Annotated in this window: 52 protein-coding genes and 1 other RNA gene (1 of these 53 only partly in view); 14 read left to right on the top strand and 39 right to left on the bottom strand. The window is 64.3% G+C overall.

Going from position 1 to position 57,486, the window contains the following annotated elements; all coding sequences use genetic code 11:
• Nucleotides 1–359 precede the first annotated feature (359 nt).
• Entirely contained in the window at nt 360–1,562 is a 1,203-nt protein-coding gene (gene tyrS / locus GHK24_RS10765) for a tyrosine--tRNA ligase (RefSeq protein ID WP_153472893.1), read from the bottom strand.
• Between the two features lie 87 nt (nt 1,563–1,649).
• On the opposite strand from tyrS, the gene GHK24_RS10770 reads away from it, so the two are divergent.
• The gene (locus GHK24_RS10770) at nt 1,650–3,008 is read left to right on the top strand and encodes a M23 family metallopeptidase (RefSeq protein WP_153472894.1); all 1,359 of its coding nucleotides are present in this window, start codon (nt 1,650–1,652) and stop codon (nt 3,006–3,008) included.
• A 77-nt stretch (nt 3,009–3,085) separates the two neighbouring features.
• Here the strand turns inward: GHK24_RS10770 and erpA are convergent, their stop codons facing one another.
• The 6 genes from erpA to rplM all read right to left on the bottom strand — a co-directional run bounded on the left by erpA (nt 3,086) and on the right by rplM (nt 6,795).
• Nucleotides 3,086–3,436 carry an iron-sulfur cluster insertion protein ErpA gene (gene erpA / locus GHK24_RS10775; RefSeq protein ID WP_153472895.1) on the bottom strand — a complete coding sequence of 117 codons (351 nt, stop codon included), beginning with the start codon at nt 3,434–3,436 and terminating at the stop codon, nt 3,086–3,088.
• Nucleotides 3,437–3,494: 58 nt separating this feature from the next.
• Nucleotides 3,495–3,899: a bactofilin family protein gene (locus GHK24_RS10780; RefSeq protein ID WP_153472896.1), complete on the bottom strand. Its 405-nt coding sequence runs from the start codon at nt 3,897–3,899 to the stop codon at nt 3,495–3,497.
• Nucleotides 3,900–3,911: 12 nt separating this feature from the next.
• Nucleotides 3,912–4,676: a DUF6776 family protein gene (locus GHK24_RS10785; RefSeq protein ID WP_153472897.1), complete on the bottom strand. Its 765-nt coding sequence runs from the start codon at nt 4,674–4,676 to the stop codon at nt 3,912–3,914.
• Complete coding sequence (gene argC, locus GHK24_RS10790) at nt 4,652–5,680, bottom strand: N-acetyl-gamma-glutamyl-phosphate reductase (RefSeq protein ID WP_153472898.1); 1,029 nt, start codon at nt 5,678–5,680, stop codon at nt 4,652–4,654. The genes GHK24_RS10785 and argC overlap by 25 nt, the downstream gene beginning before the upstream one ends.
• A 284-nt stretch (nt 5,681–5,964) precedes the next feature.
• On the bottom strand, nt 5,965–6,357 hold the full coding sequence (gene rpsI, locus GHK24_RS10795) for a 30S ribosomal protein S9 (RefSeq protein ID WP_153472899.1): 393 nt from the start codon (nt 6,355–6,357) through the stop codon (nt 5,965–5,967).
• Nucleotides 6,358–6,366: 9 nt separating this feature from the next.
• A complete protein-coding gene (rplM, locus tag GHK24_RS10800) occupies nt 6,367–6,795 on the bottom strand; it encodes a 50S ribosomal protein L13 (RefSeq protein ID WP_153472900.1) in 429 nt (142 codons plus the stop codon).
• A 548-nt stretch (nt 6,796–7,343) separates the two neighbouring features.
• Here rplM and GHK24_RS10805 point away from each other — a divergent pair.
• Entirely contained in the window at nt 7,344–7,763 is a 420-nt protein-coding gene (locus GHK24_RS10805) for an OsmC family protein (RefSeq protein ID WP_153472901.1), read from the top strand.
• A 35-nt stretch (nt 7,764–7,798) separates the two neighbouring features.
• On the opposite strand, the gene coq7 is transcribed toward GHK24_RS10805, so the two are convergent.
• The 3 genes from coq7 to GHK24_RS10820 are packed head-to-tail and all read right to left on the bottom strand — an operon-like array spanning nt 7,799 to nt 9,559.
• Complete coding sequence (coq7, locus tag GHK24_RS10810; RefSeq protein WP_153472958.1) at nt 7,799–8,419, bottom strand: 2-polyprenyl-3-methyl-6-methoxy-1,4-benzoquinone monooxygenase; 621 nt, start codon at nt 8,417–8,419, stop codon at nt 7,799–7,801.
• Between the two features lie 53 nt (nt 8,420–8,472).
• Nucleotides 8,473–9,021: a CNP1-like family protein gene (locus GHK24_RS10815; protein ID WP_153472902.1), complete on the bottom strand. Its 549-nt coding sequence runs from the start codon at nt 9,019–9,021 to the stop codon at nt 8,473–8,475.
• Nucleotides 9,014–9,559: an RNA pyrophosphohydrolase gene (locus GHK24_RS10820; RefSeq protein ID WP_153472903.1), complete on the bottom strand. Its 546-nt coding sequence runs from the start codon at nt 9,557–9,559 to the stop codon at nt 9,014–9,016. Before GHK24_RS10820 ends, GHK24_RS10815 begins: the two co-directional genes overlap by 8 nt.
• Nucleotides 9,560–9,728: 169 nt before the next feature.
• Between GHK24_RS10820 and GHK24_RS10825 the strand changes: the two genes are divergently transcribed.
• Nucleotides 9,729–11,456 carry a proline--tRNA ligase gene (locus GHK24_RS10825; protein WP_153472904.1) on the top strand — a complete coding sequence of 576 codons (1,728 nt, stop codon included), beginning with the start codon at nt 9,729–9,731 and terminating at the stop codon, nt 11,454–11,456.
• An 8-nt stretch (nt 11,457–11,464) separates the two neighbouring features.
• The gene (locus GHK24_RS10830) at nt 11,465–12,145 is read left to right on the top strand and encodes a lytic transglycosylase domain-containing protein (protein WP_340666171.1); all 681 of its coding nucleotides are present in this window, start codon (nt 11,465–11,467) and stop codon (nt 12,143–12,145) included.
• A 34-nt stretch (nt 12,146–12,179) separates the two neighbouring features.
• Here the strand turns inward: GHK24_RS10830 and trpE are convergent, their stop codons facing one another.
• The 3 genes from trpE to rpe form a co-directional block, all read right to left on the bottom strand.
• Nucleotides 12,180–13,655, bottom strand: coding sequence for an anthranilate synthase component I (trpE, locus tag GHK24_RS10835; RefSeq protein ID WP_153472905.1), 1,476 nt, complete (start codon nt 13,653–13,655; stop codon nt 12,180–12,182).
• Nucleotides 13,656–13,833: 178 nt separating this feature from the next.
• Entirely contained in the window at nt 13,834–14,529 is a 696-nt protein-coding gene (locus GHK24_RS10840) for a phosphoglycolate phosphatase (protein ID WP_153472906.1), read from the bottom strand.
• A 5-nt stretch (nt 14,530–14,534) separates the two neighbouring features.
• Nucleotides 14,535–15,221, bottom strand: coding sequence for a ribulose-phosphate 3-epimerase (rpe, locus tag GHK24_RS10845; protein WP_153472907.1), 687 nt, complete (start codon nt 15,219–15,221; stop codon nt 14,535–14,537).
• 225 nt (nt 15,222–15,446) lie between these two features.
• Here rpe and apaG point away from each other — a divergent pair, with 225 nt between their 5' ends.
• Nucleotides 15,447–15,830 carry a Co2+/Mg2+ efflux protein ApaG gene (gene apaG / locus GHK24_RS10850; RefSeq protein WP_153472908.1) on the top strand — a complete coding sequence of 128 codons (384 nt, stop codon included), beginning with the start codon at nt 15,447–15,449 and terminating at the stop codon, nt 15,828–15,830.
• Nucleotides 15,831–15,935: 105 nt separating this feature from the next.
• Here the strand turns inward: apaG and argJ are convergent, their stop codons facing one another.
• From argJ to GHK24_RS10865, 3 genes are all read right to left on the bottom strand, one after another.
• Nucleotides 15,936–17,174 (bottom strand): bifunctional glutamate N-acetyltransferase/amino-acid acetyltransferase ArgJ, encoded by a 1,239-nt coding sequence (gene argJ / locus GHK24_RS10855; RefSeq protein ID WP_153472909.1) that lies wholly within the window; start codon nt 17,172–17,174, stop codon nt 15,936–15,938.
• 79 nt (nt 17,175–17,253) lie between these two features.
• Nucleotides 17,254–19,971, bottom strand: coding sequence for a preprotein translocase subunit SecA (gene secA / locus GHK24_RS10860; RefSeq protein WP_153472910.1), 2,718 nt, complete (start codon nt 19,969–19,971; stop codon nt 17,254–17,256).
• Between the two features lie 87 nt (nt 19,972–20,058).
• Nucleotides 20,059–21,030 carry a M23 family metallopeptidase gene (locus tag GHK24_RS10865; protein ID WP_153472911.1) on the bottom strand — a complete coding sequence of 324 codons (972 nt, stop codon included), beginning with the start codon at nt 21,028–21,030 and terminating at the stop codon, nt 20,059–20,061.
• Nucleotides 21,031–21,041: 11 nt separating this feature from the next.
• On the opposite strand from GHK24_RS10865, the gene GHK24_RS10870 reads away from it, so the two are divergent.
• Nucleotides 21,042–21,485, top strand: a complete 444-nt coding sequence (locus GHK24_RS10870; protein WP_153472912.1) for a DciA family protein — start codon at nt 21,042–21,044, stop codon at nt 21,483–21,485.
• A 50-nt stretch (nt 21,486–21,535) separates the two neighbouring features.
• On the opposite strand, the gene lpxC is transcribed toward GHK24_RS10870, so the two are convergent.
• The 19 genes from lpxC to GHK24_RS10965 form a co-directional block, all read right to left on the bottom strand.
• The gene (gene lpxC, locus GHK24_RS10875) at nt 21,536–22,462 is read right to left on the bottom strand and encodes a UDP-3-O-acyl-N-acetylglucosamine deacetylase (protein WP_153472913.1); all 927 of its coding nucleotides are present in this window, start codon (nt 22,460–22,462) and stop codon (nt 21,536–21,538) included.
• A gap of 127 nt (nt 22,463–22,589) precedes the next feature.
• Nucleotides 22,590–23,774 carry a cell division protein FtsZ gene (gene ftsZ, locus GHK24_RS10880; protein WP_153472914.1) on the bottom strand — a complete coding sequence of 395 codons (1,185 nt, stop codon included), beginning with the start codon at nt 23,772–23,774 and terminating at the stop codon, nt 22,590–22,592.
• A gap of 43 nt (nt 23,775–23,817) precedes the next feature.
• Nucleotides 23,818–25,047, bottom strand: a complete 1,230-nt coding sequence (gene ftsA, locus GHK24_RS10885; protein WP_153472915.1) for a cell division protein FtsA — start codon at nt 25,045–25,047, stop codon at nt 23,818–23,820.
• The gene (locus GHK24_RS10890) at nt 25,044–25,793 is read right to left on the bottom strand and encodes a cell division protein FtsQ/DivIB (protein ID WP_153472916.1); all 750 of its coding nucleotides are present in this window, start codon (nt 25,791–25,793) and stop codon (nt 25,044–25,046) included. Before GHK24_RS10890 ends, ftsA begins: the two co-directional genes overlap by 4 nt.
• Nucleotides 25,794–25,796: 3 nt before the next feature.
• Nucleotides 25,797–26,759: a D-alanine--D-alanine ligase gene (locus GHK24_RS10895; protein ID WP_153472917.1), complete on the bottom strand. Its 963-nt coding sequence runs from the start codon at nt 26,757–26,759 to the stop codon at nt 25,797–25,799.
• Nucleotides 26,756–28,147: a UDP-N-acetylmuramate--L-alanine ligase gene (murC, locus tag GHK24_RS10900; RefSeq protein WP_153472918.1), complete on the bottom strand. Its 1,392-nt coding sequence runs from the start codon at nt 28,145–28,147 to the stop codon at nt 26,756–26,758. Before murC ends, GHK24_RS10895 begins: the two co-directional genes overlap by 4 nt.
• On the bottom strand, nt 28,144–29,202 hold the full coding sequence (gene murG / locus GHK24_RS10905) for an undecaprenyldiphospho-muramoylpentapeptide beta-N-acetylglucosaminyltransferase (RefSeq protein ID WP_153472919.1): 1,059 nt from the start codon (nt 29,200–29,202) through the stop codon (nt 28,144–28,146). The genes murC and murG overlap by 4 nt, the downstream gene beginning before the upstream one ends.
• A complete protein-coding gene (ftsW, locus tag GHK24_RS10910; protein ID WP_153472920.1) occupies nt 29,199–30,359 on the bottom strand; it encodes a putative lipid II flippase FtsW in 1,161 nt (386 codons plus the stop codon). The genes murG and ftsW overlap by 4 nt, the downstream gene beginning before the upstream one ends.
• A complete protein-coding gene (gene murD, locus GHK24_RS10915) occupies nt 30,359–31,765 on the bottom strand; it encodes a UDP-N-acetylmuramoyl-L-alanine--D-glutamate ligase (RefSeq protein WP_153472921.1) in 1,407 nt (468 codons plus the stop codon). Before murD ends, ftsW begins: the two co-directional genes overlap by 1 nt.
• A gap of 1 nt (nt 31,766) precedes the next feature.
• The gene (mraY, locus tag GHK24_RS10920; RefSeq protein WP_153472922.1) at nt 31,767–32,855 is read right to left on the bottom strand and encodes a phospho-N-acetylmuramoyl-pentapeptide-transferase; all 1,089 of its coding nucleotides are present in this window, start codon (nt 32,853–32,855) and stop codon (nt 31,767–31,769) included.
• Nucleotides 32,846–34,231 (bottom strand): UDP-N-acetylmuramoyl-tripeptide--D-alanyl-D-alanine ligase, encoded by a 1,386-nt coding sequence (locus tag GHK24_RS10925; protein WP_153472923.1) that lies wholly within the window; start codon nt 34,229–34,231, stop codon nt 32,846–32,848. Before GHK24_RS10925 ends, mraY begins: the two co-directional genes overlap by 10 nt.
• The gene (locus GHK24_RS10930; RefSeq protein ID WP_340666172.1) at nt 34,228–35,727 is read right to left on the bottom strand and encodes a UDP-N-acetylmuramoyl-L-alanyl-D-glutamate--2,6-diaminopimelate ligase; all 1,500 of its coding nucleotides are present in this window, start codon (nt 35,725–35,727) and stop codon (nt 34,228–34,230) included. The genes GHK24_RS10925 and GHK24_RS10930 overlap by 4 nt, the downstream gene beginning before the upstream one ends.
• On the bottom strand, nt 35,724–37,463 hold the full coding sequence (locus tag GHK24_RS10935) for a peptidoglycan D,D-transpeptidase FtsI family protein (RefSeq protein WP_153472961.1): 1,740 nt from the start codon (nt 37,461–37,463) through the stop codon (nt 35,724–35,726). The genes GHK24_RS10930 and GHK24_RS10935 overlap by 4 nt, the downstream gene beginning before the upstream one ends.
• A complete protein-coding gene (gene ftsL, locus GHK24_RS10940) occupies nt 37,463–37,732 on the bottom strand; it encodes a cell division protein FtsL (RefSeq protein WP_153472924.1) in 270 nt (89 codons plus the stop codon). Before ftsL ends, GHK24_RS10935 begins: the two co-directional genes overlap by 1 nt.
• The gene (gene rsmH, locus GHK24_RS10945; RefSeq protein ID WP_340642791.1) at nt 37,729–38,694 is read right to left on the bottom strand and encodes a 16S rRNA (cytosine(1402)-N(4))-methyltransferase RsmH; all 966 of its coding nucleotides are present in this window, start codon (nt 38,692–38,694) and stop codon (nt 37,729–37,731) included. Before rsmH ends, ftsL begins: the two co-directional genes overlap by 4 nt.
• Nucleotides 38,691–39,137, bottom strand: a complete 447-nt coding sequence (gene mraZ, locus GHK24_RS10950; RefSeq protein ID WP_167682410.1) for a division/cell wall cluster transcriptional repressor MraZ — start codon at nt 39,135–39,137, stop codon at nt 38,691–38,693. The genes rsmH and mraZ overlap by 4 nt, the downstream gene beginning before the upstream one ends.
• A gap of 422 nt (nt 39,138–39,559) precedes the next feature.
• An RNA gene (gene rnpB / locus GHK24_RS10955) (RNase P RNA component class A) lies at nt 39,560–39,934 on the bottom strand.
• 120 nt (nt 39,935–40,054) lie between these two features.
• Entirely contained in the window at nt 40,055–40,540 is a 486-nt protein-coding gene (gene ssb / locus GHK24_RS10960) for a single-stranded DNA-binding protein (protein WP_153472925.1), read from the bottom strand.
• Between the two features lie 62 nt (nt 40,541–40,602).
• The gene (locus GHK24_RS10965) at nt 40,603–41,820 is read right to left on the bottom strand and encodes an MFS transporter (RefSeq protein ID WP_228384667.1); all 1,218 of its coding nucleotides are present in this window, start codon (nt 41,818–41,820) and stop codon (nt 40,603–40,605) included.
• Between the two features lie 351 nt (nt 41,821–42,171).
• Here GHK24_RS10965 and uvrA point away from each other — a divergent pair, with 351 nt between their 5' ends.
• The 8 genes from uvrA (at nt 42,172) to GHK24_RS11005 (ending at nt 53,269) form a co-directional block, all read left to right on the top strand.
• The gene (gene uvrA / locus GHK24_RS10970; protein WP_153472926.1) at nt 42,172–45,081 is read left to right on the top strand and encodes an excinuclease ABC subunit UvrA; all 2,910 of its coding nucleotides are present in this window, start codon (nt 42,172–42,174) and stop codon (nt 45,079–45,081) included.
• Between the two features lie 141 nt (nt 45,082–45,222).
• Nucleotides 45,223–45,564, top strand: coding sequence for an HU family DNA-binding protein (locus tag GHK24_RS10975; RefSeq protein WP_167682408.1), 342 nt, complete (start codon nt 45,223–45,225; stop codon nt 45,562–45,564).
• Nucleotides 45,565–46,111: 547 nt separating this feature from the next.
• Complete coding sequence (gene epsA, locus GHK24_RS10980; RefSeq protein ID WP_153472928.1) at nt 46,112–46,963, top strand: XrtB/PEP-CTERM-associated transcriptional regulator EpsA; 852 nt, start codon at nt 46,112–46,114, stop codon at nt 46,961–46,963.
• Entirely contained in the window at nt 46,950–48,368 is a 1,419-nt protein-coding gene (locus GHK24_RS10985) for an undecaprenyl-phosphate glucose phosphotransferase (RefSeq protein WP_153472929.1), read from the top strand. Before epsA ends, GHK24_RS10985 begins: the two co-directional genes overlap by 14 nt.
• 28 nt (nt 48,369–48,396) lie before the next feature.
• Nucleotides 48,397–49,596, top strand: coding sequence for an XrtB/PEP-CTERM-associated polysaccharide biosynthesis outer membrane protein EpsL (gene epsL, locus GHK24_RS10990; RefSeq protein ID WP_153472930.1), 1,200 nt, complete (start codon nt 48,397–48,399; stop codon nt 49,594–49,596).
• 229 nt (nt 49,597–49,825) lie between these two features.
• Nucleotides 49,826–50,473 carry a PEP-CTERM sorting domain-containing protein gene (locus tag GHK24_RS13670; protein ID WP_209022676.1) on the top strand — a complete coding sequence of 216 codons (648 nt, stop codon included), beginning with the start codon at nt 49,826–49,828 and terminating at the stop codon, nt 50,471–50,473.
• Between the two features lie 108 nt (nt 50,474–50,581).
• Complete coding sequence (locus GHK24_RS11000) at nt 50,582–52,003, top strand: TIGR03790 family protein (protein ID WP_340666173.1); 1,422 nt, start codon at nt 50,582–50,584, stop codon at nt 52,001–52,003.
• 87 nt (nt 52,004–52,090) lie between these two features.
• A complete protein-coding gene (locus tag GHK24_RS11005; protein ID WP_153472932.1) occupies nt 52,091–53,269 on the top strand; it encodes a rhomboid family intramembrane serine protease in 1,179 nt (392 codons plus the stop codon).
• Here the strand turns inward: GHK24_RS11005 and GHK24_RS11010 are convergent, their stop codons facing one another.
• The 4 genes from GHK24_RS11010 to gap all read right to left on the bottom strand — a co-directional run.
• Nucleotides 53,270–53,812, bottom strand: a complete 543-nt coding sequence (locus GHK24_RS11010) for a lytic transglycosylase domain-containing protein (RefSeq protein WP_153472933.1) — start codon at nt 53,810–53,812, stop codon at nt 53,270–53,272.
• 433 nt (nt 53,813–54,245) lie between these two features.
• Entirely contained in the window at nt 54,246–55,460 is a 1,215-nt protein-coding gene (gene dinB, locus GHK24_RS11015; protein ID WP_153472934.1) for a DNA polymerase IV, read from the bottom strand.
• A gap of 26 nt (nt 55,461–55,486) precedes the next feature.
• Nucleotides 55,487–56,671: a phosphoglycerate kinase gene (locus GHK24_RS11020; RefSeq protein ID WP_153472935.1), complete on the bottom strand. Its 1,185-nt coding sequence runs from the start codon at nt 56,669–56,671 to the stop codon at nt 55,487–55,489.
• 91 nt (nt 56,672–56,762) lie between these two features.
• Nucleotides 56,763–57,486: the 3' portion of a type I glyceraldehyde-3-phosphate dehydrogenase gene (gene gap / locus GHK24_RS11025; RefSeq protein ID WP_153472936.1), read on the bottom strand. 275 nt of this gene lie beyond the right edge of the window; only the last 724 of its 999 coding nucleotides appear in the window; its start codon lies off the right edge, out of view; the stop codon is at nt 56,763–56,765.

Raw genomic sequence — 57,486 nt, forward strand, 5'->3', positions numbered from 1 at the left:
TCTTTTTGCTCCCGAACTCGCGTCCGGTCACCTCGACAAGCACCCACACCTATCAATTGTCTCGTTTTTAAAGAACTTTGAATTCAAGCACTTGCTTCGAATTCGTTCGCTGCGTCAGCAGCGAAGGAGCGAATTATACAGACATTTCAGAACGCGTCAAATACTTTTAACACCCACTGAAAACTTCTTGTTTTACGCGCTTTCGCCAACCGTGAAAACACTTTAAGCCATTGTTTTTATTGACTTACTGCGTTTGCCGTGCAACGAAGATGCGAATTATACAGAGCCAAATCGGCGCGTCAACGATTTTGGCGCCGTTTTTCAATAATTTCTCGACAATGGCAGGCAACCCACTGATTTCACGAAGAAGCCACGGTCACGCGCGCAAACCGGCGCTTGCCAACCTGCACCACATAGACGCCGGCACCTGGCAAGCTTGCTGCGCGATCCGCAAGCTTTTCGCCGTCGACACGCACGCCGCCCTGATCAATCATGCGCAGAGCCTCCGACGTGCTGGCGCACAGGCCAGCCTGTTTGAGTACCTGAGCAATCACCAAGGGGCCATCAGCCACGATCGAGACTTCCTCGATGTCATCTGGGACGGCGCCATGGCGGAAGCGCGCCTCGAAATCGGTCAGCGCGTCTTGCGCAGCCGCCTCACCATGGAAGCGCGCAACGATTTCCAGCGCCAAAGCCACCTTGGCATCGCGCGGATTCCGCCCGCCGGCGACTTCACGGCGCAAGATATCGATATCGCTGAGCGCGCGGAAAGAGAGCAACTCGTAATAACGCCACATCAGATCATCAGAGACCGACATCAGTTTGCCGAAAATCTCGCGCGACGCCTCGTTGATCCCCACATAATTGCCCAGCGACTTCGACATCTTGTTGACGCCATCCAGCCCGACGAGCAACGGCATCATGAGCACACACTGAGGCGCTTGCCCGAAATGCTTCTGCATTTCGCGCCCTACGAGCAGATTGAATTTCTGGTCAGTTCCGCCCAGCTCGACGTCCGCCCGCATTGCCACCGAGTCATAGCCCTGACAGAGCGGGTAGAGGAATTCATGGATCGCGATCGGCTGACCGGCCGCGTAGCGCTTCGAAAAATCGTCGCGCTCCAACATGCGAGCAACCGTATGCGTTGCAGCCAGCCGCATCATGCCGGCCGCACCGAGCGCCTCGATCCAGGTCGAGTTGAAGCAGATTTCGGTTTTGTCCCGGTCGAGAATCTTGAACACCTGCTCCTCGTAGGTACGGGCATTCTCAAGAATCTGCTCACGCGTCAGCGGCGGACGCGTGGCGTTCTTGCCGCTGGGGTCGCCGATCATGCCGGTGAAGTCACCGATCAGAAAGAGAATCTGATGGCCGAGATCCTGGAAGTGGCGCAATTTATTCAGCAGCACCGTGTGCCCCAAGTGCAGATCGGGCGCCGTCGGATCGAAGCCCGCCTTGATGCGCAAGGGGCGGCCACTCTTCAGCTTTTCGACGAGTTCCGCCTCCACCAGCAGCTCTTCGGCGCCGCGCTTGATCAAACTCAGGCTGCTCTCGACATCGATCATATAAACCTCGTTAGCGCCGCTGCCCCAATGCGGGCGGACGGCGTAGTTTGTTAGACTCCCGCGTGCCTTTTTGTACGCAGGAAGAACATGAATGACTCAGATACGGGCCGCAAAACAAGCCATTGCGAAGGATCGGCGATTCTAGCGCAATCCCATCCCGCGATCGACCGACTGGCACGCCTGCGCTGGCCATTGTCCATCGCCGGCGCCTGCTCGCTTTTGGGCATGGTGACGGCGTTCGCAATTGCGCCGAGCGACGACAAGCAGGCTATCGATCAGCGCACCGTCGTTGAAACGCTCAACAACCTGGCACCAAAACTCATCGCCAGCGAAGGCGCCGAATTCCTGCACGAAGACCGCATTCTGCGCGGCGACACCTTGTCCTCGCTTCTACTCCGTCTGGGCGTGGACGACCGCACCGCGTTTGACTTCCTGACTAACAATAGTGATGCGCACGTAATCGCCCGGCAACTGCGGCCTGGGAAATCGGTCTCCGCCCGCACCGGAGCCAATGGCGAACTGCGCGCGTTATATTTTCCGCTCAACGGCAAAGACGCGACGCTCATCGTCGAGCGCAACGGCGAGCACTTCTCGGCCCGCGAAGAAGCGATGGCCCTGCAAACGCAGACGCACTTCAAGTCCGGCGAAATCCGCTACTCGCTCTTCGGCGCCACCGATAGCGCCGGCATTCCCGACGCCATCGCCACGCAACTTGCCGACGTCTTCGGTGCCGACATCGATTTTCTGCGCGACCTGCGCAAGGGCGATCGTTTCTCGGTGGTCTACGAGATGCTCTATTACAAAGGGCAAGCGATCCGTAGCGGCCGCATCCTCGCGGCGGAGTTCGTCAATAATCAGAAGACTTACACCGCGTTCTGGTACGCCGCCGACAATTCGCATGGCGGCTACTACACACGCGACGGCCAGAATCTGCGCAAAGCGTTCTTACGCTCACCGCTCGAGTTTTCGCGTGTGACCTCCGGTTTTACCACCGCCCGCTTCCACCCCATCCTGCAAACATGGCGTGCTCACAAGGGCATCGACTATGGCGCACCAATCGGTACGCGCGTGCGCAGTGTCGCCGACGGTACCGTCGAATTCGCCGGACAGCAAAACGGCTACGGCAATCTCATTGTCGTTCGCCATGCGGGAGCGTACTCAAGTGCCTACGGTCACCTGAGCGGATTTGGCCCGGGAATACGCAAGGGAGCGCACGTCGCGCAAAGCGATACGCTCGGCTACGTCGGCATGACCGGCATGGCGACCGGCCCGCACCTGCACTATGAATTCCGTGTCAACGGCCAGCAGGTCAATCCGCTCGCCCTGAATCTGCCGGCCTCGCTGCCTCTCGAACCCACACAGATGGCAGCCTTCCGCCGCACCGTGCCGGCGCGTGCCGAACAACTCGGTCTAGCCAAACAGGTCACCGTCGCGGCCAGCGAATGAGTCGGCGGCAATCGGCAACAAAAAAGGCGACCAAGGTCGCCTTTTTTTTGCCGTCACCGGCCAAGCCCTTTCGCCAATCAGGCAGAGAAGGACGAGCCGCAGCCGCAGGTCGACGTCGCATTCGGATTACGAATCACGAACTGCGAACCCTCCAGTCCTTCGGTGTAATCGATCTCGGCGCCGACCAAATACTGGTAGCTCATCGGATCGATCAGCAGCGTGACGCCGTTCTTTTCCATCGCCGTATCGTCGTCGGCGGCCACTTCATCGAAGGTGAAGCCGTACTGGAAGCCAGAGCAACCGCCACCGGAAACAAACACGCGAAGCTTCAGATCGGCGTTGCCCTCTTCGAGGATCAGCTCCTTGACCTTGTTGGCGGCGCTGTCAGTAAAGACGAGCGGCGCCGGGATATCGACTGCTGCATTCATCGAAAAAACTCCTGATAGGCCCGACCGTGCCGGGCGTTAGCGGGCTGATCCTGCGGGATCAGTTAGTACTGCTGGCCAGTTTCAGTTCGACCGTCTTGGCGCTTGTCTGATGCACGAGTCGGCCCTGAACAACGGCCCCCTGCTGCATTTCCAGCTGATGATACTCGACATCGCCTGTGACCCGCGCATTGGGCTGAAGTTCCAACGACACCGCCGCGCAGACCGGGCCGATGACGGTGCCATTGATGACGATATGGCCGACCGTGATCTCACCTTCAACGCGCGCCTGCTCGCTGATCACCAGCGTTCCGGTCTCTTCCTTTTCGGCACGCACATTGCCGCGAATCTCGCCGTCCACGCGCAGGCCACCGCTGAACGTCACGTGCCCCTCAATGCGCGTACCCGCGCCGATCAGGCTATCGATCTTGTTTTGCGGTTTGCTGCCGTTTTTCACACTGAACATTTGACACCCCAACTAGAGGTTGACCGTCTGTCTTGCCCGCACCGCGCCGTCTTGCATCAAACGCGACTCCACGGACTTCACGAGCACTCCCGGCGGCACCGAGAAAACACCTTCAACACGCTGGAAGTGCTTGATTTCTATTTGAAATCGAGCGGCACCGCGCTCCGCCTCCGAAGGCACGGCGATGATAGCATCTTCATTCCCCTGGCGCACTTGCACGGCCAACTGCAAGGTGCCGCGAAATTCCTTCAATGGCTTGCCACCGTTATTGACGAGCAGCATGCGATAGCGGTACTGCCCAGGCACGGCATCCGGAGCGACGCTCATGCGATGGATGCGCACGCCTGGAACGGCGGACTCTTCCGAGGCCGGAATCAGCCCCTCGAAAAACGCCAGATCGTCCTTCAGTGCGCCATTTTCTGACTCCAGCGCCCGCACCTGCTGCGCCAATTGCTGCTGTGCCGCACGTTCCATCTGCAGGTTGCTGCCACCAGAACTCACGATGCTGCGCAAGGCGGCCGCCTCGGTTTCGAGGGCAGCCACATGCCCCTTGAGCGCATTCAGCTCGGCATCGGCCGCCGCGTTGAAATTTCCGGCCGAACGCCGCCCAGCGTCGAAACTGGCGAAGAGCAAGGCCCCCGTCAGCAAGAGTGCGATCACCCCGGCGAGCACGCGCCAGCGCCACTCGACATGCGTGCGGATCGCCAGACGCGGCGCGCCGATGCCAAAGCGCCGGCGAAAGCGCCGAAGTTTCAGGGTAGCACCGGGAGATGCCATAGACCTTCCGTTTCCGGCAAACCGAACATGATGTTCATATTCTGAACCGCCTGCCCCGCCGCACCCTTGACGAGATTGTCGATCACCGACAATACAACCACCGTATCAGCGCCCTGCGGACGATGCACGGCCAGCCGGCAGACGTTGGACGCACGGACGGAACGCGTCTCGGGATGCGCCCCCGGCGGCAGCACGTCAACGAAGGGCTCATCGGCGTATCGCTTTTCAAAGAGAGCCTGAATATCGCCTTCAGCGACCAAGCGCGCATAAAGCGTCGCATGAATGCCGCGGATGAGCGGCGTCAGATGCGGCACAAACGTCAACTCCACCGGACGCGGCGCCAACCGAGACAGACCTTGCCGGATTTCCGGCAAGTGGCGATGCCCGGCGACGCCGTAGGCTTTGAAGTTATCCGCCGCCTCGGAGAACAGGCTGGACGTTTCCGCCTTTCGCCCTGCGCCCGACACGCCGGACTTGGCATCGGCAATCAAATGCTCGAGATCGACGAGCCCCGATTCGACAAGCGGCGCAAGACCGAGCTGAACGGCCGTCGGATAACAGCCCGGATTCGCGACGAGTTGCGCGCCCACAATCGCCAGCCGATTGAGTTCGGGCAGACCATAGACAGCCTTCGCCAGCCACTCCGGCGCCGCGTGCGGCTGGCCGTACCATTTTGCCCACTCGCCGGTATCCTTCAGACGAAAATCCGCCGCCAGATCGATGACGCGCACACCTGCCGCCAACAGCGGCGGCGCCTGGTGCATCGCCACCCCGTTCGGGGTCGCGAAAAACACGACGTCACATCCGTCGAGAGGCGCATCGGACGGCTCAGAAAAACGCAACGTCACTCGCCGGCGCAGACTGGGGAACATGTCGGAAACCAAGGTTCCCGCCTCGCCACGCGAGGTAATCGCCGCCAATTCGACCTGCGGATGTTGTGCCAGGAGGCGCAGAAGCTCCACCCCTGTGTATCCGGTACCACCCACGACACCTGCCTTGATCATCGATTTCTCCTGAAACAGCGCCGTATCTTAATGCGCACACCCTATAAACACAAAAGCGCGCACGTTGCGTCGGCATTGCCGCGACACATGGCTCCCTTCGGCGCACCCCGCGAGCACGGAACGATCTTCTGCAACGCAAGACCGCGGCGTACAAACAATCGCTATGCCTACCCGATCACAGACGAAAAAAAACGGTCAGCGCCAAAGTGGCGATGACCGTTCTTCTCTCCAACTTCGCACCGCAAGCGCCGGCTTTGGAGCGGCGGCAGCGGATCGCTGAAAAATTAGCGCTTGGAGAACTGCTTGCGACGACGAGCTTTGTGCAAGCCCACTTTCTTACGTTCGACTTCACGCGCGTCACGCGTCACGAAGCCGGCCTTCGACAGAGCGGACTTCAGCGCAGCGTCGTACTGGATCAGCGCGCGGGTGATGCCGTGGCGCACCGCGCCGGCTTGACCGGACTCACCGCCGCCACCGACATTCACCTGAATGTCGAAGGTCGAGATGTGATCGACGAGCTCAAGCGGCTGGCGAACGATCATGCGGCCCGTGACGCGAGAGAAAAACTCGTCAACCGGCTTGCCATTAACAACGATGGCACCCGTTCCGCGACGCAGGAAAACACGAGCAACCGAGCTCTTGCGACGACCGGTCCCGTAGTAAAAATTTTCAGCCATGAGAACCCCTTAGATATCCAGAACTTTGGGCTGTTGAGCGGCATGCGGGTGCGAGTCGCCGACGTAGCACTTCATCTTCTTGAGCATGGCGTAACCAAGCGGGCCTTTGGGCAGCATGCCCTTGACCGCCTTCTCAAGAACGCGAGCGGGGAAACGCTGCTGCATCTTGGCGAAGCTGGTTTCGTAGATACCGCCCGGGAAGCCGGTGTGCCGGTAATACTTCTTGTCCTGAGCCTTGTTGCCCGTGACGCGGAGCTTTTCAACGTTGGTCACAACGATGAAATCACCGGTATCAACGTGGGGCGTGAATTCGGGCTTGTGCTTGCCACGCAAGCGACTAGCGATTTCAGTGGCCAGGCGCCCGAGCACCTTGTCGGTAGCGTCGACTACCAGCCACTCGCGCTTCACCTCGTGCGGCTTGGCGGAGAAAGTCTTCATTTGGAGCGCCGTCCTTTTATGCCTGATTGCAGAAAGCCGCGTAGTCTATTCGAGGACCATGGGCCGTGTCAATCAGATCACGCATAAAAGCGTGTAAAACCCGAAACATCGAGCCTCCACACCCGACGAAGCTCGTCTGTGGCCAGCACCGACGAGCGCTTGCAGGCAAAAAAAACGCGACTCAAACGAGTCGCGCTAAATCCACACCAAAGGAGGAGGGTGGAGGAGACAAAACAGCAAGCGCCAAAAAGTGCGACGCTGAGTTGGATCGAATTATCCTGCCAAACATTGCAAAGATCAAGCACCTTTGTGCATCGCGGAAGCGATTCCGTCCATCTCCCCGCCAAACCAGACAAGAAATGACAAACCTTACAGAACATAACCCTAGAAACGCCAAAAGGAAACGACTTCCTCAATTCGTAATTTCAACCATCCCGCCGCCCCTCGCTCGCCCCCCCAAATTTGCTGCGACGCACCAGAACACACAGGCACATCCGAACAACTCACCGCACGCTACAATTGCGAAAACAAAACCCGAGGGATGCCATATGGAATGCAGAGTCCGCTGGAGCGGCGAAGGGATGTCGTTCATTGCCGAGACCGGCAGCAAGCACGTACTGATGATGGATGGCGCCCCGGAAGCCGGAGGACGCAATCTCGCCCCGCGCCCTCTCGAAACCATGCTCGCTGGCGCTGGCGGCTGCACCGCCTTTGATGTCGTGCTGATCTTACAGAAAGGGCGACAAGCCGTCACAGGATGCGACGTTACGCTCTCAGCGGAACGCGCCGAAACCGACCCGAAGGTATTCACGCGCATTCACTTCCATTTCCGCGTCACGGGAAAAGGATTGCGCCCCGAGAGCGTCGCCCGAGCCATCGAACTGTCGCACGACAAGTATTGCTCTGCCTCGATCATGCTCGGCAAAACCGCCGCAATCACTCACGACTTCGAGATCATCGAAACCTGATTGCCGCCCATCCGGCGGCAGATCGACCGCCCCCCCTAGAGGCGATAGGCTGCACCTGTCATGACCTTGGCGGCGCTTCGCATGGCGGCTTTAACCGGCGAAGGCAACTCTCTGCCCCCCAAACCAACGGCCATGTGAGCATGGGCGATTTCGTCGGCACTCATCTGCGCGAGAATCGCGCGCGACCGTGCATCTTCTTCGGGCAGTTCCGCGAGATGGCGAGCCAGGTGAAGCTCAACCTGGCGCTCGGTTTCGGCGAGAAAACCCAAATTCCAGGCATCGCCCATCGCACCCGACAGCACTCCCATCGACAGCGCACCGAGGTAGAAAAGCGGGTTCAACACGCTCGTGCGGCCGCCGAGTTCCGACAAACGCCGCTCGGTCCAGGCCAAGTGTTCGACTTCCTCCCGCCCCGCCTTTTCGAGCGCGGCGCGCAAGGCCGGCTGCCGACTGGTGATGGCCTGCCCTTGATAAAGCGCCTGCGCACACACCTCGCCACAGTGGTTGACCCGCATCAACGCGGCCACATGCCGACGGTCGTCGTCCGACAGATCGACATCCGCCACGTCAGCACCGGGCATCGGGCGCGACAAGGGCGACGAGGCAAATACGGTCCGCAACGCGCGATCAAACTCGATGATGAAGCGATCGGCCAGCATCACACCTCCAAGCTAAAACGTTCGCCCAGCCCTCACCCCTTGCCGGGGAACTAGTGCGGGACGGAAGGATGCCCACCGGCGAGCAGCGCCTTACGCGCCTCATCCGCGTCTGCCACGGGATTACCGATGGGACAAAAATACTCGGTGAACAAGGCCGCATGCTGGCGATTCAGGCTGCTGTTCTGAATTTTCACCCACATATTCCCGCGCGCCTTTGACCACGCGCCATCGGCGCGGCCAAACGCATAGAGCCGACGCTCCGCCGTCTCGCACCGAATGCCCTCGTAGCTGACGTTCCGCACGCCCGACGCACTGGTAACGACCAAGGTGTAGCGAATGACGCCGTCAGCGCCGACGGAAATCGAGTCACCATCCACCTGAAAACGATTCGCCGAGCTGGCACTGACAAAAAATGCGATCAACGACGAATCTTTGGGCGGCGCCGGCAACTTGGCCTCGATTTCCTCCCAGACCTTCACGTCGTAGTCGTCATCGAAGTCCGCAGCCGGAGACAGCGAGGGGCACACAGCACAGCAGATGCTCAAGGAAGCCGACAAGAGGAACCCTGCTCTCCAGCGAGCAGGCCTGGCATTACTCATCAGACGCCCCCTCCACCTCGGGTTTTGCCACACGCGCTTCGACGGATGGGCGCGGGCGACGCTGGTCGGCGTCGAGGTAACGCGCAAGCTCGTTCAATGCCTGGGAATACACCCCGCGCTTGAACTCAATGACGGTATCGAGCGGGCCCCAGTAGTGCGTCCAACGCCACGCGTCAAACTCCGGGTGATCGCTCGCGCGCAGCGAGACATCAGTATCGCGCCCGACAAGGCGCAGCAGAAACCATATCTGCTTCTGGCCTTTGTAGCTGCCACGCCATTCGCGTCTGACCCACTGTGTCGGCACATTGTAGCGAAGCCAGTCTTTGGTTCGTCCGAGTATGCGCACATGCTCGGGGAGCAGGCCAACCTCCTCGTAGAGCTCACGAAGCATCGCCTGCTCGGGAGATTCACCGCGATTGATGCCGCCTTGCGGAAACTGCCACGAATGTTCGCGAATCCGTTTGCCCCAGAAAACCTCGTTCCTGGCATTGCACAGAATGATGCCGACGTTCGGGCGGTAGCCTTCACGATCAAGCATAGTAGACCTGCAATCTATTGGTTGGAAAACATTCTTTCACAATTCCAAGGACTTGAGAAGCTCGTGGCGAGAGCCGCGAACGCCTGCTTACCGGCAAAAACCGGGGCAAGATCGCATCGGCCCCGCACGTCCTGTAAAATTGACAAATTACCTTTCCGAATCGAACGCCATGCGCACCTCGCAATTTTTCATCTCCACACTCAAGGAAGCCCCTTCTGACGCGGAAGTCGTCAGCCATCGGCTGATGCTGCGCGCCGGCCTGATCCGCCGCATGGCGGGCGGCATTTATACGTGGATGCCGATGGGGCTGCGCGTGCTGCGCAAGGTCGAAGGCATCGTGCGCGAAGAAATGAACCGCGCCGGCGCGATCGAACTGTCAATGCCGGCAGTGCAGCCCGCCGAACTGTGGCAGGAATCGGGCCGCTGGGAGAAGTACGGCCCCGAACTGCTGCGCTTCAAGGACCGCCACCAGCGCGACTTCGTCATCGGCCCGACGCACGAGGAAGTGATCACCGACGTCGTCCGCCGCGAGGTGAAGAGCTACCGCCAGCTGCCGCTGCACTTCTATCAGGTGCAGATGAAGTTCCGCGACGAGATTCGTCCGCGCTTCGGCGTCATGCGCGGGCGCGAGTTCCTGATGAAGGACGGCTATTCCTTCCACACCAGCTTCGCCGACCTGCAGCGTGAGTACGAGAACATGTACGCCACCTACACGCGCATCTTCGAGCGTCTGGGGCTGGCCTTCCGCGCCGTCGCCGCCGACACCGGCTCGATCGGCGGCACCGGCTCGCACGAATTCCACGTCCTCGCCGATTCGGGCGAGGACGCGCTCGCCTACTGTCCGGCCTCGGGCTACGCCGCCAACGTCGAGCTCGCCGAGGCCGTCGTGCCGGCGACGCCGCGTCCGGCGCCCGTTGCCGCGCTCGCCAAGGTGGCGACGCCGGGCAAGGAGAAGTGCGAAGATGTCGCCGCCTTCCTCGGTCTGCCGCTGACGCAGACGGTAAAGGCCATCGCCGTCGTGCGCGCCGAGCCGCCGCAAGGCACGCCGGCATTCACCCTGCTGCTCCTGCGCGGCGATCACGAACTCAATGAAATCAAGGCGCAGAAGCAGATCGGCGAGTTCCGCTTTGCGCGCGAGGACGAAATCGTCGCCGCGCTCGGCAGCCAGCCCGGCTATCTCGGCCCGGTCGGCGCCAGCGAGGCGGTCTCGGTTGTCGTCGACCGCGCCGCCGCCTCGCTCGGCGACTTCGTCTGTGGCGCCAACGAGGCGGGCTACCACCTGACCGGCGTCAACTGGGGCCGCGACCTGTCCGACCCCGGCACCGGCGTCGACCTGCGCAACGTCGTCGCCGGCGACCTTTCGCCTGACGGCGCCGGCCCGCTCGAACTGTGCCGTGGCATCGAAGTCGGCCACATCTTCCAGCTGCGCACGCGCTACGCCGAAGCGCTGAAGTGCAACTTCCTCGACGAGAACGGCCAATCGCAGGCGATGGAAATGGGCTGCTACGGCATCGGCGTGTCGCGTATCGTCGCGGCGGCCATCGAGCAGAATCACGACGAGCGCGGCATCATTTTCCCGTCCAGCATCGCCCCCTTCCAGGTCGTCATCGTGCCGATGGGCTTCGCCAAGAGCGATGCCGTGCGCGAGGCAGCGACCGCCCTGCACGACGAACTCGCCGCTGCCGGCATCGACGTTCTGCTCGATGACCGCAACGAACGTCCGGGCGTCATGTTTGCCGATATGGAGCTGATCGGCATCCCGCACCGCGTCGTCGTCGGCGACCGTGGCCTGGGTGAAGGCAAGCTTGAGTACAAGGGACGACGCGACAGCGACGCGCAGATGGTGGCAGTAAGCGAGATGGCCGCCTTCATCAAGGCCAGGCTGTGCGCTGCCTGAGATACGCTGTGGCCGGTGCGCTGCTGGCACTGGCCACCTCGTACGCCTCGTCTGCGGCGTGGGCCGGCGCGCAGCAGTACGAAGCGCTGTCGGCCAGTGTGCAGAGTGCTTTGTCGCGCTCGCTCGCTGATCAGGCACCGTCAGGTACGGGGTTTCGCGATTCACTCGAATCGGTGGCCTGGCTCAGTGATATGTCGCAGCGTCTTGAGCGCAGTATTCCCGATCGCGACAGCCGCCTCGAATTCCTGCGCGCGGTGCATTACGAAGCGACGCGTGCCGGACTCGACCCGCAACTCGTCCTCGGCCTCATTCAGGTGGAAAGCGGCTTCCGCAAGTACGCTGTCTCGTCTGCCGGCGCCCGAGGCTTCATGCAGGTGATGCCGTTCTGGATACGACTGATCGGGCGCGAGGACGACAACCTCTTCCACCTGCGCACCAATCTGCGCTACGGCTGCACCATCCTGCGTCACTATCTCGATATCGAGCAGGGCGACCTCTACCGCGCGCTGGGCCGCTACAACGGCAGCCTCGGCCAGCCGGAATACCCGACGCTGGTGCGCGCTGCCTGGCAAAACCGCTGGGAGTATCCGCGCAGCCCGCTGGCCGGCGACACGGCAGGAGGAAGCGCCGACACCGGCGGCGCCCTGCGCAGCCGTATCGCCAGCCAAAGCCTGCCGACGCTGCGCTAAGCGCAGGCCGCCGCCCCCCGTTGCCGGCGACACGTCAGTCGACGCGCGTATCGAGTCCCTGTTCGGCAAGCTCGGCAGCACGCAGCACGGCGCGCGCCTTGTTCTGCGTTTCCTGCCACTCGGCGGCGGGATCGGAGTCGGCGACGATGCCGGCACCAGCCTGCACATGCATTTCGCCGTCCTTGATCAACGCCGTGCGGATGGCGATGGCCAGATCCATCTCGCCGTGGAAACCGAGGTAGCCGACCGCGCCGGCGTAAATCCCGCGCTTGACCGGCTCGAGTTCGTCGATGATCTCCATCGCGCGCACTTTCGGCGCGCCCGAGACAGTGCCGGCGGGGAACGCAGCCTTCAACACATCCAGCGCGTCGAGTCCCGGTCGCAGCTTACCTTCGACGTTGGAGACGATGTGCATCACGTGCGAGTAGCGCTCGATGGTCATTTTCTCGGTCAGACGCACCGAGCCGACGGCCGACACGCGCCCCGCGTCGTTGCGGCCCAGATCGAGCAACTGTACGTGTTCGGCGCGCTCTTTCTCGTCGGCCAGCAACTCCACCGCGAGCGCTTCGTCTTCCTCGTACGACGCGCCACGGCGACGCGTGCCGGCGATCGGCCGCAAGGTCACCTTGTCACCTTCGAGACGCACGAGAATCTCCGGCGAGGCGCCGACGACGTGAAAATCCTCGAAGTTGAAGTAGAACATGTAGGGCGAAGGGTTCAGCGAACGCAAGGAGCGATACAGCGCCAGCGGACTTGCCGCCAGCGGCTTGCTCATGCGCTGCGAGAGGACGACCTGCATGATGTCGCCCTCGGTGATGTAGCGTTTGGCCTTCTGCACCGCCTGCCGGAACTGCGCCTCGCCAAACACCGAGACTGCAGGCAGCGACGACTGCGGCGTTTCCGCAGGAATCTGCGCCGGCTCGCGCAGGCGGGCGAGCAACTCCTTCAGCCGCGACTGCGCCTTCTGCAAGGCACCGGGAACACCGGGTTCGGCATAGACGACGAGCGTGAGCTTGCCCGACAGGTTGTCGACGACGGCGATTTCCTCGGACAGCAGCAGGCCGATGTCGGGCGTACCGAGATCGCCGGGCTTCTGTGTGCGCGTCAGCCGCGTTTCGACGTAGCGCACGGTGTCGTAGCCGAAACAGCCGACGAGACCGCCGCAGAAGCGCGGCAGACCGGTTGAGGGTGCCGCCCGGAAGCGCTTGAGATACGCGCCGATGAAATCGAGCGGATTGGTGTCGTCTTCGCGTTCGGCAATGCGGTTGCCGGTCAGCACCAGCACCTGATGCCCGTGCACGACGATGCGCGTCGGGCTCGACAGGCCGATGATCGAGTAGCGCCCGAAGCGCTCACCGCCCTGCACCGATTCGAGCAGGTAGGTGTAAGGCCCATTGGCCAGCTTCAGGTAGATCGACAGCGGCGTGTCGAGATCGGCGAAGGTTTCGAGGGTTACCGGGATACGGTTATAGCCTTGCGCGGCCAGGGCGTTGAATTCGATGTCGTTCATGGTCATCTCGCAGAAACGTTGGCGTACTTCGTCAGGAAGGAAGCGACGGTGCAAGCACCGTCAGGGGCGGACGCTCAGCCCCGCCACGAACGCCAGCGGCACGGAGAAGCCAGGCTCTCGGCGCGCGCTGCACGTTTCTCCTTCACTTCGGCAACGTAGTCGTGCGACATGTGGACATTCAGGAAGGCCGGCCCCTTGGAACGGGCGGCGACAAGACAAGGGAAGCCGCATAGGAGGCGGCTTCGACGAGGTCCGATACTAGCGCATCGCATTCCGCGCTGTCCACCGGACGCCCCTCGTTATACCCATACGGCACACAAATCACCGGGCAGCCCGCCGCACGCGCTGCAGCGATGTCATTCGCCGAATCACCGACATGCAAATTGGCGGCCGGCTCACTGCCCATGGCGGCGCAGGCGTGCCAGAGCGGCTCGGGACGCGGTTTCTTGAACGGCAGCGTGTCGCCGCTGACGACCACGGCGAAATAGTCGGCGATCCCCATGCGCGCCAGCAGCGGCTCGGTGAACATCGCCGGCTTATTGGTCACGCAGGCAAGGGGGAAGCCCAGACGGCGCAATGCGTCGAGTCCATCGAGCACACCCGGATAGAGACGTGTCGAATGCCCGTTGGCCTCGGCGTAGTGAACACGGAACCGCTCGATGGCGCGCGCCACCAGCGCCGCATCGCTGGAGGCCGCGCCCAGACAGCGCTCCACCAGAACCGCCATCCCCTTGCCGACAAAGGCGTTGATCTCGGCCAGGCTGCGCGCTGGCAGGCTCAGATCGGCGAGCATGGCGTTGCTGGCGACAGCGAGATCGCCAACTGTATCGAGCAGCGTTCCGTCGAGATCGATGGTGAGCGAGCGGATGCGCATGGCGTTCAGGCGGTGGGTTGCGGAACGCTCGCCAGTTCGGCGCGCATGGCGGCAATCGTCGCCGCATAGTCTTTCGTGCCGTAGATGGCCGAACCAGCGACGAAAGCGTCGGCCCCGGCGCGCGCAATCGCCGCAATGTTGTCAACCTTGACGCCGCCGTCGATTTCCAGACGGATGCGCCGCCCGGTCTCGCGCGCATAGGCGTCGATTCGCGCACGAGCGGCGGCAAGCTTGGCCAGCGTGCCGGGGATGAACTTCTGGCCGCCGAAGCCCGGATTGACGCTCATCAGCAGGACGACATCGATCTTGTCCATCACGTAATCGAGATAGTCGAGCGGCGTCGCCGGGTTGAAGACCAGCCCGGCCTGACAGCCCTGCTCGCGAATCAGCGACAGCGAGCGGTCGATGTGTTCGGAGGCTTCCGGGTGAAAGGTGATGATGTTGGCGCCCGCCTTGGCGAAATCGGGAATGATCCGGTCGACCGGCTTGACCATCAGATGCACGTCAATCGGCGCCTCGGTCAGCGGGCGAATCGCCTCGCAGACCAGCGGGCCGATAGTCAGATTAGGGACGTAATGGTTATCCATGACGTCAAAGTGAATCCAGTCAGCACCGGCGGCGACGACGTTGACGACTTCCTCGCCCAGACGGGCAAAATTGGCAGAGAGCAGGCTCGGCGCGATGACGTACATGGCAGCCCCAAAAGAAAAAACCCGATCTTACTCGAAGCACCGGCAGCGGGCGATGACGACTCCGGCCGTACACCGGCCCAATGGTTCCAGCTACGGCGCAATTTGTCGCGCACCGCGCGCCGCGACAGAACCGCTCGCGGCACCGCGTGTCAGACGCAGGCTTGCCATTGATTACCCCGGCAGCGCGGCGATCCGCCCGCCTGCTCCACCTCCTCCGGACCCGCCATGGCCGAAAGCAAGAAATACGAATTCCTCGTCAGCGCCTTGCCTCAGTACATCAGCGCGCAGTCGGCGCCAGAGCACGACCGTTACGTGTTCGCCTACACAATCACCATCGAGAACGTCGGCACGGTCGCTGCGCAGCTCATTTCGCGCCACTGGGTCATCACCGACGGCAGCGGCCAGACACAGGAGGTACGCGGCCTTGGCGTGGTCGGCGTCCAGCCCTTGCTGCATCCGGGCGAAAAGTTCGAGTACACCTCCGGCTGCCAACTGACGACCGCTGTCGGCAGCATGCACGGCACCTACCAGATGGTCGCCGAGGACGGCGTGGCATTTCAGGCGCTGATCCCCGAATTCACGCTCGCCGCGCCGCGCGTACTGCATTGAAACCCGAGCTCCGCCCGACGATGCGCTCAGCAGCAGAAACGACGAAGCCCGCACGCAGCGGGCTTCGCGGATAACGGCGCGGACGATCCTGACGAACGGACGATCCTAGCTGCGATAGTCGGCGTTGATCTTGACGTAGTCGTACGAGAAATCGCAGGTGTAGATCTTCGCCGCCGCGACACCGCGCGCGAGGTCGACACGCACGGTGATCTCGCTCTCCTGCATCACGCGCGCGCCATCTTCCTCACGGTAACTGGCGGCACGCCCGCCGTTCTCGGCCACCAGCACCTTGTCGCCCGCCGCTTCCAGCCACACGCGCAACGTATCGACGTCGAGGTCGTCGATGCCGGCGTAACCAATCGCAGCGAGGATGCGCCCGAGGTTGGGGTCGGAGGCGAAGAACGCCGTTTTCACCAGCGGCGAGTGACCGATGGCGTAACCGACGCGGCGACATTCCTCGCGGTCGCGGCCGTTTTCGGCGATGACCGTGATGAACTTGGTCGCCCCTTCGCCGTCGCGGATGATCGCTTGCGCCAACTCGACCGCCACGCCGATCACCGCCTCGCGCAACTGTGCGTAGCCCGGGGCATCGGCAGAGTCGAACTCAGCGCCGGAGCGCCCGCTGGCGATGAGCATGAAAGAATCGTTGGTCGACGTATCGCCATCGACCGTAATGCAATTGAACGACTCGTCAGCCGCTTCGCGCACCAGACGACGCAGCAGCGGCGCAGCGATGGCGGCGTCGGTGGCCACGAAGCCGAGCATCGTTGCCATGTTCGGCTTGATCATGCCGGCGCCCTTGCTGACGCCGGTGATGGTCACGACATGACCGTTGATGGTGACGCGCCGCGACGCCGCCTTGGCGACGGTATCGGTGGTCATGATCGAGTGCGCGGCGGCGTGCCAGTGGTCAGCGTCCAGATCGCTGACACACGCGGGCAAGCCGGCAACCAGTCGTTCGGTCGGCAGCGGTTCGAGAATCACCCCCGTCGAAAAGGGCAGCACCTGACGCTCCTCGATCCCGAGCAGACGGGCGACGGCGGCACAGGTCTGCCAGGCAGCCTGAATGCCCGCTTCGCCCGTACCGGCGTTGGCGACACCGGTATTGATGACGAGCGCACGAATCTCGCCGCCAAGCTCAAGGTGCCGACGACAGAGTTGCACCGGTGCGGCGCAGAAGCGGTTCTGCGTGAAAACGCCTGCGACACGACAGCCGGGATCGAGCGCGACGAGCGTCAAGTCACGGCGCCCGACCTTGCGGATGCCGGCTTCGGCGACGCCGATGCGGACGCCCGCCACGGGAAAGAGTTGGTCAGGAGCAGGAGTTGCGTAATTCACAGACATGGGCGTTCCTTGCGAACGCGCGCGACCGCGAGGCCGGCGCCGATAACGTCGCACGCCGCCCGCAGGCGGCGCGTGGGCATCAGTTCAGTTTTCCGTGGCAATGCTTGAATTTTTTGCCGGAACCGCAGGGGCAGGGATCGTTGCGTCCAGCCTTCGGCGCTTGCGAGAGATCAACGACCGGCTCTGCCGCCAGTGCGGCAGGGGCTGCGGCTGCCTCGGCGAAGGCAGCAGGTGCCGGCTCGCTGGCGAGGTCCGCACCAATCTCGGCAACGGGAGCCTCTTCGACGCTTTCGGTGCGCACCTGAACGGTGATCAGCAAACGGGTCGTCTCGGCGCGTACGCGGTCAAGCAAGGCTTCGAATAGCTCGAAGGCTTCGCGCTTGTATTCCTGCTTCGGGTTCTTCTGCGCGTAACCGCGCAGGTGAATGCCTTGCCGCAGGTGGTCGAGCGCCGCAAGGTGTTCGCGCCACTGCGTATCGAGCGTCTGCAGCATGATGTTGCGCTCGAACTGGTGGAAGTTCGCGGCCCCGACGAGGTCCACCTTGGCGGTGTAGGCGGTGTCGACGGCCGCGATGATGCGCGAGAGGATCGCGTCGTCAGGAAGGTTCGGCTCAGCGGCGGCCCAAGCGGCAACCGGCAGTTCGAGTTGCAACTCGGCGGCCAGCGCTTTTTCGAGGCCCGGCAGATCCCATTGTTCTTCGACACTGTCCTCCGGCACATAGAGGCGGAAGGTGTCGGTGAGCACGCCGTGGCGCATGGCGGTGATGGTTTCGCTGATATCACCGCTTTCCAGCAATTCGTCGCGTTGCTGGTAGATGACCTTGCGCTGGTCGTTGGCAACGTCGTCGTATTCGAGCAACTGCTTGCGGATGTCGAAATTGCGCCCTTCGACTTTGCGCTGCGCTGATTCGAGCGAGCGCGACACCAGCGGGTGCTCGATCGGCTCGCCTTCCGGCATGCGCAGCTTGTCCATGATCGCCTTCAGGCGGTCGCCGGCAAAGATGCGCAGCAGCGGATCTTCGAGCGACAGGTAGAAGCGCGACGACCCCGTGTCGCCCTGACGACCGGAACGGCCACGCAACTGGTTGTCGATGCGGCGCGATTCGTGGCGTTCGGAGCCGATGATGTGCAGCCCGCCCGCCGACACGACCTGCTCGTGCACGCGCTGCCATTCGGCGCGCACAGCGGCGATCTTCTGTTCCTTGTCGGCATCACTGAGCGATTCGTCGGCACGCAGCGCCGCCAGTTCTTTTTCGATATTGCCGCCGAGGACGATGTCGGTACCGCGGCCCGCCATGTTGGTGGCGATGGTGATGACGCCAGGACGCCCCGCCTGCGCGACGATCTCGGCTTCATGCGCGTGCTGTTTGGCGTTGAGGACCTGGTGCGGCAGCTTTTCCTTGTCGAGCAAAGCAGAGAGCAGCTCGGAGTTTTCGATGGAGGTCGTGCCCACCAGCACCGGCTGGCCGCGCGCCACGCAACCACGGATATCGGCAACGATCGCCTGGTGTTTCTCGTCGGCGGTGCGGAAAATCTGGTCGTTGTGGTCGATGCGCTGCATCGGCATGTTGGTCGGAATGACGACCGTTTCCAGACCATATATCTGCTGGAATTCGTAAGCTTCGGTGTCGGCTGTACCGGTCATGCCGGAGAGCTTGCCGTACATGCGGAAGTAGTTCTGGAAGGTGATCGAAGCGAGCGTCTGGTTCTCGTTCTGAATGCGCACGCCTTCCTTGGCCTCGACCGCCTGATGCAGGCCGTCAGACCAGCGCCGTCCCGGCATCATGCGGCCGGTGAATTCGTCGACGATGATGACCTCGTTGTTCTGCACCACGTAGTGCTGGTCGCGCAGATAGAGCGTGTGCGCGCGCAGGGCGGCGTAGAGGTGGTGAATCAGCAGGATGTTGGCGGAGTCGTACAAGCTGCCGCCTTCGGGCAAAAGCCCCAGGCGGGCGAGAATCTCTTCGGCATGCTCGTGCCCGGCTTCGGACAGCAGAACCTGGTGCGCCTTCTCGTCGACCCAGTAGTCGCCCTCGCCTTCTTCGGTCTCGCAGCGCACGAGCATCGGCGCGACTTCATTCATGCGCACGTACAGCGCAGTGTGGTCTTCGGCTTGGCCCGAAATGATCAGCGGCGTGCGCGCCTCGTCGATGAGGATCGAGTCCACTTCGTCGACGATGGCAAAGCCCAGCGAGCGCTGCACACGCTCGGCGGCGGTAAACACCATGTTGTCGCGCAGGTAGTCAAAGCCGAATTCGTTGTTGGTGCCGTAGGTGATGTCGGCGGCGTAGGCGACCTGCTTCTCGTCGTGCGACATCTGCGACAGATTGACGCCGACCGTCAGCCCGAGGAAGCGATGCAGCCGCCCCATCCATTCCGCATCGCGGCTGGCGAGGTAGTCGTTGACGGTGACGATGTGCACCCCGGCGCCCGACAGGGCGTTGAGGTAGGCCGGCAGCGTCGCCATCAGCGTCTTGCCTTCACCGGTGCGCATTTCCGCGATCTTGCCGTCATGCAGCGTCATGCCGCCGATCATCTGCACGTCGAAGTGGCGCATGCCGAGAACGCGCTTACCCGCCTCGCGGACAACGGCAAAGGCTTCCGGCAGCAGCGCGTCGAGCGTCTCGCCGGCGGCGAAGCGCGCCTTGAACTCATCGGTTTTGGCGCGCAGCGCCTCGTCGGAGAGCGCGGCGACTGCCGGTTCGAGCGCATTGATCTTGCGCACGGTTTGCGCGTACTGCTTGACCAGCCGATCGTTGCGGCTGCCAAAAATCTTCTTGAAAAGGCCGGGAATCATTCTGAGAAGGGAAGAGGGCCGAAAGACGGGGATTCTAGCACGCACGCGACACGCGAGTCGGACGCGACTCTGCGGTGGCGTAGCCCTCTAGCGCGGCAGCAATTCCTTCGGCAGTTCGCCTTGCGCGGTTTGCAGATTCTGGCGCAGGAAACGCGCCGGGTTCTGCGGCACGCCCTTGAGACGCACCTCGAAATGCAGGTGCGGCCCGGTCGAGCGACCGGTGTTGCCGCTGGCGGCAATTTCCTGCCCGCGTTTGATCACCTGCCCCGGTTTGACGAGGATGCGCGACAGGTGTGCGTAGCGCGTCACGAAGTCGTTGCCGTGATCGATTTCGATCAGATTGCCGTACTGCGGGTGAAACTCGGCGGACGCGACGACGCCTCCGGCGGCGGCAATGACGCGTGTCCCCGGCTCGGCGATGAAGTCGATGCCTTCGTGCATCGCCTGCACGCCAGCGATCGGGTCGGTCCGCCACCCGAAGCCGGAGCCGATGGCGCTCGCACGAATCGGCAGATTGGTCGGCAGCAGGATGGTCTTGATGCGCTTGTCCATCAACTGCGACTCCAGCGCCGTCAGACTGTCGCTGCGCTGCTCGATGACGCTGGCGAGGCGATCGACTTCACGCTGCAATTCGTTCGCCGAGAGAGGCTGCGGCGGCGGCAGGATCAGGGGGCCGCCCTGCCCGCCCTTGCCCTTGGCGACGGGCAGATCGGACGCCTTGCCGGCAGACGCCGGCGCCTCGGCGCCCGACAGCACGGAAATGCGCTCACCGAGCGAATCGAGCCGCACCATCTGCGCCTGCATCTGACCGAGCTTGACGGCCATGGCGTTGAGATTGTCGCGCATGAAGGCCTCGTCCTTCTGCGCCTGCTGCTGCTGAACCGAGATGGCGAGTCGTTCCGCGAACGGCAGACGGAACTGCACCCCCACCCACGACAGCAACAAGGAGAAAGCGACCACGAGCGAGACGATTATTACCGCCACAAGGGCTAAAATGCGCGGCGTGACGACCACCGACTTGGCGGTCGCCAGATGATCGGAGACGAGAATAATATGCAAGGCAACTCTCCTTGAAGTCCTCGACGAGCCAGTCAATCGACAACTATCTTGCGGCTGGCGACGGTGCCGGCAGCCTGTTGGCGCACGCCAGATTGTTGCAAAAGCTGGCGCACATCTTCGCGGACATCGCCCCCGCGCACCTCGCGCAGGCGAGTACGGTCGCCAATTATCGCGCGGGGATGGTCGTCATTCACGCCGCCTCAGGGGCGGTTGCTACCAAGCTGCGCCAGTTGGCGCCAACACTCAGCCAGGAATTCGGCAAACGGGGCTGCGAGTGTATCGGCGTCATTGTCAAAGTTCAAACTGCTGAAATCCCGCGCCGGACAACGCCTCCGGCCGTACGTCCGCTGGCCAGCGGTGCGCGCCGCGAGATCGCCGGCCTGCGCGACCGCCTGCCGCCGTCACCGCTGCGTGACGCCCTGCACACCTTGCTCAGCCGCGCGGCCGACGAGTAGCCCGCCAGCGAAAGTGCTCAGCCAAGCGCTCTGGCAGTGCCGAGATCCACTCAGGCCGGCTGCGCCAACCAGCGCGTGACACCTTCCGGCGCCGTCGCCTCGTCGGCGTAACTGACAAATTCCCAGGCCGATTGATTGGCGAGCAGCGCCCGCGCCAGCGCGTTATTCAGTGCATGTCCGGATTTGTGGGCCGAGAAGGCGGCCAACAAGGGATGACCGAGCAGGTAGAGATCGCCGATGGCGTCGAGCACCTTGTGCTTGACGAACTCGTCGGCGTAGCGGAGACCGTCGGCATTGAGCACGCGAAACTCGTCGAGGACGACCGCGTTATCGAGACCGCCGCCCTGTGCCAATCCGTTTTCGCGCAGCCATTCCACTTCCTGCATGAAGCCGAAGGTACGCGCACGCGCGACTTCGCGCACATACGAGTGTTCGGCGAAATCGACGACGACCTGCTGGCCGCTGCGGTCGATGGCCGGATGATTAAAGACGATGGAAAACGCCAGACGGTAGCCGTCGTACGGATCGAAGCGGGCCCATTTGTCGCCCTCGCGCACTTCAATCGACTCGCGCAGGCGGATGAATTTTTTTGCCACCGGCTGCTCTTCGATGCCGGCAGACTGAATGAGGAAGACAAACGGTGAGGCCGAACCGTCGAGGATCGGCACTTCGGAAGCGTCCAGATCGACGTAGGCGTTGTCGATCCCCAGGCCGGCGAACGCCGACATCAGGTGTTCAACGGTGCCGACACGCACCTTGCCATGCACGCTATCGGTTTCGAGACACGAGCACATGCGCGTATCGCCGATGAGCAGGGCCGAAGCGGGCAGGTCGACTGCCGGATTCAGGTCGACACGGCAAAAGACGATCCCCGTATCGGGGGGCGCTGGGCGCAGGGTCATCGAGACCTTGACGCCCGAATGCAGGCCAACGCCGCAGGCGCGGATCAGCGTTTTGAGCGTTCGTTGCTTTAGCATGTGCCTGAAAGAATGCGGGAAATCGGCGGATTCTAACACACTCCGCCCGCGCACCCGTGCGCGCTGCAAGACGACGGAAGGAAACGGGCCTCCCGGAGGAGTCGGGCGGCCCGTTCGCGCCGCTTACTTAGTCCGCCTGCTTACGCAGGAAGGCCGGGATGTCGTAACGATCCACGCCGCTATTGGCCAGCGCCTCCACCGTTGCGCTGCGCCCCTTGCGAATGACCGCCGGCGTATCGAGCTGGTTGTAGTCGATGGCCGTCACGGCGCTTTGCAGGAAGGCACCATCGGTACCGGTCGCCGCGACGACCGGGGTGTTGATGACTTCGAAGCTCTGCCGCTTGGCCTGCGCCTGGCCCAGCCCGGTCGCGACGACGGTGACGCGGATGTTTTCCGCCATCGATTCGTCGTAGACGGCGCCAAAGATGACGTGAGCGTCGTCGGCGGCAAACTCGCGCACCGTCTTCATGACCTCGTTGACTTCCTTCATCTTCAGGCTGCGCGTCGCCGTGATGTTGACCAGCACGCCGCGGGCGCCGGAAAGGTTGATACCTTCGAGCAGCGGCGAAGCGACGGCCTGTTCGGCAGCGATGCGCGCGCGGTCAAGGCCGGAAGCCATGGCCGACCCCATCATCGCCATGCCCATTTCGCTCATCACCGTACGCACGTCTTCGAAGTCGACGTTCACCATGCCGGGGAAGTTGATGATTTCCGCAATACCGCCGACGGCGTTACGCAGCACGTTGTCGGCCGCCTTGAAGGCGTCTTCCATGGAAACGTCGTCGCCGAGCACTTCCATCAGCTTGTCATTGAGGATGACGATCAGCGAGTCGACGTGCTTTTGCAGCTCGGCGATACCGGCTTCGGCGATCTTCATGCGCTTGCCTTCGAAGCCGAAAGGCTTGGTCACCACAGCGACCGTCAGGATGCCCAGTTCGCGCGCCACTTCGGCGACGACCGGAGCGGCACCAGTACCGGTGCCGCCACCCATGCCGGCGGTGATGAACACCATGTGTGCGCCGCGCAAGGCTTCGGCGATGCGCTCGCGTTCTTCGAGCGCGGCGCTGCGGCCGGCTTCAGGCTTGGCCCCCGCGCCGAGCCCGGTACCGCCCAGTTGCAGGCGCTGCTGGGTGCCGCTGCGCTTCAGGGCTTGCGCGTCGGTGTTGGCGGCGACGAAATCGACGCCGTTGACCCCCTCGCGGATCATGTGGTCGACGGCGTTACCGCCGGCACCGCCGACACCGATGACCTTGATGATGGTGCCGATGTCGCTGTCGACCGCCGGCTCTTCCTTGTCAATGATTGCGAACATGTTTGCCTCCTCTGCAAAAAACCGAAAAATTGAAACTATCCGTTTAAAAATTCTTCTCGAACCAGGATCTCATGCGCCCGAACACCTGCTTGATATCTCCGGTTTCACGCACCTTCAAACCGCGCTTGCGCTGTGCCTGGGCTTCAATAAGCAAGCCACAGGCCGTGGCAAAACGCGGGTTTTGCACGACATCGGCGAGCGCCCCCCGGTAGCGCGGCACACCCAGGCGCACCGGCATGTGGAACACTTCCTCGCCAAGCTCGATCATTCCCGGCATCACCGCGGAGCCCCCCGTGAGGACGATGCCGGACGACAACACTTCCTCGAACCCGGAACGGCGCAATTCCGCCTGCACCAGTTCGAACAACTCTTCGACGCGCGGCTGAATCACATCGGCCAGCGCCCGCCGCGACAACTTGCGCGACGGACGGTCGTCAACGCCGGCCACTTCGAGCGATTCCTCGGGGTCGGCCAGCTGCGACAGGGCGCAGCCGTACTTGATCTTGATGTCCTCGGCTTCGCGCGTCGGCGTGCGCAAAGCCATGGCGATATCGTTGGTGATCTGATCGCCGGCAATCGGAATCACCGAGGTGTGGCGAATCGCCCCTTGCGTCCATACGGCGAGGTCGGTCGTGCCGCCGCCGATGTCGACGAGGCAGATGCCGAGATCCTTCTCGTCTTCCGACAATACGGCGTAAGACGAGGCGAGAGGTTGCAGCACCAGATCATTGACCTCCAGCCCGCAACGCCGCACGCATTTGACGATGTTCTGCGCCGCTGAAACGGCGCCGGTGACGATGTGCGTCTTCACCTCGAGGCGCATGCCGCTCATGCCGATCGGCTCGCGAATGCCATCCTGCCCGTCGATGACGAACTCCTGCGTCAGGATGTGCAGAATCTCCTGATCGGCCGGAATCGGCATCGCCTTGGCCGTCTCGATGACGCGCTCGACGTCGGTCGGCGTCACCTCCTTGTCCTTGATGGCGACCATGCCGTTCGAGTTGAAGCTCTTGATGTGGCTGCCGGCGATGCCGGTGTAGACGTCTTTCACCTTGCAGTCGGCCATCAGCTCGACTTCCTGGATCACGCGCGAAATCGTCGCCACCGTTTCCTCGATGTTGACGACGACGCCCTTCTTCAAGCCCCGCGACTCCTGCGACCCCATGCCGATGACGTTGAAATGCCCTTCCGGGGTGATTTCAGCCACCAGCGCGACGATCTTCGACGTGCCGATATCGAGGCCGACAATCAGATCCTTGTTATCCCTGCTCATTCCCGTCCCCTGCTTTCATTGCCCACGCTGCTGGCATAGCGCAGCGCGAAACCATTCGGATACCGCATATCGACTGCCACCGGCGTGCCGCGATGCGCCGTGTGCAGCATTGCGTAATTGTCGACAAAACGCGCCAGACGCTGCGCAATCGGCGCCTTTGCCTGCTCGCGCCCGAGATCGACCAACAGGCCGTCGTCCAGACGAACCTGCCAGGCCAGGCGCGGCGACACTGTCAGCGCGGCCAAGCGATGCCCGGTCGGCGCCAGCTGCCGCGTGAACTCGCCGTAGCGGCGCAACGCCTCCGCCGACGTGCCGGCCGGCCCGGCCAGAACCGGCAGGACGTCGTCCCCCAGATACGCAGCGCTGAACACTTCGCCATAGGTATTGACGAGCTGACCGGCGTTCTCGCCCCAGTACGCCGCCGGCCGATGCTCCTCGATGCTGATCTCGATCCCCGCCGGCCAGCGCCGCCGCAACTCGGCGTGCCGCACCCAGGGCAGCTTCTCCAGCGACTGGCGCAAGGTATCCAGATTGACGCTGAAGAAATTGCCGCGCAGCAAGCCCGCCAGCGCGCGCTCGATGTCCTTGCGTTGCAACTCGTGCAAATCGCTCACCACCACGGCTTCGCGCAGCGGGAACAGGGGCAGACGCGTCGCCCACAGGGCGCCGGCGACGAGCAGCGCTGCCGCTGCCGCTAACAGCAGCAGGTCGGCAACGACGATCATCAGCTGCGGACGGTGCCACATTGATCATCCCGTGGTGGCGAGCGCGAGAACGCGCAGCACCAATTCGTTGTAAGAAATTCCGGCGGCACGTGCGGCCACTGGCACCAAGGAGTGCCCGGTCATACCGGGCGAGGTGTTCGCCTCCAGGAAATACGCTTTGGGCGCTTCGTCGCCGGAGGCCGAGGCGGCAACGTCGAGCAGGAAGTCGACCCGTCCCCAGCCGCGTCCACCGAGCGCACGGAACGCCACCAGCGCCTGCGCGCGCAACTCCGCCTCGCGCTCCGGCGGCAAGCCGCAGGGGCAGAGATAACGCGTGTCATCGCGCAGATACTTTGCTTCGTAATCGTAGAAAGGCGTTGCCGGCTCGATCTTGACGATGGGCAGCGCCTCGTCACCGAGGATGGCGACCGTGTACTCGCCGCCGAGCACCGCCCGTTCGGCAATCACCAGGCCGCCGCTGCTGGCCGCCGCCTTGGCCGCTTCGGCATACGCCGCCGCCAGCCCGCCCGCCTCGCGCACCATGACGACGCCGATCGACGAGCCCTCGCATGCCGGCTTGACGAAAATCGGCAGTCCGAAGCGCGCCTCGATGGCGGCAAAATCGCTCGCCGCGTCGAGCAACACGCACTCGGGTACGGGCAACCCGGCGGCGCTCCAGACAAGCTTGCTGCGCCACTTATCCATGCCCAGCGCCGAAGCGAGCACGCCGCTGCCGGTGTAGGGAATCCCCATCAGTTCGAGCGCGCCCTGAATCGCGCCGTCTTCGCCGTAACGCCCGTGCAAGGCAATGAAGACGCGATCGAAATCAGCCAGAGCATCGAGCGAGCGTTCGGCGGGATCAAAGGCTTCTGCCCTGACGCCCTGCTCTTGCAGCGCCGCCAAGACACCGGCACCACTCGAGAGCGAAACCTTCCGTTCAGCCGAACGCCCGCCGAGAAGAACGGCGACACGTCCGAAGGCGGCAGCGCGCGGATCGACGCTCATCATGCGGCCTCCTGAACGCGCGCGGCCGTCTGGCCGATGGAGCCGGCGCCCATGGTCATCACCACGTCGCCATCGCGGGCGGAGTCGAGAATCGCCCGCGGCAGCGCCGTAACGTCCTCGACAAAAAGCGGCTCGACGCGTCCAGCGACGCGCAAGGCCCGCGCCAGCGCGCGCCCGTCGGCAGCCACCACCGGCGGCTCGCCGGCGGCGTAGACCTCGGTCAGCAGCAAGGCGTCGACCGAGGAGAGAACAGCGACGAAGTCTTCGAAGCAATCGCGCGTGCGCGTGTAGCGGTGCGGCTGGAAGGCCAGCACCAGACGGCGCCCCGGAAAAGCACCGCGCGCGGCGGCAATGGTCGCGCGCATCTCGGCCGGGTGATGGCCGTAATCGTCGATGAGCGTAAAGGAGCCACCAGCCGGCAGGGCAATCTCGCCCCAGCGTTGGAAGCGCCGGCCGACGCCCTTGAATTCGGCAAGCGCACTGACGATGGCCGCGTCGTCGACGCCCAGTTCGCTGGCGATGGCGATGGCCGCCAGAGCGTTCAGCACGTTGTGCTGCCCCGGCAGGTTGAGCACCACCTCAAGGCGGCTTTCGCTGCCGTTGACGCGCACGCAGGTGAAACGCATGCGGCCAGCGTCGGCGACGACGTTTTCGGCGCGTACATTGGCCGAAGGATCGAGGCCGTAGGTGACGATCTGCTTGCCGACCTGCGGAATGATCGAGCGCACATTGGCATCATCGGCGCACAGCACGGCAACGCCATAGAACGGCAGGCGGTGCAGGAAATCGACGAACGCCTGCTTGAGACGGCCAAAATCGTGGCCGTAGGTATCCATGTGGTCGGCATCGATGTTGGTGACGATCGACATGACCGGCGACAGGAAGAGGAAGGACGCGTCCGATTCGTCGGCCTCGGCCACCAGAAACTCGCCCGAACCGAGGCGGGCATTGGCGCCAGCGGCGTTCAGGCGACCGCCGATGACGAAGGTCGGATCCATGCCGCCGCGCGCCAGGATCGAGGCGACGAGGCTCGTCGTCGTCGTCTTGCCATGTGTACCGGCGACGGCGATGCCCTTCTTCAGGCGCATCAGTTCAGCCAGCATCTGCGCGCGCGGCACGACCGGAATGTGCGCCGCGCGCGCAGCGACAACTTCCGGGTTATCGGCGGCGACGGCGGTCGAGACGACGAGGGCGTCGATACCCTCGACATTCGCCGCGTCATGCCCGCGCAGGATGCGCACCCCCTGCGCCGCCAGACGACGCGTCGCCGCGTTGTCGGCGAGGTCGGAGCCGCTGACGGTGTAATCGAGCGTGGCGAGCACTTCGGCAATGCCGCTCATGCCGGCACCGCCAATGCCGACAAAGTGAATGTTCTTTACCTTGTGTTTCATGAAACGACTTCCTCACATGCGCGTGCGACGGCCGCGGCCGCCTCCGGTCGCGCCAGCGCGCGCGCTTTTTCGGCCATTTGCAAAAGCTGGCCACGACTGTAGTTACGAATACGGCTGATCGATTCCGGGGTCAGCTCGTCTTGCGGCAACACCACCGCACCACCGACGCGCGACAGGAAGCGCGCGTTGCTGGTCTGGTGATCGTCCACCGCGAAGGGGAAAGGTACGAGAACGCTCGCCGTCCCGGCGGCGGCGAGTTCTGCGACCGTCAGCGCGCCGGCGCGGCATAGTGCCAGATCGGCCCAGGCATAGGCAGCCGCCATGTCGTCGACGAAGGGTACGCATTCGGCGTCGACACCGGCGGCGGCGTAGGCCTGCCGCAGCGCCTCGATGTGCTTGGCGCCGGCCTGATGACGCACCAGCGGACGTTCTTCCGGCGGCAGCAGGGCCAGCCCTTGGGGCGTGATTTCGTTGAGCGCTGCCGCGCCAAGGCTGCCGCCGATCACCAGAAGGCGCAGCGGCCCTTGCCGCTCGGCCAGGCGCTCGGCGGGAGCCGGGAGGGCGGCGATCTCCGGGCGCACCGGGTTGCCGACCCACTCGCCACGCGGCAGAGCATCGGGGAAGCCGGTGACGACGCGGCGGGCGATCTTCGCCAGCACGCGGTTGGCGAGCCCGGCAATCGAATTCTGCTCATGCACGACGAGCGGAATGCCGGCGAGCTTCGCCGCCACCCCGCCGGGGAAACTGACATAGCCGCCCATGCCGAGGACGACGTCGGGGCGGATGCGGGCGATCTCGCGCCGCGCCTGACTGACGGCAGCGATCAGGGCAAACGGCAGCTGCAGCTTGCGCAGCAACCCCTTGCCGCGCAGGGCGGCGAACTTCACCGGCGCGAAGGTGTAAGGGCGCTTGGCGGTCAGCCGCGCTTCGATACCGTCCGGATTGCCCATCCAGACGATGTTCCAGCCACGCGAGCGCAAGACCTCGGCGACGGCGATGCCGGGGAAAACGTGGCCGCCGGTACCGCCGGCCATGACGAGCAGGGTGCGGCTCATAGCTTCGCCCCCCGCATCAGCTGGCGGTTTTCCCAGTCCACCCGCAAGAGGATCGCCAGCGCCGCGCAATTGGCGACGATGCCCGAGCCGCCAAAGCTCATCAGCGGCAGGGTCAGCCCCTTGGTCGGCAGCAGGCCCATGTTCACGCCCATGTTGATGAAAGCCTGCACCCCCAGCCAGATGCCGATGCCCTGCGCCACCAGCGCCGGGTACAGGCGATCCAGTGTGACGGCCTGCTGGCCGATGGCGAAGGCGCGCTGCACGATCAGCGCAAACAGGGCGATCACCGCCACCACGCCGAAAAAGCCCAGTTCTTCGGCGATCACCGCGAGCAGGAAGTCGGTGTGCGCTTCCGGCAGATAAAAGAGTTTTTCGACGCTGGCCCCCAAGCCAACGCCAAAGAACTCGCCGCGCCCGAAGGCAATGAGCGCGTGCGACAGCTGGTAGCCGCGCCCGAAGGCGTCCGACCACGGGTCCATGAAGCCGAAAATGCGGTCACGCCGATACGGCGAGACGATGATCATCGCCGCGAACGCCACCAGCAGCAGCACGATCAGGATGGCGAAGAGACGCGCGCGCATGCCGCCGAGGAAGAGGATGCCCATGGCGATGGCGATGATGACGACGAAGGCGCCGAAGTCCGGCTCCTTCAGCAACAGCACACCGACGGCGACCATGGCGCCGGCCATCGGCAGGAAGGCCTTTTTCAGATCGCCCATATGCGGCATCTTGCGCACCGTGTAGTCGGCGGCGTAGAGCACGGCGAAGAGCTTCATCAGCTCGGAGGGTTGCAGATTGGCGACCCCCAGCGGCAGCCAGCGGCGCGCACCATTGACGTCGCGCCCGAGCCCCGGCACCAGCACCAGCGCCAGCAAGGCAAAACCGGCGACGAAGAGCCACGGCGAAATTTCCTGCCAGGTCTTGAGCGGCAACTGGAAGGCCGCGATGGCAGCGACGAGGCCGATGCACAGGAACACGGCGTGGCGGACGAGGAAATACGTCGGCTGATGGCCGGTGAAGCGCCCGCCCTCGGCAATCGCAATCGACGCCGAATAGACCATCACCATGCCGGCGACGAGCAGAATCAGCGCGCTCCACAGGAGCATCGGATCGACTTCGGCCGGCGCGCGAACGGGCGATTCCCAGGTACGCAGCATCACGGCGCCTCCTCGTTCAGGCCGCCGACGGCCGCGACGAAAGAATCGGCGCGATGCGCGTAGTTGCGGTACATGTCGAGACTGGCGCAGGCCGGCGAAAGCAGGACGGCATCGCCCGAGCGCGTGTGCGCGGCGCAAAAGCGCACGGCTTCGTCCATATCGATGCAAACCGCGCGCGCCGCTGTGCTGCCAGCCACATCGAGCGCCGCCGCGATGCTCGCCGCGTCGCGGCCGATCAGGGCGATGGCACGCGTGCGGACACCATCCTGTCCGGCCAGAGCCGCCGCCAGCGGCGCGAAATCCTGACCCTTGCCGTCTCCGCCAAGGATGATGGCCAGCGGGCGTCCGAGCCCCGTAATCGCCGCCAGCGTGGCGCCGACATTGGTTCCTTTCGAGTCGTCGATATAGAGGACGCCACCGATCTCGGCGACCGGCACGACGCGGTGCGGCAAGCCTGAAAACTCGCGCAGGGCCGGCACGACGTGCCGCGGACCGATGCCGATGGCCTCGCACAAGGCGAGTGCCGCCATGGCATTGGCGGCGTTGTGCCGACCGACGAGACGCAGACGATCGACTTCGACCAGCGCTTCCTCGCCACGTACGATCACGTTGCCCAGCAAACCGTAATCGCCCTCGCGCGTCGGTGCGTCGAGGCCGAAGGTGACAACGCGGACATCCGGATCAGCAACATCCGCCGACAGCAGGCTGCGCGGATCGTCGCGATTGAGCACGCGCACGCCGCCACGGCCTCGCGCCGGCTGGAAGACGCGACGCTTCGCCGCGGCGTAGTCGTCCATTCCCGTATAGCGGTCGAGATGGTCTTCGCTGACGTTGAGCAGCGTCGCCGCATCGGCACCGAGGGTGTAGGTCGTTTCCAGCTGGAAGCTCGACAGTTCGAGCACCCAGACGTCGGGCAGGGCGCCGGCGTCTTCCGCGTCCATCAGGGCGTCGAGCGCCGACGGACTGATGTTGCCGCAGGCGATGGCCGGGAAGCCGGCAGCCGTTGCCAACGCTGCGGTCAGCGCGGTCGTCGTCGTCTTGCCGTTGCTGCCGGTGATCGCCAGCAGGCGCGCCGAAGCGTCAAGTTCGCGGATGGCGTCGACGAAGAGCTGGATTTCCGACACCACCGGGATTCCGGCCACGATCGCCCGCTGCACCTCTGGCGTCGCCAGCGGCACGCCGGGCGAGAGGACGATGCGGTCGATCCCGTCCAGAATGGCGTCGGTGAAGGCGCCGCAGACGACCTCGGCCGCTGGCGCCCAGCGGGCGATGGCGTCGAGGTTCGGCGGCTGCGTCCGACTGTCGGCGATGCGCAGGGGCGTGCCACTCCGCGCCAGCCATTTGGCCGACGCCAGCCCGCTTTCGCCGAGGCCGAGGATGAGGGTGCGTTCGCCCGAGGTGTTCATGTCAGCGCAGCTTCAGGGTCGACAGACCGAAAAGGACGAGCATGATGGTGATGATCCAGAAGCGGACGACCACCTGCGTTTCCTTCCAGCCACCGAGTTCAAAGTGGTGGTGCAAGGGCGCCATGCGGAAGATGCGTTTCCCGCCCGAGAAGCGGAAATACAGGACTTGCGCGGCAACGGAGAGCGTTTCGGCGACGAACACGCCGCCCATGATGGCGAGAACGATCTCCTGACGGACGATGACCGCCACCGTGCCGAGGGCTGCGCCAAGCGCCAGCGCGCCAACGTCGCCCATGAAAACTTCCGCCGGATAAGCGTTGAACCAAAGGAAGCCAAGTCCCGCCCCCACTAGCGCACCGAGGAAGACCGCCAGCTCGCCCGCGCCTGGAATATAGGGAATGAAGAGGTACTTGGCGTACACCGTGTTACCGGCGACGTAGGCGAAAATGGCCAGCGCACCGGCGATCATCACCGTCGGCATGATCGCCAGCCCGTCGAGGCCGTCGGTGAGGTTGACCGCATTGCTCGTGCCGACGATGACGAAGTAGGTCAGCGTGATGAAACCGATGACGCCGAGCGGATAGGCGATGCTCTTGAAGAAGGGAACGATCACTTCCATCTGCGCCGGCACGGTCGCCGTCATGCCGAGGTAGACGGCGACGATGAGACCGATGACCGACTGCCAGAAGTACTTCCATCGACTCGCCAGCCCCTTCGGATCGCGATAGACGACTTTCTTCCAGTCGTCGTACCAGCCGATGGCGCCGAAGCCCGTCGTCACGATCAGCAGGACCCAGACGTAGCGATTGGTCAGATCCGCCCACAGCAGCGTCGTCACGGCGATGGCGATGAGGATCAGCACGCCGCCCATGGTCGGCGTGCCCGACTTCTTGAGATGCGTCTGCGGCCCGTCGGTACGCACCGCCTGACCGATTTTTTTCGCCGCCAGCCAGCGGATGACGCGCGGCCCGGCAGCAAACGAGATGATCAGCGCTGTCATCGCCGCCATCACCGCGCGCAACGTGATGTAGTTGAACACGTTGAAGGCCCGGATGTCCTGTCCGAACCATTGAGCAAGCATCAGCAGCATGGTGCGCCCTCCCCGGCCGTCGGCGCCGCAATGGCATCGGCGACACGTTCCATGCGCATGAAGCGCGATCCCTTGACCAGCACGGTGCTCTCCGGCGTCAGCGCGGCGAGCACGGCAGCGACGAGATCCTCGATGCGCCGGCAGTGCTGGCCGCCGACACCGAAGTTGTGCGCCGCCAGCGCGCTCGATTCGCCGAGCGCGAAAAGCAGATCAATTCCCTGGCTCTTGGCGTAGCCGCCGATCTCGTCGTGAAACTGCCCGGTCATTTCGCCGATCTCGCCCATATCGCCGAGGACGAGGATTTTGCGGCCGACGGTCGCCGCCAGCACGTCGATGGCGGCACGGACAGAGTCGGGATTGGCGTTGTAGGTGTCATCGATCAGCGTCGCGCCCTGTGCGCCCGCGCGCCGTCGCAGGCGTCCGGGGGCGCCACGGAAGGCAGCGAGGCCGTCGCGCACCGCCGTCAGCGGCACGCCAGCCGCCAATGTCGCCGCCGCGGCGGCCAGCGCGTTGCGCGCGTTGTGGCGACCGGGCAAGGCGAGATCGATGGCGACCGTCTCGCCGTCATACGTAATCGTCAGATGGTTTTCCAGCCCGTGCACACGGCACTGACCGACCACATCCGCCGCCTGCTCGATGCCGAAGCTGACGACGCGCCGCGCCGCATTGCGTGCGCGCCAGAGCGTCGCCCAGGGATCGTCGGCGTTGATCACGGCCACGCCGTCATCGGCCAGACCGTCGTAGATGGCCCCTTTTTCCACGGCAATCGCCTGCAAGGAGCCCAGACCTTCAAGATGGGCGCGTTGCGCGTTGGTGACGAGGGCAACGGTCGGCCGGGCAATCGCCGACAAGGCGGCAATCTCGCCCGGATGACTCATACCCATTTCGACGATCGCCGCGCGATGCGAGGGCCGCAAGGCGAGGAGCGTTAGCGGCAGGCCGATGTCGTTATTGAGGTTGCCACGCGTCGCCAGTACGTGCTCGCCGAAGGCGGCGCGCAGGATGGCAGCGATCATTTCCTTCGTCGTCGTCTTGCCGTTGCTGCCGGTCACGGCCACCAGCGGCAGCGTGAAGCGAGCCCGCCAGGCGGCGGCAATGGCACCAAGCGCCAGACGCGTGTCGGTAACGACCAGCAGCGGCAGTCCTGCCGGCAAGGTGAGGCTGGCCGCCGCGGCCTCGTCGATCACAGCGGCAGCAGCCCCGCGTTCCTGCACCGTGGCGAGGAAGGCGTGGCCATCGAATAATTCGCCGCGCAAGGCGACAAACAGCTCGCCCGCCGCGAGGCGGCGACTGTCGGTCGAAACGCCGGCGAAGTCGACGTCTTCACCGAGCAGGCGGCCACTCGTGGCGCGCGCGGCAGCAGACAGTTGCATCATTGGGGGAAAGACTCCAGACGGGTCGCCAGCGCCTTCCCGGCCTCGGCATGATCCGAGAAGGGACGGCGGACGCCATTGATTTCCTGGTAGGGCTCGTGCCCCTTGCCGGCGAGGAGGATGACGTCAGCCGGATGGGCTGCCGAGATCACCTGCTGAATTGCCGTGGCGCGGTCGGCAATCACCGTTGCCGTCGGCGCGGCACGGCGGATGTCCTCGATGATCGCGTGCGGATCTTCGCTGCGTGGATTGTCGGACGTCAGCGTCACGGAGTCGGCAAGCTGCGTGGCGATTTCGCCCATCAGCGGACGCTTGCCGGCATCGCGGTCGCCACCGCAACCGAAGACGACGCGCAGCGCGGCACCCCGCGCACGCGCCACGTCACGCAGAGCCGTCAGCGCGTTGCTCAGCGCATCGGGCGTGTGCGCGTAATCGACGACGACCAGCGGCTGATTGCCACCGCCCAGCGTCTCCAGCCGCCCCGGCGGCGCGCTCAGCGTCGCGAAACGCTCCGCCACCTGACGCGGCGTCATTCCGGCGTCGATCAGAACAGCGGCGACGGCCAGCAGATTCGAGATATTGAAGCGGCCGATCAGCGGCGTATCGACGTAGGCGCGGCCATTCGGCGCCACCAGCCGGAAGCTCATGCCCTCCGGCGTATTCATGACGTTCTCGGCGAGCACCAGCCCGGGCAAGGCCGGCGGTTTCTCGGCCTGCGAGTAGCCGATGATACGGGTTGCCGTCGTCCGCGACGCCAGTTCGCGACCGAAGGGATCGTCCAGATTGATGACGGCCAGACGCAGGCGCGGCCAGGTGAAGAGCTTCTCCTTGGCGGCGGCGTAAGCCGCCATTGAGCCGTGGTAATCGAGGTGGTCGCGCGTCAGGTTGGTAAACACCGCGACGTCGACACGAGCCGCGTTGAGGCGACCTTCCTCGATGCCGATGGAGCTCGCCTCGATAGCGCAGGCGCTCGCTTCGTCGGCGACGAAGTCGGCCAAGGTACGCGCCAGCGTCGCCGCCTGCGGCGTCGTGAAACCGGTATCGGCCAGTTTGCCGGGCAGGCCAACGCCGAGCGTGCCGATGACGCCGCACGGACGCGGGTAGGTCTGCGCGATCCACTGGCTGATGCTGGTCTTGCCATTGGTGCCGGTGACGGCGATCAGCGACAGGCGTTCCGTCGGCCGCGCGCACGCGGCGTGAGCGAGCGCGCCAGCAAACGCGCGCAGCCGCGCGACGGGCAGGTTCGGCACGCGCACGTCCGTCGGCCAGACGAAATCGCCGCCGGCCTCCCACACCACGGCCACGGCACCGCGCGCGACGGCATCGGCGATGAAGTTGCGGCCGTCGGCGAGATCGCCCGGATAGGCGAGGAAAACGTCTCCGGCGCGCACGCGTCGGCTGTCGTCCGCCGCGCCGCGAATCTGCGCCCCCTGCGACGCCAATTCCGCCAACGCGCCGTTGGCATCGCCTACAAATACGTCACGCCCCACGATACTCACAGTGATTCCTTTTCTGCATCGCCCGTCGCCACGCGTACGGACGCATCTGCCGGCACGCCAAGCGTGCGCAAGGCCGCTCCCATGACCGACGAAAACACCGGCGCGGCCACTTCCCCGCCGTAATACTTGCCCGCGCTCGGCTCGTCGATCATGACGGCGACGATCAGGCGCGGTTCGGTCGCCGGCGCCATGCCGACGAACGAGGCGACATAGCGGTCGGCGTAGACGCCGCCTTCCAGCTTGTGCGCGGTGCCGGTCTTGCCGGCGACGCGGTAGCCCGGTACTTGCGCCTTGAGCGCCGTACCCCCGGGCAACACCGCCATTTCGAGCATGGCGCGAACTTCGCGCACGGTTTGCGGGCTGAAGACCTGCGTGCCCTTCAGCACGCCCGGCTCCTGGCGCGTCAGCGACAGGGGAATCAGTTCGCCGTCGCGCGCGAAGACGGTGTAGGCGCGCGCCAGTTGAATCAACGACACCGAAATCCCATGCCCGTAGGACATCGTCGCCTGCTCGATCGGGCGCCAGCGCTTCCACGGACGCAAACGGCCAGTGACTTCCCCGGGAAAGCCAAGCTCCGGCACCTGACCGAAGCCGACTTCGTCGAACATGTCCCACATTTCCTGCGGCGCCAGCATGGCGGCGATCTTTGCCGCGCCGACGTTGGACGACTTCTGGATCACCTGCGCCACCGTCAGCGGGCCATGCGGGTGCGAATCGGAGATCGTCGCCGTGCCGATGGTCAGCTTGCCGGGCGCGCAATCGATCTGGGTATCAAAACGCACACGGCCCTTTTCCAGGGCCAGGGCGATGGTGAAGGGCTTGAGCGTTGAGCCGGGCTCGAAGGCGTCGGTGACGGCGCGGTTTCGCAACTGGCCGCCGGACAATGATTCCCGGTTATTCGGGTTGTAAGTCGGCCAGTTGGCGAGCGCCAAGACCTCGCCGCTACGCGCATCGATGACGGCAATGCCACCTGCCTTGGCGCGGTTCTGCTCGATGGCCTGCTTCAACTGACTGTAGGCGAGGTACTGGATCTTCGAGTCGAGCGCGAGGCGGATGTCTTCGCCATCCTGCGGCGGGCGAATCGAGCCGACATCCTCGACGATCTGCCCGCGCCGATCCTTGATAACGCTACGACTACCGGGATGACCGAGCAACTGGTTCTGGAAGGCCAGTTCGACCCCCTCCAGTCCTTTGCCGTCGATGCCGGTGAAGCCAACCATGTGCGCCGTCATCTCGCCCGTCGGGTAGTAACGGCGATATTCGGTGTTCTGGCCGATGCCGGGCAGCTTGAGAGCGGCGATCTTCTCTGCCGTTTCGGGCGGAATCTGGCGATGCAGGAAGATGAAGCTCTTGTCGCTGGCGAGCTTGCGCGCCAGTTCTTTGGGATCGGTTTCGAGCAGCCGCGCCAGTTGCTGCGACTGCTCGGGCGACAGACGCGCATCCGCCGGGATCGCCCAGATCGATTTCATCGGCGTCGACACGGCAAGGATGTCGCCGTTGCGATCCGAGATACGGCCGCGCGACGCCGAGATTTCCAGATCGCGGCGATAACGCGAGTCCCCCTTCTCTTGCAGGAAGTCGTTGTTCAGTACCTGCAAATAGAAGGAGCGGCCGATCAGTGCGGCGAAAGCCGCAATGATCAGCAGAGCGACCATGCGCGAGCGCCAGGCCGGCAAACGCAGCAGCAGCACCGGGCTTTCGGCGAAGCGGTGGGCGAGGCGCCCTTTCAGCCGCATCACGGCGCGACTCCTGCAGCGACAATCGTCCGCGCCGGCTCAGGGGTGCTCATCTTGAGCTTTTCACGGGCGATTTTTTCGATCCGCGGCGGCGTCGCCCAAGTCGACAGCTCAAGCTGCAACTGGCCGAACTCGACGTCCAGCTGACGCGCGTGGTCCTGCTCGGCTTCCAGCGCCTGGAAGAGCTTGCGCGCCGTGTGCTGGGCCGTTACGGTCGCCAGCGCGCAGCCGGCGGCGATGATCAGGAGGAGGAGGTTCAGGCGGGTCATGCGCGCCGGCCCCCATGTGCGGCGCTGGCCGGCGCCGCGAGTTTTTCCGCCACCCGCAGGACTGCGCTGCGCGCGCGCGGATTCGCGGCGATTTCGGCAGCGCTCGCCCGCACCGGCTTGCCGATCAGGCGCAAGTCCGGCGGAGGCAGATCGGCAGCGCGCAGCGGCAGGTCTTTCGGCAAGGCATCCGGAGCCGCCGCCTCGCGCATGAAGCGCTTGACGATCCGGTCTTCGAGCGAATGAAAGCTGATCACCACCAGCCGCCCTCCTTGCCCGAGTGCCTGCGCCGCTTGTGGCAGGGCTAGCGCAAGCTGCTCGAGTTCTTGATTGATATGAATCCGTAGAGCTTGAAAGGTGCGCGTCGCCGGGTCCTGGCCTGGCTCACGGGTCCGCACGGTCTCGCGTACAAGCGTGGCGAGCAGCCCTGTGGTTGCAATAGGCCGCTCTCCCCGAGCAGCCACAATCTTCTTTGCAATCTGGAAAGCAAACCGTTCTTCGCCATAGTTTCTAATGACCTCCGTGATTTCCCCGATGTCGGCTCGCGCCAACCACTCCGCCGCCGTCTCGCCCTGCGTGGTATCCATCCGCATGTCGAGTGGCGCATCAAAGCGGAAGCTGAAGCCCCGCCCCCCGTCATCCAGCTGCGGCGATGACACCCCGACATCGAGCAACACGCCGTCAACCGCCTGAATATTTGCTTCGCGCAAAGCCTCGGCCATGCCGCCAAAACAGCGATGCAGCAAGGTAAAGCGAGCGTCGCCGATGGCCTGCGCGGCCACCACCGCCTGCGGATCGCGGTCCAGTGCCAGCAGACGACCGCGCGGCCCGAGCTGCGCCAGAATCGCCCGACTGTGCCCGCCACGCCCGAAGGTCCCGTCGACGTAGCAGCCCGAAGGTTTGATCTGCAACGCCGCCACGGCTTCGTTCAGCAACACCGTCTGGTGCCCGGAGGCCAGACTCACAACGCCAAATCCTCAAGTCCGGGAGGAAGCAGCTGATCGCCGAGCGCAAAAATGTCTTGCTGCTCCTTGCGCCAGCCGGCATCCGACCAGATTTCAAAATGATCGCCCTGCCCGACCAGCCACACCTGGCGGTCCAGCTCGGCAAATTCGCGAAGCGAGGGAGCAACGAGCAAACGCCCGGCGGAATCCAGCGTCTCGTTGCAGGCATAGCCGACGAGCAGGCGCTTGATCTGCGCCGCCTGACGCTGCAGGCTCGGCGCCGCCAATACCTTGTCGCGGATGGGCTGCCAGGCAGGTTGCGGGTAGAGCAACAAGCACCGGTGCGGGTGCGCGGTCAGGACCAGATTGCCCTCCCCGGCAGCGACGAGCGAGTCCCGGTGGCGCGCCGGAATGGCGAGCCGACCTTTGGCATCGATACTCAGCGCTGTCGCACCTTCGAACACTTGCTTGCCTCCTTCGCGACCGGGAGAACCCACTTTCCCCCACTTTTTACCACTCCCTCCCACTTTAAGATAAAGAATTTCTCAAAGCAAGCGGAATATGGGATTTTTTTCAATCGCGACAAGGACTTATGCGCACTTTTCAAAGTGCAATAAGCGAATTTTTTCCCCTTAAAAAACAAGGGGAAAATCACATCACTTAAAGTGCTTTGTGACGAGCGGCATCAAGGTGCCATCGCGCGACGGCGATAGGCATAGCGGCTCACGGGACGACGTAAAAATACGCAAACGTCGTGGGAGCCAAGGGGCATTCGCCCCTTCTGCGCTCGCGTCGGGCGACGCGGATGAGTCGGCGCAAGACACATGCGCCGCAGGTGCCGGAACGATGCCGGCACACACATTCTGCCCGCGCGAAAAAGAGGAGGTGGGGAAGCCGCCCGGTAAGCCGGGTTCTGTCGTGGACAGTCATTCCTCTAGGCACGTCGTTACCGACGCGCTCAAGCAGCCAACCCGGAAGCGACGCGAGCCACGTCATTGCTTCCCTATTCGGCCTTGCTCCGGATGGGGTTTGCCGTGCCGTCCGCGTTGCCGCGTCCGCGGTGAGCTCTTACCTCGCCGTTTCACCCTTACCTGATCCCTGCCGTTTCCGGCGGGGCCATCGGCGGTCTATTCTCTGTTGCACTTTCCGTCGCCTTTGCCTTGCGGCGTATAGCGCCCGGCCGTTAGCCGGCATCCTGCTCTGCGGAGCCCGGACTTTCCTCCCGGCGCACAAAGCGCCCGGCGACTGTCTAGGCGACTTCCCCGGCGCGAATTATACGCGAGCGACCGAGCCGCCACGCGCCAATAAAAACGGCGCGGAGCCCAAGGGTCCGCGCCGCCGATGCGTCCGCACGATATCGCCGCCAAGTCGCAGGTCGGGTCTAGAACGGAATATCGTCGTCCATGTCGTCGAAGCTGGCTTTCTTCGCCGGCGCGCCGCGCGGTGCCGACGGAGCGGGCGCGGGCGACGGCGCACTGCTGCCACCGTAAGCGCCATAACCGCCATCATCCGACGCCGGTGCGCCCATGCCCTGGCGGCCGCCAAGCATCTGCATTTCAGTCGCTTCGATCTCGGTCGTGTAGCGATCCTGTCCGTCCTTGTCCTGCCATTTACGGGTACGGATGCGCCCCTCGATGTAGACCGACGATCCCTTCTTCAGATACTGACCGGCGATTTCGGCCAGGCGACGGAAGAAGACGATGCGGTGCCATTCGGTGATTTCCTTCTTTTCGCCGGACGACTTGTCCTTCCACGACTCCGAGGTGGCGACGGTGATGTTGCACACCGCGTCGCCGTTCGGCAGATAGCGCGTCTCCGGGTCTTTGCCCAGATTACCGACGATGATTACTTTATTGACTGAAGCCATGAGAGCCCCCTGACTGAGGTTTATCGAAGAGTTATGTGAGAAGCTGGGGGAAAGCGCCGGACTCAGGCGGCGAGCGGCTGCACCTCGGCGACGGCGCGTTTCGGCGGCGAAATCATCGACGCCGTCAGCAGCAGCCACCCCAGACAGACCACCGCCCCGCCCCAGAACACCGCATCGGCGCCGAAATGCCGGGCCAACCAGCCGCCCAGCGCGCCACCGAGAAAGAGGCCGATGGCCTGCGCCGTATTGTAAACGCCCAGCGCAAGCCCCCGCGATTCCTGCCCGGCAAAACGCGTCACCAGCGACGGCAGCAAGGCTTCCAGCACGTTGAACGCCGCAAAGAAAGCGAACACCAGCGCCGCCATGGCGGCGAAGCTGCCGCGCCCGAAAACGAAGCCAAGCTCGGTCAGCAACAGCAGCGCCACCGAAGCGAAGAACACGGCGCGGAATTTGCCATATTTTTCGGCGACGATGATCGCCGGAATCATCACCACGAACGACGCCATCACCGCTGGCAGATAAACCTTCCAGTGCTCGGCCAAAGGCAGATCGCCCGCCGACACCAGCGCCGCCGGGATGACCATGAACATACCGACCTGCAAGACATGCAGGGCAAAAATCCCGAAATTGAGGCGCGCCAGTTGCGGATGAAAGAGCACGTCGGCAAGACGGGCGCGATGCCGCGTCTCGAAGCCCGCCGGCGCCGGCGGCACGCCGACGAAGAGCAGGACGATCGCCAGCAACGAGAGCACGCCGGTCAGCGCAAACAGCGCGAACAAGCCGCCCGCGTCGAAGATCGGCGGCGCGATGATCAGTGAGACAGCGAAGACCAGACCGATCGACGAGCCAATCATCGCCATGATCTTGGTGCGATGTTCCTCCCGCGTCAGATCCGCCGCCAGCGCCGTCACCGCCGGAGAAATCGCCCCGGCGCCCTGCAGCACGCGACCGACGATGATCCATTCGATATTGGTGGCAAAGGCGGCGACGAAGCTGCCGAGCGCAAAGAGCAGCAGGCCGAAGACGATCACCGGCTTGCGGCCGAAGCGGTCGGCGGCAAAGCCGAAGGGGATGTGAAACAGTGCCTGCGTGATGCCGTAGGCGCCGAGCGCAAAGCCAACCAGCGCGACGTTATCGCCGCCGGGTAGATCGCGCGCGGCGATGGCAAAGACCGGCAAAATCAGGAAGAGCCCGAGGATACGCAGGGCAAAAATGGTCGACAGGCTGATTCCCGAACGAAGTTCTTCGGCGTTCATCCTGCTGGCAGTCGGTGCAGACATCTGGGAGATCCGGGCTGGTGCGTCTTGGGCGGGCGGCGAGGGAGGCGGGCGCAAGCTACGCGGCGAATTGAACAAATGACCGGAAGGGCAACACCGCCAAGACTCCGTATGAATCCATGCCTTGCTGCAAGACCTTGCCCACCGCGTCGAGCACGCTCTGACCGACGTTCACCTCAAAAAAATCCGTACTGCCGTACGTGCGGCAGGCAGGCGCTGCCCGAGCACGACGAACGGAGCGCTGGCGCCTCAACGCAGCGCCGGCGGGTTCCGAGAAAAAGCACGGCCGCAGTTGGTTCGGCTCCGGGGAGTGCGTATATTAGCAGGTTTCCCCACGCCCAAAGCCGACCCTCGATGGACGAAATCCGCATCCGTGGCGCGCGCACGCACAACCTCAAAAACGTCAATCTCGACCTGCCCCGCAACCGCCTGATCGTCATCACCGGGCTCTCGGGATCGGGCAAGTCGTCGCTGGCGTTCGACACCCTGTACGCCGAAGGGCAGCGCCGCTACGTCGAGTCGCTGTCGGCCTACGCGCGGCAGTTTCTCCAGCTCATGGAAAAGCCCGACGTCGACCTGATCGAAGGCCTCTCCCCGGCCATTTCCATCGAGCAGAAGGCGACCAGCCACAACCCGCGCTCGACCGTTGGCACCGTCACCGAAATCCACGACTACCTTCGCCTGCTCTACGCCCGCGCCGGCACGCCCTTCTGCCCGGAACACCACCAGCCACTGGCCGCGCAGACGGTGTCGCAGATGGTTGACCATGTCCTCGCCCTGCCGTCGGAAACCAAGCTGATGATCCTGGCGCCCGTCGTTGCCAACCGCAAGGGCGAACAACTCGACCTCTTTGCCGAATTGCGCGCGCAGGGTTTCGCCCGCCTGCGTGTCGATGGCGTCATCCACGAAATCGACGCGCTGCCAAAGCTCGCCAAGACGCACAAACACAATATCGATGTCGTCGTCGACCGCCTGAAAGTGCGTGACGACCTGCGCCAGCGTCTCGCCGAATCCTTCGAGACCGCCTTGCGTCATGCCGACGGGCGCGCCATCGCGCTGGAGATGGATTCCGGACGCGAGCACCTCTTCTCGGCCAAATTCGCCTGCCCGGCGTGCTCGTATTCGCTGGCCGAACTCGAGCCGCGCCTTTTCTCCTTCAACAACCCGATGGGCGCCTGCCCGAAGTGCGACGGACTGGGCGTCATCCAGTTCTTCGACCCGAAGCGCGTCGTCGCGCACCCCGACCTCTCGCTCGCTGCCGGCTGCATCCGCGGCTGGGACCGACGCAACCAGTTCTACTTCCAGATGCTGAGCTCGCTGGCGAAGCACTATGGCTTCGACGTCGATACGCCATGGACGGAGCTGCCGGAAGATGTGCGTCAAGTCGTTCTCTTCGGCTCGGGCAAGGAAGCACTGCCCTTCCATTACCTGAACGAACGCGGCCGCGTCACGCTACGCGAGCACGCCTTCGAGGGCGTTGTGAACAACCTTGAGCGGCGTTACAAGGAAACCGACTCGCAAGCCGTGCGCGAAGAGCTCGCCAAACTGATCAGCTCGCGTACCTGCCCGACCTGCGAAGGCGCCCGCCTGCGCGAAGAAGCGCGCAACGTGCGCATCGGCTCCAACGACGGGCCGGACGCCTTGGCCGACGCGCTGACGCTGCATGAAATCAGCCACCTGCCGCTGGCCAAGGCGCGCGAGTTTTTCCTTTCGCTCCGCCTCACCGGGCAGAAGGCGCAAGTCGCCGAAAAGATTCTCAAGGAAATCACCAGCCGCCTGCAATTTCTGATCAACGTCGGCCTCGACTACCTCTCGCTCGACCGCTCGGCGGAAACGCTCTCCGGCGGCGAGGCACAGCGCATCCGTCTCGCCAGCCAGATCGGCTCCGGACTGACCGGCGTCATGTACGTGCTCGACGAGCCGTCGATCGGCCTGCACCAGCGAGATAACGAGCGCCTGCTGCAAACCCTGCGGCAACTGCGCGACATCGGCAACACCGTGATCGTCGTCGAACACGACGAAGACGCCATTCTCAGCGCCGACTACGTCGTCGACGTCGGCCCCGGTGCCGGCGTGCACGGCGGTGCCGTCGTCGCCGAAGGAACGCCGGCGGAAATCCTCGCCAATCCCGCCTCGCTCACCGGCGACTATCTCTCCGGTCGGCGCCGCATCGAGGTGCCGGCGGAGACGCGCCAGCCCGATCCGGAACGTCTCCTGCGCATCACCGGCGCACGCGGCAACAACCTCAAGAACGTCACGCTGGAGATCCCGCTCGGCCTGCTCACCTGCATTACGGGCGTCTCCGGTTCCGGCAAGAGCACGCTGATCAACGACACGCTCTACGCCGCCGCTGCCCGCCACCTCTACGGCTCGACGCTGGAACCCGCCGAGCACGACGAAATCATCGGCCTCGAACAGTTCGACAAGGTGATCAACGTCGACCAAAGCCCGATCGGCCGCACACCGCGCTCCAACCCGGCCACCTACACCGGCCTGCTGACGCCGATCCGCGAACTCTTTGCCGGCGTGCCGGAAGCGCGCGCGCGTGGCTACGGCCCCGGCCGCTTCTCGTTCAACGTCAAGGGCGGCCGCTGCGAAGCCTGCCAGGGTGACGGCGTCCTCAAGGTCGAAATGCACTTCCTGCCCGACGTTTACGTGCCGTGCGACGTCTGCCACGGCAAACGCTACAACCGGGAAACGCTGGAGGTGCAGTACAAGGGCAAGAACATCCACGACATCCTCTTGATGACGGTCGAACAGGCGCGCGCCTTCTTCGACGCTGTCCCGGTCGTCGCCCGCAAGCTGCAAACGCTGATCGATGTCGGCCTCTCCTACATCACTCTCGGCCAGGCCGCGACGACGCTCTCCGGCGGCGAAGCGCAGCGCGTCAAGCTCTCCCTCGAACTCTCCAAGCGCGACACCGGCCGCACCCTCTACATTCTCGACGAGCCGACCACCGGCCTGCACTTCCACGATATCGAGCTGCTGCTACAGGTACTGCACCGTCTGGCCGAGAACGGCAATACAGTCGTCGTCATCGAGCACAATCTCGACGTCATCAAAACGGCAGACTGGATTGTCGATCTGGGCCCGGAAGGCGGCGGTGGCGGCGGGCGCATTCTCGCCGCCGGGGCGCCGGCCTTCATTGCCTCGCAAGAGGGCAGCCACACCGGACACTTTCTCGCCCCTTTGCTGGCCCGCGCGCGACAGGCGGCTACCGGGACATCCGCAGCGTCGCCAGCGACGCACTCCCCGCCGGCATGAAGCCCTCTTCCCTGCCGACCGGGCGCTTGTCACTGGCATTGCCCCCGAAGCACCAAAATGGCGCATCGCCGGACGTGAAAAAGCGCAAAAAAACGCGCTGAACCCCTCCTTTCACGGCGATTCCCTCTTCCCTAGCCGCCAATGAAATGCAAGAATTGCGGCGGAGCTACTCCATCACCAACCTCAGGAGATACCATGAACAAGTCAGAACTCATCGACGCGATTGCTGTCCGCACCGATCTTTCCAAAGCGGCTGCCGGCAAAGCGCTTGATGCCGTTGTAGACACGATCGTCGAAGCCGTTGCCGCTGGCGACAGCGTCAGCCTCGTTGGTTTCGGCGCTTTCAAAGCGACCGCCCGTGCCGCCCGCGACGGCAAGAACCCGAAGACTGGCGAAAAGATCAAGATCGCGGCTACCACCGTGCCGAAGTTCGCCGCTGGCGCCACGTTCAAGGCGACGGTCGCTGCTGGTAAAAAGAAGTAATCACCCCGCGCGCTACCGAGCGCCAGTCGGGAATCACCCGACGACTCGCGAGGTCAGGATGGGAAGAGGGCTTGCCACTGCGGCAAGCCCTTTTTTTATGTCGCACCGCTCGCATCTATAACGTCGCGCGTCATCTGCGGCGATATTCCCCTCGCGTGCTGCAGCCAAACTAGTAATACCTTAAAACAGGTAGTTTCAACCGATCCAAAAGACAGGTATTACGTGCGTTCCGGTAGGGAATAATCCTGCGTAACATTAATTTAATACTTGCATAACATTAGCATAATTTAATCGGCATTCCTGCCGCAGGTTTTGCTGTATTCTGCTTACGCTGAACAATACGGCGCGATGACTATCCCCGTTGACGGGCAGGCAATTAAACAACGGGGGCATGGGCATCGTTCCTCTACCGTAACGCCCGCCCCCACACGCTCCCCGCCCGATATCGACCCGCCATGCACCCCTATCTCCGACCGGTATGCTGCAGGAGTACCGGTTGTCTTTCCCCGATTATCGCCCGTGCGGCGAATACTCCCGGCCGTGACCGATGAATCTCACCGAGTCATTGAAGGCAGACGATCCGGCCCGCTACTTTGGCATTCTGCGAGGAGCGGTCAGCGTTCGTCGCCATTTCGATCTGCTGACCTGGCTGCAGGGCGACATCCAGCGCTATGTGCCGCACGACATCATGGCGGCCGCCTGGGGTGACTTCGAACGAGGATCGCTACGCTACGACATCGCCTCGCCGCTGCCGGGCGTGCGGACGGGGGAAATCACGGACGGCGCGATCGCGCCCCTGTTGCACCAGCTCTTCCGGCGCTGGGTCGAATTCGGCCGACAGCCCTACACGCTCGATACCGGCGATGCCGGATTTGCGCTCGATGCGGACAATGCCGCCGACGCACTCGGCGGCCCGGTCGGTGGCGCCTTGCGCCGCATGCGTTCGTCGCTCGTGCACGGCATCTGCGACGAGCGTGGGCGCCACGATTGCCTGTACGTGCTCTTCAGTTCGGCGACCGTGCACGGCGACAAGCACCGCAGCAATATCGAAATCATCCTGCCCTATCTCGACACGGCGCTGCGCCAGGTCGCACATCTGCCCACGCAGCAGCGCCGACGCGCCAGCGACTTCGTTCTGGGATCCCCCGCAGCGAGCGCGCGCAGCGACGAAGGCGATGCCAGTCCTCCCCTGAGCCCCCGTGAAAAGGAAATCATGGAATGGGTACGTCTTGGCAAAACGAATCAGGAAGTCGGGATGATTCTTGAAATCAGCGAATTCACCGTCAAGAATCATCTGCAGCGGATATTCAAGAAATTCGGCGTCTATAACCGCACGCACGCCGTCACGCGCTTCGAAAAGCAATACCCGCGGCAATACCAGCGCAATGATCGCCCCTGAGCCAGCAACCATCACGGGTATCGCGCACGCGGGCGTCGCAACGCCGTTGGGCCGCGATCATCTGCTGACGGCAATCGAGGTCGTGCTAGAGCCGGCATTACTCGTCGTCTCGCTCTGGGCGCTCGCACTGGCGGACGCTGGCGACATCGCGCCGGCGTATCTCATCCTCGCCGTCATTACCTTTTCGCTTTCCTTCCCCGGCCATTCGCGACTGGGCGTTCCATTCTGGAAAGCACTCGGCGACATTCTCCTTGGCTGGCTGTGGATTTGTGCCCTGTTACTGTTTCTCGGCGTCGCCACCCGTTATCTGCAGGAGTTTTCCACCTCGGTGCTGGCCAGCTGGTTCGTCGTCGCGCCCAGCGTTCTGATCGCCGCACACCTCGCCCTGCGCGCAGCCGCCCCTTCGCTGGCCCGCCTGCAAGGCCGGCCGCAAGCAGCGATCATCGTCGGCATGAACGATCCGGGCGTCGCCCTCGCCCAACGCGTCTGCGACACGCCGCTGGCGCGCATCCACCTCGAAGGATTTTTCGACGATCGCGCGCCGCCACGGCTGGAGCGTAACGGCCACGGGCCGCTGCTCGGCCCGCTCAGCGCGCTGTCGGCCTACGTCAAGCAGCAGCATATCCGCCTCATTTACCTGTCACTGCCCATGGCCTCGCAGCCGCGCATCCTGCAGGTGCTCGACGAGCTCAAGGACACGACGGCGTCGATCTATTTCGTCCCCGACATGTTCGTCACCGATCTCATTCAGGGGCGGCCGGGCGCCGTCTGCGGCATCCCTGTCATCGCCGTCTGCGAAACGCCGTTCACCGGCAGCAACGGGCTGATCAAACGCGGCAGCGACATCCTCCTCTCGCTGCTCATCCTGGCGCTCATTGCGCCGCTGATGCTGGCGGTGTCGATCGCCGTCAAACTCAGTTCGCCCGGCCCGGTCATCTTCCGGCAGCGCCGCTACGGCCTCGATGGCGAAGAGATCGTCGTCTATAAATTCCGCTCGATGACGGTCTGCGAAGACGGGCCGACGATCGTCCAGGCGAGCGCCCGTGATGTGCGTGTAACACCCCTCGGGCATTTTCTGCGCAAGAGCTCGCTCGACGAATTGCCGCAGTTCATTAACGTCCTGCAAGGGCGCATGAGCATCGTTGGCCCGCGCCCGCATGCGGTGGCACACAACGAGCTGTATCGCCGCCTGATCAAGGGCTACATGGTGCGCCACAAGGTCAAGCCGGGCATCACTGGCTGGGCGCAGGTCAACGGCTATCGCGGCGAAACCGACACGCTCGACAAGATGCAGGCACGTATCGACCACGACCTCGACTACCTGCGCAACTGGTCGCTCGGACTCGACATCCACATCATTTTCAAAACCATCCGTGTTGTACTTCAGGGGAACGCGGCTCACTGAGTCCTTCCCGATTTTGCAGGAGAGATGATTGAACCCGCGCACGTCCCCCGTCACGCGATTGCCGCTCGGCGTCGCCCTCGTTCTGGCGGCCCCGCTGCTCGCCACCGGCCAGGCCCGCGCCGATGAATTCGATACCGTCAATGTCACGCTGGGCGCCAGCAGCGTGCGCGACGACAACCTCTTCCGCCTGCCTTCCAGCGCGAAGTCCGACACCATCAGCTCAACCACGCTCGGCCTGAAGTTCGCCAAGAATTACTCCCTGCAGCGGCTCGAACTCGAAGGCAGCGTCTCCGACTATCGCTACCAGACCTTCAGCTATCTGAACTTCACCGCCACCAACTACACGGCGGCGTGGCGCTGGTCGGCAACACCGCGCCTGCACGGCAACCTCACCACCTCGCGCAGCGAAGCACTCAACAGCTTCGCCGACTATCGCAACTACGACACGCGCAACATCCGTACCGACGAGACCAGCCGCTTCGACGGCATCTTCGACATTGGCCCCTGGCAGCTGCTCGGTGCCGTTGGCACCATCAAGCGCAGCAACAGCCAGACCTTCCTGCAAGAAGGCGACAACACGCTCGATACCGTCGAAGGCGGCGTCGGCTACAGCTTCCCCTCCGGCGCCCTGATCAGCGCCGTCAGCCGGCACGGACGCGGCGAGTATTTCAAGCAGTCGCAACCGAACCCGGCCACGCAGATCGACAACCACTTCGATCAGGACGAACAGGAATTACGCCTCACCTGGCCGATCACCGGCAAAACGCAGCTCGATGGACGCCTCGCGCACGTCTCCCGGCAGCACGCGCACTTTGCCGACCGCGACTACGCCGGCACCATCGGCAACCTCGACCTGCGCTGGATGATCAGCGCCAAGACCTCGCTGGTCACCAGCCTCGCGCACGAACTGGCGAGCTACCAGACGACCGACAGCAGCTATTCGCGCACCGACCGCGTCGTCGTCTCGCCGCTCTGGCAGATCAGCGAAAAGACGCGCCTGCGCCTGCGCTACGACTACGCCCGCCGCGACTACCTCGGGCCGCTCGCCGGCGTCACCGCCAGCAACCGGCAAGACACCTTGCGCGTCTCTTCCCTTGCGCTGGAGTGGCAACCGCTGCGCACGCTCTTCCTCTCGGCCTCGCTGGCCGGCGACCGGCGCGAATCCAGTACCACCGGTTTCAGCTACGACAGCAAATCGGTTCTCGTCAGCGCGCAGATCAGCTTCTGACGCCGCGCAAGGCGGGGCGGGGCGAACCGCCCCGCCTTCCCGGTAGCCCGTTGCCGAGGCACGGTGCTACGCCCGTACGGCACGCGGAGTATCCGATGTTGTGTAGGCAAGGCGGTCTATTGTGGCGCCCCCCGGAAAACTCCAATGATGGTGACGAGCTGCGGGCTTCATGGGGCTATCTGTCCCCTGCCGTCGGCTCTCACCCATTGATTTCCCGAGGAGATTCCCTATGAACCTGCATATGAAATACGCCCTTCTGGGCCTGTCCATGATCGGCGCCGTCGGTGCCGCCCAAGCGACGACGCTGGTGCCGCTGGTGCCGACGACGTCGGTCGACATTGTCGGCGATTACTTCGGCGGCACCCTGCTCGATAGCATCGTCACGCCGATCAACAACCCCGTCTATAACGGCATCGCCCGCGCGGCGGTCTACCAGACGGCGAGCGGACTGGATTTCTACTACCAGTACAGCAACAGCGCGACCTCGATCAACGGCGTCGAACGCTTTGCCGCCTTTGATTTTTCGGCGCTGGGCAGTTCTGCCATCAGCGTTTATCAGACCGGCGCCGCTTTCGGCATCTTCACCAAGGGAACGGAAACCGCCGACTACGCCGACCGGACCCTGCTCGGTGTCGTCGGCTTCAGCTTCGTGCCGAATACCGCATCGAAGATCAACCCTGGAACGACGAGCTTCACGCAAATCATCCGGACCAGCGCTACCAGCTACAAACCCGGCAACTTCGGCCTGATCGACGGCTTTGGCGACAACGCCCACGCCTTCGCTCCGGTACCGGAACCGGAAACCTATGCCCTGCTTCTCGCCGGGCTGGGCGTCATGGGAGCCATCGCCCGTCGCCGCAAGGCACGCCGCGAGTAATCCCGCTTCACGCAACGCGCATCCCCGCCAGCAGTCCGGCGGGGATGTGTCGTTCACGCGCCACCGCCACGTCACGTATTTTCAATGCAGGACGCTTATCATGCGGACGTGAAACGCTCCCTTGCACACGGGCGCGCGGCAGCTTCAGATCACGGCTCCGGCCTTTTCAGCCCATCCTGCCGCTCCGACCTCGCCCCTCACTCGACGCTGCCGCCCCTTGCGGCGCAGTCCTCGCACGCTGACCCTCACGATGGTTACGACAGCGCGCGCTGGGAGCGCCGCATCAACGCTGCCGTACGGCCCATACGCCACGCGCTGCAAGCGTTCATTGTCGGCCTCCTCTTCTCCGGCAGCGTCGGCGCGACACCGCTCGTCAGCCTGCCGCGCAGCGGCCTCAACGCCGACGAACTGGCGCTCCTCGTCAACGACGCCGATCCCCAATCGCGGCAGGTCGCCGACTATTACCAGAAGGCGCGCGGCATCCCCGACGCACACGTGATTCACCTGCGCTTTAACGCCGAACGATCAGCCTTCGAAAAAGACGAATTCATCGCCCTCAAGCGGGAAATCGACGCCGCCACGCCAGAGAGCGTGCAAGCCTACGCCGTGACATGGACGACGCCCTATCGCGTCGCCTGCATGTCACTCACCTCGGCGCTCGCCTTCGGCTTTCACGAACGCTATTGCTCGACGCAGTGCAGTAGCAGCGCCGCCAGCCCGTATTTCAATTCCGCCAGCCTCAGCCCGGCACAGGATTACCGCCTGCGGCCGGCGATGATGCTGGCGGGGCGCAGTGTCGCCGAGGTCAAGGCGCTGATCGACCGGGGCGTCGCCGCCGACGGCACGCAGCCGCGCGGTCGCGCCTATCTGTTGAGCACCAGCGACGCCGCGCGCAACAGCCGCGCCGCCGGCTATACGCGCGCACGAACCGCGCTGGCCGGCATTCTGCCCGTCGAGATCAGGCAAAGCGATGTGCTCGCCGATGCGCACGATGTGCTGTTTTACTTCACCGGGCTGGCGCGGGTGACGCAGCTCGACAGCTTGCATTTCCTGCCCGGCGCGCTGGCTGACCACCTCACCTCCTTCGGCGGGCAACTGACCGATTCCGGGCAGATGAGCAGCCTGCGCTGGCTGGAAGCCGGCGCCACGGCGAGCTACGGCACGGTAGTCGAACCGTGCAACCACCCACAGAAATTCCCCCTGCCGGCCGTCGCCATGCTGATCTACGCCAGCGGCGCGACGGCGCTCGAAGCCTACTGGAAGAGCGTGCAATGGCCGGGCGAAGGGCTCTTCATCGGCGAACCGCTGGCCCGCCCGTTCGCGCCGACCTTGCACGAACTCGCCCCCGGCGAGTTCGAACTGCGGCTTTTTTCGCTCGGTGCCGGACAAGTGCGGCTGCTCGCCTCGGCCTCGCCGATGGGGCCTTTCGTCCCCGTGCGCGCGGGCCTGTCGATCCGTCCGGGCAACAACGTGCTGCGCTTCTCCCTGCCCATCGAGCGCAACGGCTATGTGCGACTGCTTTGGCCGTGAGCGCCGCGCCCCCGCGTACGGCGGCGGCGCTCATAATGGAGCCTCCCGACTGACCGTGAGCACAGGCCCGACGTGACGACGCCCTCCTTGCCATCCTCCAGCGTAGCACCTCGTAGCTCCGGGCAGATTCCTTCCCTGCACGATCTCTTGCGGGCACGGCAGCCGCGCGTGCGCGTCACGCCCGCCCTGATCGCCGTCAACGTGCTGGTATTTCTCGCCATGCTCGGCAGCGGCGCCGGCCTCTGGCACTCGCCGAATGGCGTGCAGCTGAGCTGGGGCGCCAATTTCGGCCCGGCAACGCAGGACGGCGAGTGGTGGCGGCTGGCGAGCGCCATGTTCCTGCATTTCGGGCTGCTGCATCTGCTGCTCAACATGTGGGCCCTGTGGGACGGCGGCCAGTTGGTCGAACGCATGTTCGGGCCGCTGCGCTTTGCGGCGATCTATCTCCTGAGCGGCGTCGGCGGCAATCTCGTCTCGCTCGTCAGCCACCACGGCCAGGTCGTCTCGGGCGGTGCTTCAGGAGCGATTTTCGGCATCTACGGCGCCCTGCTGGTCTGCCTCTGGCGCGAGCGCGCCTCTTTGCATCCGCAGGAATTCCGCTGGCTGTTCTGGGGTGCGGCGGGCTTTGCCAGCATCACCATCGTCCTGGGCCTGATCGTCACCGGCATCGACAACGCGGCGCACGTGGGGGGGTTCATCGCCGGCGCGCTCGCAGGTCTTGTGCTGGCGCAGGCGCTGCGTGCCGATGAAGTGCAGGCAACAGCACCGCGCTACGCGGCGGCGGCGCTGGGCGTCTTTGGGGTCGCGCTGTTGCTGAGCCAGATTCCGCCGCCCGCCTATCGCTGGAGCGAGGAAGCGCAGGCGCGCAAGGAGATCAGCGAATTCATCAAGGACGACGCCGCCATCGCCGCCGACTGGCAGCGCATCTTCGCCGACAGCCGCCGCCCCGATGCCTCCTTCGATGAGGTTGCCGGCCGCATCGATGCCAGCATCGCGCAACGCTACGAAGAGAATTTTGAGCAGCTGTCACGGCTATCGAGCAACCCCGCCCTGCCCTCGGCGGCGACGCTGGCGACCCTGCGCCGCTACGCCCAACTGCGCCGAGACGCCTCGCGTTCGCTGGCCGACGGCCTGCGCAGCAAAGATCCGCGCAAGATTGACGCCGCCTGGGCGCTCGAACAGCAGGCGCGTGCGTTGCAGGCGAGCCCACCGGCGATGCCGGGCCAGAGTCGTGGCCCAACATCGGGATTGAGCGGACGGGAGTAACTAAGGGGCGACGGGCCGCGACTCGGGCCGATGCGCACGGTAATGCGCGAAGACAGCGGGAACGTAGCCTTGCGTTTCAGGATAGGGCGGAATCTGGTTGGCGTAGCGTCGCACCGCGCCCTCGCCCGCGTTGTAGGCCGCCAGCGCCAGATCGAGGCGCTGCCCGAAACGGTCGAGCAGGTCGCGCAAATAGCGGCTGCCGGCACGCAAATTGTCAGCCGCACCGGTCGCGCCCGATACCGCAGCGACATCCCGCACGCCGTAGGCTCGCGCCGTCTCCGGCAGGAGTTGCATCAAGCCGACGGCACCTTTCGCCGATACCGCATCCGCCCGATACGCCGACTCGACAGCGACCAGCGCATGCACCAACTCCGGATCGACCCCCGCCTGGTGCGCCGCCTCGGCGATTTCGCGCGCGTACGGACGGGCGTCGGCCGGCCCCGCGAGACGATATCGGGCGTCATAGCGGTACGGCGCCTCGGCATAGGCGGCGAGGGAACGCGCGCCATGGGGCGTAGCGTCCGTCCGGGACGCATCGGGCATCTGACGCCCTTCGCCGGCGACGGCAAGGGGAACCCCGCGCGCAGCATTCAGACGATACGGAGACAGATCCGGTACCGCGAATGCACCGACTCCCGCCGCACCGCGCAGGACGGGAGTCGGCGGATGAGTCGGCGACGCGGTTCTCGCCAACGTGGCCGTCGGGGCCACGCGTCCCTCTTCGGCGCCCGCAAACACAGGCGCCAGCGCGAAGGCGACGCACAGCCCCCAAGGAATACCGCGGAATACGGGCAAAAGCATGAGCAAAGACCCGGCAAGCCAGACGGGCAGGTGGCGAGAGGAACGGAGGGAACGAAGGAAAGACAGGACGCCAGAACGGAGCGGCGAAAAAGCGCCAAGCGCCAGATTCTCGCGTGCGCCCCCGCCCCCGACAATGATCCGATCGGGCGCCCGGCGGCGCCCCGACGTCAGACGCCTAGAGCGGCAACTCGCGCTGCACGCCGGGCTCCGTCTCGTTGCCGTCCGCCGCTTCGAGCGCGCTGACGCGCACGCCGAGCAGGCGCAGCCTCTGCGTCAGCGGCACGCGCTTCAGGCATTGCCCGGCGGCGCGGCGGATCGTCGCCGCATCACTGACGGCGTGCGGCAGCGTCAGGTCGCGGGTGACGACATGAAAGTCGGCGTAACGCAGCTTGATACCCACCGTCCGGCCGACCACGCCCTTGCGCGCGAGGTCGTCGGCGACGCGCACGCAGAGCGCCGTGAAGATTTCGGTCAAGGCCGCGCGATCCTGCCGGGCATGCAGATCGTGCTCGAAGGTGGTTTCGCGACTGATCGATTTCGGCTGCGATTGCGTGATGACCGGCCGCGTATCGCGCCCGTGCGCGACCTCATGCAGCCAGACGCCCGTTGTCGCGCCAAAACGCTTCTGCAGCAGGGCCGGCGAGGCGGCAGCCAGCTGGCCGATGCGCTCGATGCCGAGCCGCGCCAGAACCGCCGCCGTCTTCGGACCGATGCCGTTGATCTTGCCGACGGGCAAGGGCCACACCCGCGTCGGCACATCCGTCAGCGCGAGGAGCGTCAGCCCGTCGGGCTTGTCGAGGTCGGAGGCGAGCTTCGACAACAGCTTGTTGGGCGTGATGCCAATCGAACAGCGCAGACCGGTGGCGGCGAACACCGCCTGTTTGAGGCGCTGCCCGAGTGTCTGGCTGTCTTCTTCGAGGTCGGAGAGATCGATGTAGATCTCGTCGATGCCGCGATCCTCGATCTGCGGCGCCAGCGCCGCGACGGCGTCCTTGAAGCGCCGCGAATACTGGCGATACGCATCGAAATTCGCCGGCAGGAGAATCGCCTCCGGCGCCAGCGCGGCGGATTTCATGAGGCCCATACCGGAAAAAACGCCGTACGCGCGCGCCTCGTAGGTCGAGGTCGTGACGACGCCGCGTCCGGCGTAATCGCGCAACCGCGCGAAGCGCCGGCTGCCATCGGCCTGCACCTGCGGCGCCGGCACGTTGCGACCACCGACGACGACGGGCTGCCCACGCAACTCCGGGTACTGCAACAACTCGACGGACGCAAAAAACGCGTCCATGTCGAGGTGGGCGATACGCCGGGGCCGCCGGGGCAAGCTGCCCCCGACGTGATCCGTGTCGGTCGCCTTACCCCCCGCCGCGAGCACGTCGGCAGACGTCATCCGTCGTGCTCCGCCGCTCCGCCCGCTCAGTTTGCGGCGCGTTGCTCCAGCGCGGCAACGGCCGGCAGCGTCTTGCCCTCGAGGAATTCGAGGAAGGCGCCGCCGCCGGTGGAGATATAGCCGATCTTGTCGGCGATGCCGTACTTGGCGATGGCAGCCAGCGTGTCGCCGCCGCCGGCGATCGAAAAGCCCTGCGAATCGGCGATGGCGTGCGCCAGCGTCTTCGTGCCTTCGCCGAACTGGTCGAACTCGAAAACGCCAACCGGGCCGTTCCAGACGATGGTGCCGGCGCTCTTCAGCTGCGCGGCGAGCATGGCGGCGGTCTTCGGACCGATGTCGAGGATCAGGTCGTCGTCGGCAACGTCGGCAACATCCTTCACCGTCGCCACGGCGCTGGCTGAGAACTCCTTGGCGGTGACGACGTCGACCGGCACCGGGATGCTCGCGCCACGCGCTGCCATCTTTGCCTGCAGGCGGCGGGCGTCCTCGACGAGGTCGGGTTCGGCCAGCGACTTGCCGATCTTGTGACCGGCGACGAGCAGGAAGGTGTTGGCGATGCCGCCACCGACGATCAGCTGGTCGACCTTGTCGGCGAGGCTGTCGAGGATGGTCAGCTTGGTCGACACCTTCGAGCCGGCGACGATCGCCACCAGCGGCCGGGCCGGGGCGTGCAGCGCCTTGCCCAGGGCTTCGAGTTCGGCCGCGAGCAGCGGGCCGGCGCAGGCCACCGGCGCGACGAGCGCCAGCGCCTGCGTCGTCGCCTCGGCGCGGTGCGCGGTGCCGAAGGCGTCGTTGCAATAGACGTCGCAGAGGAGCGCCATTTTCCTCGCCAGCTCTTCGTTGTTCTTCTTCTCGCCCTTGTTGCCTCGGCAGTTTTCGAGGACGACGACTTCGCCCGGGGCAACGGTAAATCCGCCATCGACCCAGTCGGCGATCAGACGGACGGGCTGGCCGAGCAATTCGGCGATGCGCGCAGCGACTGGGGCCAGCGAGTCGGCGGCGGTGAGCGCGCCTTCCGTCGGCCGGCCGAGGTGCGAGGTCACCATGACGGCAGCACCTCGGCCGAGGGCAAGGCGAATGCCAGCGAGCGAGGCACGGATGCGCGTGTCGTCGGTGATGGCGCCGCTGTCGTCCTGCGGCACGTTGAGGTCGGCACGGATGAAGACGCGCTTGCCGGCGAGGTCGAGATCGGAGAGGCGTTTGAAGTTCATGGCGGTGGTAGGTCCGTTAAGGAGAAGACAGAGGGGCGAGTCCGCAAAACGAAAAAAGGGGCGCCGCTGGCGCCCCTCTTTCGCGGGAGAGTTACGCCGCGATGACGCGGGCCATCTCCAGCACCTTGTTCGAGTAACCCCATTCGTTGTCGTACCAGGCGACGACCTTGACGAAGGTGGTGTCGAGCGCGATGCCAGCATCGGCATCGAACACCGAGGTGCACGACTCGCCACGGAAATCGGTAGCGACGACCTTGTCTTCGGTGTAACGCAGGATACCCTTCAGCGGGCCTTCGGCGGCCGCCTTCATCGCCGCGCGGATATCGTCGTAGCTGGCTTCCTTGACGAGTTCGACGGTCAGGTCGACGACCGAAACGTCGGAAGTCGGCACGCGGAAGGACATACCGGTGAGCTTCTTGTTCAGTTCCGGAATGACCTTGCCGACAGCCTTGGCGGCGCCGGTCGAGGACGGAATGATGTTTTCGAGGATACCGCGACCACCGCGCCAGTCCTTGTTCGACGGGCCGTCGACGGTCTTCTGCGTGGCGGTGGCGGCGTGCACCGTCGTCATCAGGCCGCGCTTGATGCCCCAGTTGTCGTTCAGCACCTTGGCCACCGGCGCCAGGCAGTTGGTCGTGCAGCTGGCGTTGGAGATGATTGCCTGACCGGCGTAGGTCTTGTGGTTCACTCCATAGACGAACATCGGCGTGTCGTCCTTCGACGGGGCGCTCATGATCACCTTCTTGGCGCCGGCCTTGAGGTGCTTCTCGGCGGCTTCCTTGGTCAGGAAGAGGCCGGTCGATTCGATGACGATG

Source organism: Rhodocyclus gracilis (assembly GCF_009617575.1).
GTDB lineage: Bacteria > Pseudomonadota > Gammaproteobacteria > Burkholderiales > Rhodocyclaceae > Rhodocyclus > Rhodocyclus gracilis.

Excerpts from the sequence above, each read along its gene's own strand:
- tyrS (WP_153472893.1), bottom strand. The coding sequence starts at position 1,562 with ATGATCGATGTCGAGAGCAGCCTGAGTTTGATCAAGCGCGGCGCCGAA.
- GHK24_RS10770 (WP_153472894.1), top strand. The coding sequence starts at position 1,650 with ATGAATGACTCAGATACGGGCCGCAAAACAAGCCATTGCGAAGGATCG.
- erpA (WP_153472895.1), bottom strand. The coding sequence starts at position 3,436 with ATGAATGCAGCAGTCGATATCCCGGCGCCGCTCGTCTTTACTGACAGC.
- GHK24_RS10780 (WP_153472896.1), bottom strand. The coding sequence starts at position 3,899 with ATGTTCAGTGTGAAAAACGGCAGCAAACCGCAAAACAAGATCGATAGC.
- GHK24_RS10785 (WP_153472897.1), bottom strand. The coding sequence starts at position 4,676 with ATGGCATCTCCCGGTGCTACCCTGAAACTTCGGCGCTTTCGCCGGCGC.
- argC (WP_153472898.1), bottom strand. The coding sequence starts at position 5,680 with ATGATCAAGGCAGGTGTCGTGGGTGGTACCGGATACACAGGGGTGGAG.
- rpsI (WP_153472899.1), bottom strand. The coding sequence starts at position 6,357 with ATGGCTGAAAATTTTTACTACGGGACCGGTCGTCGCAAGAGCTCGGTT.
- rplM (WP_153472900.1), bottom strand. The coding sequence starts at position 6,795 with ATGAAGACTTTCTCCGCCAAGCCGCACGAGGTGAAGCGCGAGTGGCTG.
- GHK24_RS10805 (WP_153472901.1), top strand. The coding sequence starts at position 7,344 with ATGGAATGCAGAGTCCGCTGGAGCGGCGAAGGGATGTCGTTCATTGCC.
- GHK24_RS10815 (WP_153472902.1), bottom strand. The coding sequence starts at position 9,021 with ATGAGTAATGCCAGGCCTGCTCGCTGGAGAGCAGGGTTCCTCTTGTCG.
- GHK24_RS10820 (WP_153472903.1), bottom strand. The coding sequence starts at position 9,559 with ATGCTTGATCGTGAAGGCTACCGCCCGAACGTCGGCATCATTCTGTGC.
- GHK24_RS10825 (WP_153472904.1), top strand. The coding sequence starts at position 9,729 with ATGCGCACCTCGCAATTTTTCATCTCCACACTCAAGGAAGCCCCTTCT.
- trpE (WP_153472905.1), bottom strand. The coding sequence starts at position 13,655 with ATGAACGACATCGAATTCAACGCCCTGGCCGCGCAAGGCTATAACCGT.
- GHK24_RS10840 (WP_153472906.1), bottom strand. The coding sequence starts at position 14,529 with ATGCGCATCCGCTCGCTCACCATCGATCTCGACGGAACGCTGCTCGAT.
- rpe (WP_153472907.1), bottom strand. The coding sequence starts at position 15,221 with ATGTACGTCATCGCGCCGAGCCTGCTCTCTGCCAATTTTGCCCGTCTG.
- apaG (WP_153472908.1), top strand. The coding sequence starts at position 15,447 with ATGGCCGAAAGCAAGAAATACGAATTCCTCGTCAGCGCCTTGCCTCAG.
- argJ (WP_153472909.1), bottom strand. The coding sequence starts at position 17,174 with ATGTCTGTGAATTACGCAACTCCTGCTCCTGACCAACTCTTTCCCGTG.
- secA (WP_153472910.1), bottom strand. The coding sequence starts at position 19,971 with ATGATTCCCGGCCTTTTCAAGAAGATTTTTGGCAGCCGCAACGATCGG.
- lpxC (WP_153472913.1), bottom strand. The coding sequence starts at position 22,462 with ATGCTAAAGCAACGAACGCTCAAAACGCTGATCCGCGCCTGCGGCGTT.
- ftsZ (WP_153472914.1), bottom strand. The coding sequence starts at position 23,774 with ATGTTCGCAATCATTGACAAGGAAGAGCCGGCGGTCGACAGCGACATC.
- ftsA (WP_153472915.1), bottom strand. The coding sequence starts at position 25,047 with ATGAGCAGGGATAACAAGGATCTGATTGTCGGCCTCGATATCGGCACG.
- GHK24_RS10890 (WP_153472916.1), bottom strand. The coding sequence starts at position 25,793 with ATGTGGCACCGTCCGCAGCTGATGATCGTCGTTGCCGACCTGCTGCTG.
- GHK24_RS10895 (WP_153472917.1), bottom strand. The coding sequence starts at position 26,759 with ATGATGAGCGTCGATCCGCGCGCTGCCGCCTTCGGACGTGTCGCCGTT.
- murC (WP_153472918.1), bottom strand. The coding sequence starts at position 28,147 with ATGAAACACAAGGTAAAGAACATTCACTTTGTCGGCATTGGCGGTGCC.
- murG (WP_153472919.1), bottom strand. The coding sequence starts at position 29,202 with ATGAGCCGCACCCTGCTCGTCATGGCCGGCGGTACCGGCGGCCACGTT.
- ftsW (WP_153472920.1), bottom strand. The coding sequence starts at position 30,359 with ATGCTGCGTACCTGGGAATCGCCCGTTCGCGCGCCGGCCGAAGTCGAT.
- murD (WP_153472921.1), bottom strand. The coding sequence starts at position 31,765 with ATGAACACCTCGGGCGAACGCACCCTCATCCTCGGCCTCGGCGAAAGC.
- mraY (WP_153472922.1), bottom strand. The coding sequence starts at position 32,855 with ATGCTGCTGATGCTTGCTCAATGGTTCGGACAGGACATCCGGGCCTTC.
- GHK24_RS10925 (WP_153472923.1), bottom strand. The coding sequence starts at position 34,231 with ATGATGCAACTGTCTGCTGCCGCGCGCGCCACGAGTGGCCGCCTGCTC.
- GHK24_RS10935 (WP_153472961.1), bottom strand. The coding sequence starts at position 37,463 with ATGCGGCTGAAAGGGCGCCTCGCCCACCGCTTCGCCGAAAGCCCGGTG.
- ftsL (WP_153472924.1), bottom strand. The coding sequence starts at position 37,732 with ATGACCCGCCTGAACCTCCTCCTCCTGATCATCGCCGCCGGCTGCGCG.
- ssb (WP_153472925.1), bottom strand. The coding sequence starts at position 40,540 with ATGGCTTCAGTCAATAAAGTAATCATCGTCGGTAATCTGGGCAAAGAC.
- GHK24_RS10965 (WP_228384667.1), bottom strand. The coding sequence starts at position 41,820 with ATGTCTGCACCGACTGCCAGCAGGATGAACGCCGAAGAACTTCGTTCG.
- uvrA (WP_153472926.1), top strand. The coding sequence starts at position 42,172 with ATGGACGAAATCCGCATCCGTGGCGCGCGCACGCACAACCTCAAAAAC.
- GHK24_RS10975 (WP_167682408.1), top strand. The coding sequence starts at position 45,223 with ATGAAATGCAAGAATTGCGGCGGAGCTACTCCATCACCAACCTCAGGA.
- epsA (WP_153472928.1), top strand. The coding sequence starts at position 46,112 with ATGAATCTCACCGAGTCATTGAAGGCAGACGATCCGGCCCGCTACTTT.
- GHK24_RS10985 (WP_153472929.1), top strand. The coding sequence starts at position 46,950 with ATGATCGCCCCTGAGCCAGCAACCATCACGGGTATCGCGCACGCGGGC.
- GHK24_RS13670 (WP_209022676.1), top strand. The coding sequence starts at position 49,826 with ATGAACCTGCATATGAAATACGCCCTTCTGGGCCTGTCCATGATCGGC.
- GHK24_RS11010 (WP_153472933.1), bottom strand. The coding sequence starts at position 53,812 with ATGCCCGATGCGTCCCGGACGGACGCTACGCCCCATGGCGCGCGTTCC.
- dinB (WP_153472934.1), bottom strand. The coding sequence starts at position 55,460 with ATGACGTCTGCCGACGTGCTCGCGGCGGGGGGTAAGGCGACCGACACG.
- GHK24_RS11020 (WP_153472935.1), bottom strand. The coding sequence starts at position 56,671 with ATGAACTTCAAACGCCTCTCCGATCTCGACCTCGCCGGCAAGCGCGTC.